Annotated in this window: 59 protein-coding genes, 4 tRNA genes, 2 rRNA genes and 1 pseudogene (2 of these 66 only partly in view); 61 read left to right on the top strand and 5 right to left on the bottom strand. The window is 57.9% G+C overall.

What is annotated here, in order from left to right:
* The 51 genes and pseudogenes from AC4LFW_RS15425 to AC4LFW_RS15175 form a co-directional block, all read left to right on the top strand.
* Positions 1 to 1,694: ribosomal RNA gene (locus AC4LFW_RS15425) — 23S ribosomal RNA — on the top strand (it extends 1,197 nt beyond the left edge of the window).
* A 155-nt stretch (positions 1,695 to 1,849) separates the two neighbouring features.
* A 5S ribosomal RNA gene (gene rrf, locus AC4LFW_RS15420) occupies positions 1,850 to 1,965 on the top strand.
* Between the two features lie 163 nt (positions 1,966 to 2,128).
* Complete coding sequence (birA, locus tag AC4LFW_RS15415) at positions 2,129 to 3,091, top strand: bifunctional biotin--[acetyl-CoA-carboxylase] ligase/biotin operon repressor BirA (protein ID WP_491819970.1); 963 nt, start codon at positions 2,129 to 2,131, stop codon at positions 3,089 to 3,091.
* The gene (locus AC4LFW_RS15410; protein ID WP_491819969.1) at positions 3,081 to 3,818 is read left to right on the top strand and encodes a type III pantothenate kinase; all 738 of its coding nucleotides are present in this window, start codon (positions 3,081 to 3,083) and stop codon (positions 3,816 to 3,818) included. Before birA ends, AC4LFW_RS15410 begins: the two co-directional genes overlap by 11 nt.
* Before the next feature lie 8 nt (positions 3,819 to 3,826).
* Positions 3,827 to 4,489: an SPOR domain-containing protein gene (locus AC4LFW_RS15405; RefSeq protein ID WP_491819968.1), complete on the top strand. Its 663-nt coding sequence runs from the start codon at positions 3,827 to 3,829 to the stop codon at positions 4,487 to 4,489.
* 141 nt (positions 4,490 to 4,630) lie between these two features.
* Positions 4,631 to 4,715, top strand: a tRNA-Tyr gene (locus AC4LFW_RS15400).
* A gap of 25 nt (positions 4,716 to 4,740) precedes the next feature.
* Positions 4,741 to 4,814: transfer RNA gene (locus AC4LFW_RS15395), tRNA-Gly, on the top strand.
* A 22-nt stretch (positions 4,815 to 4,836) separates the two neighbouring features.
* A tRNA-Thr gene (locus AC4LFW_RS15390) sits at positions 4,837 to 4,912 on the top strand.
* A gap of 84 nt (positions 4,913 to 4,996) precedes the next feature.
* Complete coding sequence (gene tuf, locus AC4LFW_RS15385; protein ID WP_025240334.1) at positions 4,997 to 6,190, top strand: elongation factor Tu; 1,194 nt, start codon at positions 4,997 to 4,999, stop codon at positions 6,188 to 6,190.
* Between the two features lie 52 nt (positions 6,191 to 6,242).
* Positions 6,243 to 6,318 (top strand) — tRNA-Trp (locus AC4LFW_RS15380).
* 41 nt (positions 6,319 to 6,359) lie between these two features.
* On the top strand, positions 6,360 to 6,728 hold the full coding sequence (gene secE / locus AC4LFW_RS15375; RefSeq protein WP_128122059.1) for a preprotein translocase subunit SecE: 369 nt from the start codon (positions 6,360 to 6,362) through the stop codon (positions 6,726 to 6,728).
* Between the two features lie 9 nt (positions 6,729 to 6,737).
* Positions 6,738 to 7,271 (top strand): transcription termination/antitermination protein NusG, encoded by a 534-nt coding sequence (gene nusG, locus AC4LFW_RS15370; protein WP_491819967.1) that lies wholly within the window; start codon positions 6,738 to 6,740, stop codon positions 7,269 to 7,271.
* Positions 7,272 to 7,383: 112 nt separating this feature from the next.
* Positions 7,384 to 7,815: a 50S ribosomal protein L11 gene (rplK, locus tag AC4LFW_RS15365; RefSeq protein ID WP_491819965.1), complete on the top strand. Its 432-nt coding sequence runs from the start codon at positions 7,384 to 7,386 to the stop codon at positions 7,813 to 7,815.
* Positions 7,815 to 8,510 (top strand): 50S ribosomal protein L1, encoded by a 696-nt coding sequence (gene rplA, locus AC4LFW_RS15360; protein WP_491819964.1) that lies wholly within the window; start codon positions 7,815 to 7,817, stop codon positions 8,508 to 8,510. The genes rplK and rplA overlap by 1 nt, the downstream gene beginning before the upstream one ends.
* A 205-nt stretch (positions 8,511 to 8,715) precedes the next feature.
* Complete coding sequence (gene rplJ / locus AC4LFW_RS15355; RefSeq protein WP_491819963.1) at positions 8,716 to 9,216, top strand: 50S ribosomal protein L10; 501 nt, start codon at positions 8,716 to 8,718, stop codon at positions 9,214 to 9,216.
* Positions 9,217 to 9,292: 76 nt separating this feature from the next.
* Positions 9,293 to 9,661 (top strand): 50S ribosomal protein L7/L12, encoded by a 369-nt coding sequence (gene rplL, locus AC4LFW_RS15350; RefSeq protein WP_491819961.1) that lies wholly within the window; start codon positions 9,293 to 9,295, stop codon positions 9,659 to 9,661.
* Between the two features lie 219 nt (positions 9,662 to 9,880).
* Positions 9,881 to 13,951: a DNA-directed RNA polymerase subunit beta gene (rpoB, locus tag AC4LFW_RS15345; protein WP_491819959.1), complete on the top strand. Its 4,071-nt coding sequence runs from the start codon at positions 9,881 to 9,883 to the stop codon at positions 13,949 to 13,951.
* Between the two features lie 65 nt (positions 13,952 to 14,016).
* Positions 14,017 to 18,216: a DNA-directed RNA polymerase subunit beta' gene (gene rpoC, locus AC4LFW_RS15340; RefSeq protein WP_491819958.1), complete on the top strand. Its 4,200-nt coding sequence runs from the start codon at positions 14,017 to 14,019 to the stop codon at positions 18,214 to 18,216.
* A gap of 137 nt (positions 18,217 to 18,353) precedes the next feature.
* The gene (gene rpsL / locus AC4LFW_RS15335) at positions 18,354 to 18,725 is read left to right on the top strand and encodes a 30S ribosomal protein S12 (RefSeq protein ID WP_025240342.1); all 372 of its coding nucleotides are present in this window, start codon (positions 18,354 to 18,356) and stop codon (positions 18,723 to 18,725) included.
* A gap of 98 nt (positions 18,726 to 18,823) precedes the next feature.
* Positions 18,824 to 19,294, top strand: coding sequence for a 30S ribosomal protein S7 (gene rpsG, locus AC4LFW_RS15330; protein WP_045430600.1), 471 nt, complete (start codon positions 18,824 to 18,826; stop codon positions 19,292 to 19,294).
* A 30-nt stretch (positions 19,295 to 19,324) separates the two neighbouring features.
* Positions 19,325 to 21,427 (top strand): elongation factor G, encoded by a 2,103-nt coding sequence (fusA, locus tag AC4LFW_RS15325; RefSeq protein WP_491819957.1) that lies wholly within the window; start codon positions 19,325 to 19,327, stop codon positions 21,425 to 21,427.
* Positions 21,428 to 21,457: 30 nt separating this feature from the next.
* The gene (gene tuf, locus AC4LFW_RS15320) at positions 21,458 to 22,651 is read left to right on the top strand and encodes an elongation factor Tu (RefSeq protein ID WP_025240334.1); all 1,194 of its coding nucleotides are present in this window, start codon (positions 21,458 to 21,460) and stop codon (positions 22,649 to 22,651) included.
* Between the two features lie 149 nt (positions 22,652 to 22,800).
* Positions 22,801 to 23,112 carry a 30S ribosomal protein S10 gene (gene rpsJ / locus AC4LFW_RS15315; protein WP_003186070.1) on the top strand — a complete coding sequence of 104 codons (312 nt, stop codon included), beginning with the start codon at positions 22,801 to 22,803 and terminating at the stop codon, positions 23,110 to 23,112.
* Positions 23,113 to 23,193: 81 nt separating this feature from the next.
* Positions 23,194 to 23,829 carry a 50S ribosomal protein L3 gene (gene rplC, locus AC4LFW_RS15310; protein ID WP_491819955.1) on the top strand — a complete coding sequence of 212 codons (636 nt, stop codon included), beginning with the start codon at positions 23,194 to 23,196 and terminating at the stop codon, positions 23,827 to 23,829.
* 12 nt (positions 23,830 to 23,841) lie between these two features.
* On the top strand, positions 23,842 to 24,444 hold the full coding sequence (gene rplD, locus AC4LFW_RS15305) for a 50S ribosomal protein L4 (RefSeq protein ID WP_438280774.1): 603 nt from the start codon (positions 23,842 to 23,844) through the stop codon (positions 24,442 to 24,444).
* The gene (gene rplW / locus AC4LFW_RS15300) at positions 24,441 to 24,740 is read left to right on the top strand and encodes a 50S ribosomal protein L23 (RefSeq protein WP_021209378.1); all 300 of its coding nucleotides are present in this window, start codon (positions 24,441 to 24,443) and stop codon (positions 24,738 to 24,740) included. The genes rplD and rplW overlap by 4 nt, the downstream gene beginning before the upstream one ends.
* Positions 24,741 to 24,754: 14 nt before the next feature.
* A complete protein-coding gene (gene rplB / locus AC4LFW_RS15295) occupies positions 24,755 to 25,576 on the top strand; it encodes a 50S ribosomal protein L2 (protein ID WP_491819954.1) in 822 nt (273 codons plus the stop codon).
* Positions 25,577 to 25,592: 16 nt separating this feature from the next.
* A complete protein-coding gene (gene rpsS / locus AC4LFW_RS15290) occupies positions 25,593 to 25,868 on the top strand; it encodes a 30S ribosomal protein S19 (RefSeq protein WP_065983037.1) in 276 nt (91 codons plus the stop codon).
* A 13-nt stretch (positions 25,869 to 25,881) separates the two neighbouring features.
* Positions 25,882 to 26,214 (top strand): 50S ribosomal protein L22, encoded by a 333-nt coding sequence (gene rplV, locus AC4LFW_RS15285; protein WP_007924194.1) that lies wholly within the window; start codon positions 25,882 to 25,884, stop codon positions 26,212 to 26,214.
* 13 nt (positions 26,215 to 26,227) lie between these two features.
* Positions 26,228 to 26,914, top strand: a complete 687-nt coding sequence (rpsC, locus tag AC4LFW_RS15280) for a 30S ribosomal protein S3 (protein ID WP_019339973.1) — start codon at positions 26,228 to 26,230, stop codon at positions 26,912 to 26,914.
* 12 nt (positions 26,915 to 26,926) lie between these two features.
* The gene (gene rplP, locus AC4LFW_RS15275; RefSeq protein ID WP_003176421.1) at positions 26,927 to 27,340 is read left to right on the top strand and encodes a 50S ribosomal protein L16; all 414 of its coding nucleotides are present in this window, start codon (positions 26,927 to 26,929) and stop codon (positions 27,338 to 27,340) included.
* Positions 27,340 to 27,531, top strand: coding sequence for a 50S ribosomal protein L29 (gene rpmC / locus AC4LFW_RS15270; RefSeq protein ID WP_003289209.1), 192 nt, complete (start codon positions 27,340 to 27,342; stop codon positions 27,529 to 27,531). The genes rplP and rpmC overlap by 1 nt, the downstream gene beginning before the upstream one ends.
* Before the next feature lie 2 nt (positions 27,532 to 27,533).
* Positions 27,534 to 27,800 (top strand): 30S ribosomal protein S17, encoded by a 267-nt coding sequence (gene rpsQ, locus AC4LFW_RS15265; RefSeq protein ID WP_029404618.1) that lies wholly within the window; start codon positions 27,534 to 27,536, stop codon positions 27,798 to 27,800.
* A gap of 23 nt (positions 27,801 to 27,823) precedes the next feature.
* Positions 27,824 to 28,192 carry a 50S ribosomal protein L14 gene (gene rplN / locus AC4LFW_RS15260; RefSeq protein WP_003289207.1) on the top strand — a complete coding sequence of 123 codons (369 nt, stop codon included), beginning with the start codon at positions 27,824 to 27,826 and terminating at the stop codon, positions 28,190 to 28,192.
* Between the two features lie 11 nt (positions 28,193 to 28,203).
* Complete coding sequence (rplX, locus tag AC4LFW_RS15255) at positions 28,204 to 28,518, top strand: 50S ribosomal protein L24 (protein WP_019339971.1); 315 nt, start codon at positions 28,204 to 28,206, stop codon at positions 28,516 to 28,518.
* A gap of 19 nt (positions 28,519 to 28,537) precedes the next feature.
* Complete coding sequence (gene rplE, locus AC4LFW_RS15250) at positions 28,538 to 29,077, top strand: 50S ribosomal protein L5 (protein ID WP_019339970.1); 540 nt, start codon at positions 28,538 to 28,540, stop codon at positions 29,075 to 29,077.
* Positions 29,078 to 29,090: 13 nt separating this feature from the next.
* On the top strand, positions 29,091 to 29,396 hold the full coding sequence (gene rpsN / locus AC4LFW_RS15245) for a 30S ribosomal protein S14 (RefSeq protein WP_407294912.1): 306 nt from the start codon (positions 29,091 to 29,093) through the stop codon (positions 29,394 to 29,396).
* A gap of 186 nt (positions 29,397 to 29,582) precedes the next feature.
* Entirely contained in the window at positions 29,583 to 29,975 is a 393-nt protein-coding gene (rpsH, locus tag AC4LFW_RS15240) for a 30S ribosomal protein S8 (RefSeq protein ID WP_255982606.1), read from the top strand.
* 13 nt (positions 29,976 to 29,988) lie between these two features.
* Positions 29,989 to 30,522, top strand: a complete 534-nt coding sequence (gene rplF / locus AC4LFW_RS15235; protein WP_491819952.1) for a 50S ribosomal protein L6 — start codon at positions 29,989 to 29,991, stop codon at positions 30,520 to 30,522.
* 10 nt (positions 30,523 to 30,532) lie between these two features.
* Positions 30,533 to 30,883 carry a 50S ribosomal protein L18 gene (gene rplR / locus AC4LFW_RS15230; protein WP_255982604.1) on the top strand — a complete coding sequence of 117 codons (351 nt, stop codon included), beginning with the start codon at positions 30,533 to 30,535 and terminating at the stop codon, positions 30,881 to 30,883.
* Between the two features lie 3 nt (positions 30,884 to 30,886).
* Positions 30,887 to 31,387, top strand: coding sequence for a 30S ribosomal protein S5 (rpsE, locus tag AC4LFW_RS15225; protein WP_019339966.1), 501 nt, complete (start codon positions 30,887 to 30,889; stop codon positions 31,385 to 31,387).
* On the top strand, positions 31,387 to 31,566 hold the full coding sequence (rpmD, locus tag AC4LFW_RS15220; protein ID WP_003281818.1) for a 50S ribosomal protein L30: 180 nt from the start codon (positions 31,387 to 31,389) through the stop codon (positions 31,564 to 31,566). Before rpsE ends, rpmD begins: the two co-directional genes overlap by 1 nt.
* Before the next feature lie 3 nt (positions 31,567 to 31,569).
* The gene (gene rplO, locus AC4LFW_RS15215; protein WP_491819951.1) at positions 31,570 to 32,004 is read left to right on the top strand and encodes a 50S ribosomal protein L15; all 435 of its coding nucleotides are present in this window, start codon (positions 31,570 to 31,572) and stop codon (positions 32,002 to 32,004) included.
* Positions 32,005 to 33,333, top strand: a complete 1,329-nt coding sequence (secY, locus tag AC4LFW_RS15210; RefSeq protein ID WP_491819949.1) for a preprotein translocase subunit SecY — start codon at positions 32,005 to 32,007, stop codon at positions 33,331 to 33,333. It begins immediately after the preceding gene.
* A gap of 27 nt (positions 33,334 to 33,360) precedes the next feature.
* Positions 33,361 to 33,477, top strand: coding sequence for a 50S ribosomal protein L36 (rpmJ, locus tag AC4LFW_RS15205; RefSeq protein WP_014854209.1), 117 nt, complete (start codon positions 33,361 to 33,363; stop codon positions 33,475 to 33,477).
* Between the two features lie 131 nt (positions 33,478 to 33,608).
* Positions 33,609 to 33,965 (top strand): 30S ribosomal protein S13, encoded by a 357-nt coding sequence (rpsM, locus tag AC4LFW_RS15200; RefSeq protein WP_073301056.1) that lies wholly within the window; start codon positions 33,609 to 33,611, stop codon positions 33,963 to 33,965.
* A gap of 30 nt (positions 33,966 to 33,995) precedes the next feature.
* Positions 33,996 to 34,385 carry a 30S ribosomal protein S11 gene (gene rpsK, locus AC4LFW_RS15195; RefSeq protein WP_019339962.1) on the top strand — a complete coding sequence of 130 codons (390 nt, stop codon included), beginning with the start codon at positions 33,996 to 33,998 and terminating at the stop codon, positions 34,383 to 34,385.
* Between the two features lie 17 nt (positions 34,386 to 34,402).
* A complete protein-coding gene (gene rpsD, locus AC4LFW_RS15190) occupies positions 34,403 to 35,023 on the top strand; it encodes a 30S ribosomal protein S4 (RefSeq protein ID WP_491819948.1) in 621 nt (206 codons plus the stop codon).
* A gap of 22 nt (positions 35,024 to 35,045) precedes the next feature.
* Complete coding sequence (locus AC4LFW_RS15185) at positions 35,046 to 36,047, top strand: DNA-directed RNA polymerase subunit alpha (protein ID WP_003289187.1); 1,002 nt, start codon at positions 35,046 to 35,048, stop codon at positions 36,045 to 36,047.
* A 45-nt stretch (positions 36,048 to 36,092) separates the two neighbouring features.
* Entirely contained in the window at positions 36,093 to 36,479 is a 387-nt protein-coding gene (rplQ, locus tag AC4LFW_RS15180) for a 50S ribosomal protein L17 (RefSeq protein WP_491819947.1), read from the top strand.
* A gap of 163 nt (positions 36,480 to 36,642) precedes the next feature.
* Positions 36,643 to 38,096, top strand: a pseudogene (locus AC4LFW_RS15175) (catalase).
* A gap of 42 nt (positions 38,097 to 38,138) precedes the next feature.
* Here AC4LFW_RS15175 and uvrA read toward each other — a convergent pair.
* Positions 38,139 to 40,976 carry an excinuclease ABC subunit UvrA gene (gene uvrA / locus AC4LFW_RS15170; RefSeq protein ID WP_491819946.1) on the bottom strand — a complete coding sequence of 946 codons (2,838 nt, stop codon included), beginning with the start codon at positions 40,974 to 40,976 and terminating at the stop codon, positions 38,139 to 38,141.
* Positions 40,977 to 41,107: 131 nt separating this feature from the next.
* Here uvrA and AC4LFW_RS15165 point away from each other — a divergent pair, with 131 nt between their 5' ends.
* The 4 genes from AC4LFW_RS15165 to AC4LFW_RS15150 all read left to right on the top strand — a co-directional run bounded on the left by AC4LFW_RS15165 (position 41,108) and on the right by AC4LFW_RS15150 (position 44,937).
* Positions 41,108 to 42,475 carry an MFS transporter gene (locus AC4LFW_RS15165; protein ID WP_491819944.1) on the top strand — a complete coding sequence of 456 codons (1,368 nt, stop codon included), beginning with the start codon at positions 41,108 to 41,110 and terminating at the stop codon, positions 42,473 to 42,475.
* Between the two features lie 158 nt (positions 42,476 to 42,633).
* Positions 42,634 to 43,122, top strand: a complete 489-nt coding sequence (locus AC4LFW_RS15160) for a single-stranded DNA-binding protein (RefSeq protein ID WP_491819942.1) — start codon at positions 42,634 to 42,636, stop codon at positions 43,120 to 43,122.
* Between the two features lie 8 nt (positions 43,123 to 43,130).
* Positions 43,131 to 44,015 (top strand): sugar nucleotide-binding protein, encoded by an 885-nt coding sequence (locus AC4LFW_RS15155; RefSeq protein WP_491819941.1) that lies wholly within the window; start codon positions 43,131 to 43,133, stop codon positions 44,013 to 44,015.
* The gene (locus tag AC4LFW_RS15150; protein WP_491819940.1) at positions 44,008 to 44,937 is read left to right on the top strand and encodes an NAD-dependent epimerase/dehydratase family protein; all 930 of its coding nucleotides are present in this window, start codon (positions 44,008 to 44,010) and stop codon (positions 44,935 to 44,937) included. Before AC4LFW_RS15155 ends, AC4LFW_RS15150 begins: the two co-directional genes overlap by 8 nt.
* Before the next feature lie 72 nt (positions 44,938 to 45,009).
* Here AC4LFW_RS15150 and AC4LFW_RS15145 read toward each other — a convergent pair whose 3' ends face one another.
* Complete coding sequence (locus AC4LFW_RS15145; protein WP_491819938.1) at positions 45,010 to 45,696, bottom strand: OmpW/AlkL family protein; 687 nt, start codon at positions 45,694 to 45,696, stop codon at positions 45,010 to 45,012.
* Positions 45,697 to 45,969: 273 nt separating this feature from the next.
* On the opposite strand from AC4LFW_RS15145, the gene AC4LFW_RS15140 reads away from it, so the two are divergent.
* Genes AC4LFW_RS15140 through AC4LFW_RS15115 form a run of 6 tightly spaced genes read left to right on the top strand, consistent with a single transcriptional unit; the run spans position 45,970 to position 50,845 of the window.
* A complete protein-coding gene (locus AC4LFW_RS15140; protein ID WP_491819937.1) occupies positions 45,970 to 46,740 on the top strand; it encodes a DUF3450 domain-containing protein in 771 nt (256 codons plus the stop codon).
* Positions 46,737 to 48,083 (top strand): MotA/TolQ/ExbB proton channel family protein, encoded by a 1,347-nt coding sequence (locus tag AC4LFW_RS15135; RefSeq protein WP_491819935.1) that lies wholly within the window; start codon positions 46,737 to 46,739, stop codon positions 48,081 to 48,083. Before AC4LFW_RS15140 ends, AC4LFW_RS15135 begins: the two co-directional genes overlap by 4 nt.
* Positions 48,076 to 48,621, top strand: coding sequence for a MotA/TolQ/ExbB proton channel family protein (locus AC4LFW_RS15130; protein WP_491819933.1), 546 nt, complete (start codon positions 48,076 to 48,078; stop codon positions 48,619 to 48,621). The genes AC4LFW_RS15135 and AC4LFW_RS15130 overlap by 8 nt, the downstream gene beginning before the upstream one ends.
* 10 nt (positions 48,622 to 48,631) lie before the next feature.
* Positions 48,632 to 49,045: an ExbD/TolR family protein gene (locus AC4LFW_RS15125; protein WP_491819932.1), complete on the top strand. Its 414-nt coding sequence runs from the start codon at positions 48,632 to 48,634 to the stop codon at positions 49,043 to 49,045.
* Positions 49,045 to 49,746 carry an energy transducer TonB gene (locus AC4LFW_RS15120; protein ID WP_491819931.1) on the top strand — a complete coding sequence of 234 codons (702 nt, stop codon included), beginning with the start codon at positions 49,045 to 49,047 and terminating at the stop codon, positions 49,744 to 49,746. Before AC4LFW_RS15125 ends, AC4LFW_RS15120 begins: the two co-directional genes overlap by 1 nt.
* Position 49,747: 1 nt before the next feature.
* Positions 49,748 to 50,845: a tetratricopeptide repeat protein gene (locus AC4LFW_RS15115; protein ID WP_491819930.1), complete on the top strand. Its 1,098-nt coding sequence runs from the start codon at positions 49,748 to 49,750 to the stop codon at positions 50,843 to 50,845.
* A 120-nt stretch (positions 50,846 to 50,965) separates the two neighbouring features.
* On the opposite strand, the gene AC4LFW_RS15110 is transcribed toward AC4LFW_RS15115, so the two are convergent.
* The 3 genes in view from AC4LFW_RS15110 to AC4LFW_RS15100 are tightly spaced (at most 8 nt apart) and all read right to left on the bottom strand, a layout consistent with a single transcriptional unit that may run on beyond the window.
* Entirely contained in the window at positions 50,966 to 51,478 is a 513-nt protein-coding gene (locus AC4LFW_RS15110) for a DUF3299 domain-containing protein (protein WP_491819928.1), read from the bottom strand.
* A gap of 8 nt (positions 51,479 to 51,486) precedes the next feature.
* The gene (locus AC4LFW_RS15105) at positions 51,487 to 52,752 is read right to left on the bottom strand and encodes an ABC transporter permease (protein WP_491819927.1); all 1,266 of its coding nucleotides are present in this window, start codon (positions 52,750 to 52,752) and stop codon (positions 51,487 to 51,489) included.
* Positions 52,753 to 52,755: 3 nt separating this feature from the next.
* A protein-coding gene (locus AC4LFW_RS15100) for an ABC transporter ATP-binding protein (protein WP_491819925.1) crosses the window boundary here: on the bottom strand, positions 52,756 to 53,349 show its 3' portion. Its footprint extends 114 nt past the window's final position; 594 of the gene's 708 nt are visible here — the last part of the coding sequence; its start codon lies beyond the right edge, outside the window — the gene reads right to left on this strand; its stop codon occupies positions 52,756 to 52,758.

The raw sequence follows: 53,349 nt of genomic DNA, 5'->3' as shown, positions 1-53,349 counted from the left end.
TGAAGGTGAGTTGAGAAGCTTGCTGGAGGTATCAGAAGTGCGAATGCTGACATGAGTAACGACAATGCGAGTGAAAAACTCGCACGCCGAAAGACCAAGGGTTCCTGCGCAACGTTAATCGACGCAGGGTGAGTCGGTCCCTAAGGCGAGGCTGAAGAGCGTAGTCGATGGGAAACGGGTTAATATTCCCGTACTTCTAGTTACTGCGATGGGGGGACGGAGAAGGCTAGGCCAGCTTGGCGTTGGTTGTCCAAGTTTAAGGTGGTAGGCAGAGATCTTAGGTAAATCCGGGATCTTAATGCCGAGAACTGATGACGATCCTTCTTTTAGAAGGAGAAGTGGTTGATGCCATGCTTCCAGGAAAAGCCTCTAAGCTTCAGGTAACTAGGAACCGTACCCCAAACCGACACAGGTGGTTGGGTAGAGAATACCAAGGCGCTTGAGAGAACTCGGGTGAAGGAACTAGGCAAAATGGCACCGTAACTTCGGGAGAAGGTGCGCCGGTGAGGGTGAAGGGTTTACCCCGTAAGCTCATGCCGGTCGAAGATACCAGGCCGCTGCGACTGTTTATTAAAAACACAGCACTCTGCAAACACGAAAGTGGACGTATAGGGTGTGACGCCTGCCCGGTGCCGGAAGGTTAATTGATGGGGTTAGCGCAAGCGAAGTTCTTGATCGAAGCCCCGGTAAACGGCGGCCGTAACTATAACGGTCCTAAGGTAGCGAAATTCCTTGTCGGGTAAGTTCCGACCTGCACGAATGGCGTAACGATGGCGGCGCTGTCTCCACCCGAGACTCAGTGAAATTGAAATCGCTGTGAAGATGCAGTGTATCCGCGGCTAGACGGAAAGACCCCGTGAACCTTTACTATAGCTTTGCACTGGACTTTGAATTTGCTTGTGTAGGATAGGTGGGAGGCTTTGAAGCGTGGACGCCAGTTCGCGTGGAGCCATCCTTGAAATACCACCCTGGCAACTTTGAGGTTCTAACTCTGGTCCGTTATCCGGATCGAGGACAGTGTATGGTGGGTAGTTTGACTGGGGCGGTCTCCTCCTAAAGAGTAACGGAGGAGTACGAAGGTGCGCTCAGACCGGTCGGAAATCGGTCGTAGAGTATAAAGGCAAAAGCGCGCTTGACTGCGAGACAGACACGTCGAGCAGGTACGAAAGTAGGTCTTAGTGATCCGGTGGTTCTGTATGGAAGGGCCATCGCTCAACGGATAAAAGGTACTCCGGGGATAACAGGCTGATACCGCCCAAGAGTTCATATCGACGGCGGTGTTTGGCACCTCGATGTCGGCTCATCACATCCTGGGGCTGAAGCCGGTCCCAAGGGTATGGCTGTTCGCCATTTAAAGTGGTACGCGAGCTGGGTTTAGAACGTCGTGAGACAGTTCGGTCCCTATCTGCCGTGGACGTTTGAGATTTGAGAGGGGCTGCTCCTAGTACGAGAGGACCGGAGTGGACGAACCTCTGGTGTTCCGGTTGTCACGCCAGTGGCATTGCCGGGTAGCTATGTTCGGAAGAGATAACCGCTGAAAGCATCTAAGCGGGAAACTTGCCTCAAGATGAGATCTCACTGGAGCCTTGAGCTCCCTGAAGGGCCGTCGAAGACTACGACGTTGATAGGTTGGGTGTGTAAGCGCTGTGAGGCGTTGAGCTAACCAATACTAATTGCCCGTGAGGCTTGACCATATAACACCCAAACAATTTGATGTTTGCGTGTCAGACGGTTGAAGTCGACAAACAAACCGAAAAGACGCATCGCTCGCAAAGCGAAAGCAACACCGATACACCATCACATACCCAATTAGGGGAAGCGATTCAACACCGACTCCCCAACCGAATTGCTTGACGACCATAGAGCGTTGGAACCACCTGATCCCATCCCGAACTCAGAAGTGAAACGACGCATCGCCGATGGTAGTGTGGGGCTTCCCCATGTGAGAGTAGGTCATCGTCAAGCTTCTACACCAAACCCCTGATCGTCGTAAGACGGTCGGGGGTTTGTCTTTGGGCGGGAAAAATTACCATCGCCGACGTAGATGGGCGGCAATCTTCAATTTGCTGCCTCTCGCTGTGCTCCAGTGCTATGTATCGCTATCATGCATGTTGCGCTAGGAGGGGCTATGAATCATTTGCTTCAGTTGCTGGCCAATGGGCGATTTCACACGGGTGAAGAGCTTGGCGCAGTGCTCGGTGTCAGTCGGAGTGCGGTGTGGAAGTACCTGCAGCGGCTAGAGGCCGAAACTGGCGTTAAGCTTTTCAAGGTGCGCGGAAAGGGTTACCGGCTGGCAGAGCCGCTTTCGTTGCTAGCACCTGAACAGATTAGGGGCTCGCTGTCCCGCTTGGGGTGGCACTGTTCGCTATTTAACGAGATTGACTCCACAAATGCAGAAGCTTTGCGGCAGCTGCAGGGCGGTGCTTTAGTTCCATTTGTTGTGGTAGCCGAGCATCAGTCTGCCGGGCGAGGGCGACGAGGCCGTACCTGGGTCAGCCCTCCGGGGCAGAATCTCAGCTATAGCCTAGCGCTGACGGTTAATGGTGGGCCGCAGAGTTTGTCGGGGCTGAGCCTGGTAGCAGGACTAGCTGTCTTGCGCGTTTTACGCAATGTCGGTGTTGGGCGTGCCGGGCTGAAGTGGCCCAACGACATCTACGTGGCGGAAAAGAAGATAGCCGGAATATTACTTGAGCTTACTGGTGACCCCGCTGATGTATGCCAGGTTGTAATTGGTATTGGCATCAATGTGAATATGATCGTGAGCACGAAGGATATAGGGCAACCCTGGACTTCCATACGAAATGAGGTCGGAGCTCTGGTTGATAGGAGTCAACTCGTTTCGCTGATTAGCGAATCGCTAAATCATTATTTGGCTACCCATTCAAGGCTTGGTTTCGGAGCGCTGAGAGCGGAGTGGGAGCAGAACAATATTTGGCATGGAAGGCGCTGCAAATTAACGACAGGTTCGATCGCGGTCGAAGGGCAAGTGCTTGGCGTAAATGACCAAGGGGCCTTGCGAATGCTGGTTAATGGTCAGGTTCAGCACTTTAGTGGTGGAGAATTAAGCTTGAGGCTCTCAGATGATTCTTGAGCTCGACTGCGGAAATAGTTTCATCAAATGGCGGTTGCTGAGTGCAGAAAAAGGTGTTGGGCCAGTCGGAGTGGCGGCAAATGTCGATGACATGGTCTCTGAGATTCTTAATGATGACGGGGTGAAGGTTGCCCGCTGCAGAATGGTTAGTGTGCGCAGCATTCATGAAACGAAGCTCATAGCTGATGGGGTGTCGCGGGCGTTGGGAGTACGGGTTGCGCAGGCAGGCTCGTCGGAATGTCTGGCTGGCGTCCGGAACGGTTATCGGGATTACGATCGTTTGGGCCTGGATCGCTGGTTAGCCCTCGTAGCTGCGTTCAATTTATGCGGTCACGCCTGTTTAGTTGTGGATGTCGGTACTGCCGTTACGGTAGACCTCGTCGCGAGTGATGGAAAGCATCTTGGTGGTTATATTGCTCCGGGCATTGCGCTCCTGCGAGGACAGCTCCTTTCCCATACTCGGCGAATCCGATACGACTCCGAAGAAGCCGGCCTTGCGTTAAGCGATATTGCGCCTGGCAGGTCTACAGCCGAAGCAGTTGAGCGGGGCTGCCTGTTAATGCTGCGAGGCTATGTCTCCAATCAGCTGCTGCAGGCACACGACTACCTCAAGGATGACTTTGCGACGTACGTGACGGGGGGGGATGCTCTTCTGGTCGCAGACTTGCCGTCGGTTACGTATGTGCCCGACTTGGTGTTCAGAGGGTTGGCGTTGGCTTGCCCATAGAGGTATCGATGCGTTGGTTATTAGTGCTTCTCGTGGCAGCCAATGTGGCGCTTTATTTACATCAGATCACTAGGGTTCCAACTCCCGTCCCTGAGAGTGTGGTGGGGCAGTCAGCCTTACGCGATGCTGGCATCACTTTGCTGGCCGAAGGTCAGCCCAAGGCACGGGTTGACGTTGTCCGGCCGGAAGAAAGCAGTTGCATGCTTATCGGAGGGTTCGATGAGGAATCGGCTGCGCTGGCAGTTGAGCAGCGCCTTTTGAGTTTAGATATTGAAGCAAAAGTCGAGCCTGTAGATACGGCAGCCGGTGTAGATTACTGGGTATATCTACCGCCTCTGGTTTCGCGTCAAGCTTCGCTTCGTCAATTGCGGGAGCTGCAATCAAGAAACATAGATAGCTACATCATTACCGTTGGAGAGCTATCGAATGGAATTTCCCTAGGGATCTTTTCGCGCAAGGATTCTGCTGAGGGCATGGTGAGTCGACTGCAAGCTATCGACTATGCCGCCCAGCTCCGAGAGCTACCGCGTACTCACCGACGATATTGGGTGCGAGTGGACGGGGGCGAGCAGGATCTGCTGGGTTTTCCTGTCATCACCAATCTGCTCCAAGATTACCCTTTACTAGAGCACCGACAAATACCATGCGCGAGCGTTGCAACTTCGGATTAGTTTGCATAGAATGGCGCCCGCTTGCGGTGGAGGGCTTCGGGCTCCTGTCGCAAAGCGCTGTCATTGCAGCTAAGCTCAGGTTTTTAAATGAGAAATTGCTTGACAGTTAGAGGTGAGGCATTGAGAATGCCGCCTCGTTCTGGAGGGGTTCCCGAGCGGCCAAAGGGATCAGACTGTAAATCTGACGTCATCGACTTCGAAGGTTCGAATCCTTCCCCCTCCACCAGATTCAAGCGTAAGCCGAAAGCCTAGCGGGTATAGTTTAGTGGTAGAACCTCAGCCTTCCAAGCTGATGATGCGGGTTCGATTCCCGCTACCCGCTCCATATTTAGGTTACGCAAAAGTTTGCTCATGTAGCTCAGCTGGTAGAGCACACCCTTGGTAAGGGTGAGGTCAGCGGTTCAAATCCGCTCATGAGCTCCAATACACAAAGGCAGATATGTGAATATCTGCCTTTGTTTTAATGGTGGCGTGACTAGCTCAATTCAACGATGGGAGACGGTCTCGATGGCTAAAGAAAAATTCGAACGTAACAAACCGCACCTGAACGTCGGTACCATTGGTCACGTCGACCATGGCAAAACCACGCTCACCGCAGCGCTGACTAAAGTCTGTGCTGAGACCTGGGGCGGCTCTGCGCGTGATTTCTCGCAGATCGACAACGCGCCGGAAGAGAAGGCTCGTGGTATCACCATCAACACCTCCCACGTTGAATACGATTCCTCGATCCGTCACTACGCTCACGTTGACTGCCCGGGTCACGCTGACTATGTGAAGAACATGATCACCGGTGCTGCGCAGATGGACGGCGCGATCCTGGTTTGTTCGGCTGCTGACGGCCCCATGCCTCAGACTCGCGAGCATATCCTGCTGTCCCGCCAGGTTGGCGTTCCGTACATCGTTGTCTTCCTGAACAAGGCGGACATGGTGGATGACGCCGAGCTGCTGGAGCTGGTTGAGATGGAAGTGCGTGACCTGCTGTCGACCTACGACTTCCCAGGTGACGACACCCCGATCATCATCGGCTCTGCACTGATGGCTCTGAACGGTCAGGATGACAACGAGATGGGCGTATCGGCCGTGCGCAAGCTGGTCGAGACTCTGGACAGCTACATTCCGGAGCCTGAGCGTGCCATCGACAAGCCGTTCCTGATGCCGATCGAAGACGTGTTCTCGATCTCCGGTCGCGGTACCGTTGTGACCGGTCGTGTTGAGCGGGGCATCGTCAAGGTTCAGGAAGAAATCGAGATCGTTGGTATCCGTGCCACGACCAAGACCACCTGCACCGGCGTCGAAATGTTCCGTAAGCTGCTCGACGAAGGCCGTGCCGGTGAGAACGTCGGTGTGCTGCTGCGCGGCACCAAGCGTGATGACGTTGAGCGTGGTCAGGTCCTGGCCAAGCCGGGCACCATCAAGCCGCACACGAAGTTCGAAGGCGAAGTCTACGTCCTGAGCAAGGAAGAAGGCGGCCGTCATACTCCGTTCTTCAAGGGCTACCGTCCGCAGTTCTACTTCCGTACCACGGACGTGACCGGTAACTGCGAACTGCCAGAAGGCGTTGAGATGGTAATGCCGGGCGACAACATCAAGATGGTTGTCACCCTGATCGCTCCGATCGCCATGGAAGATGGCCTGCGCTTCGCGATTCGCGAAGGCGGCCGTACCGTGGGTGCTGGCGTGGTTGCGAAGATCATCGAATAATCGGTTGATCTGACGAATTCGGGCCGGCATAATAGTCGGCCTGACTCTTGTTAGGCCAGTAGCTCAATTGGCAGAGCGGCGGTCTCCAAAACCGCAGGTTGGGGGTTCGATTCCCTCCTGGCCTGCCAACTTCATATTGAAATTGGCAGTATTTACAGGGTTCTAGCAGATGAATGTCAAAGCAGAAGCCAAAGACTCGCGCTTCGATCTGGTGAAGTGGCTGGTGGTGGCTGCTTTGGTGGTCGTGGCGGTAGTGGGTAACCAGTATTACGCCGCAGAGCCTATTCTGTATAGAGTTCTTGCATTGCTTGTCTTTGCTGTGGTCGCTGCGTTCGTTGCGCTGCAGACATCAAAAGGTCGTTCCTTTTTCGTGCTTCTAAAAGAGGCGCGGGTCGAGATCCGCAAAGTCGTTTGGCCAACCCGCCAGGAGACCACTCAAACTACGCTCATAGTTGTAGCAGTTGTGCTGGTTATGGCGTTGCTGTTGTGGGGGCTTGATTCCCTGCTCGGTTGGCTGGTTTCCATGATTGTAGGTTAAGGATTTCCCGTGGCTAAGCGTTGGTACGTCGTTCATGCTTACTCGGGTTACGAGAAGCATGTCATGCGTTCATTGATTGAGCGCATCAAACTTGCTGGCATGGAAGAGCATTTCGGCGAGATATTGGTCCCGACCGAAGAAGTGGTCGAAATGCGTAATGGGCAGAAGCGCAAGAGTGAGCGCAAGTTCTTCCCGGGTTACGTCCTTGTGCAGATGGATATGACCGAAGGCGCGTGGCACCTCGTTAAGGATACGCCCCGGGTGATGGGTTTCATTGGTGGGACAGCAGATAAACCCGCGCCTATCACCGATAAAGAGGCTGAAGCTATTTTGCGTCGTGTTGCCGATGGCAGTGATAAGCCCAAGCCGAAAACGTTGTTTGAGCCTGGCGAAGTCGTGCGCGTCGCCGACGGACCTTTTGCGGACTTCAATGGTGTCGTTGAAGAGGTCAATTATGAAAAGAGCCGCATTCAGGTTGCGGTCCTGATCTTTGGTCGCTCAACACCGGTAGAATTGGAATTCAGTCAGGTCGAAAAGGTCTAGCTGAAGAAAGCATCCCACACCCCGCAGCTGTTAGCTGTGGGGTTTTTTCGTCACCGGGATATTCAAGAAGATAGGGGAGCCGTAAGGCGCTAGCACCCGGAACGGAGTACTTATGGCTAAGAAGATTCAAGCTTATATCAAGCTTCAGGTAAAGGCCGGTCAGGCTAACCCGTCGCCACCTGTTGGTCCTGCACTGGGTCAGCATGGCGTCAATATCATGGAATTCTGCAAGGCGTTCAACGCCCGTACTCAAGGTCAAGAGCCTGGACTGCCTACGCCGGTAATCATCACCGTATACAGCGACCGCAGCTTTACCTTCGAAACCAAGAGTACACCTGCTGCAGTTCTGCTGAAGAAAGCGGCAGGCATCACCAGTGGTTCTGCTCGTCCAAACACCCAGAAGGTCGGTACCGTTACGCGCGCTCAGCTCGAAGAGATCGCGAAGACCAAGAATGCTGACCTGACCGCTGCCGATATGGAAGCAGCTGTACGCACCATCGCCGGCTCCGCCCGCAGCATGGGCCTGAACGTGGAGGGTGTGTAATGGCTAAGTTGACCAAGCGCCAGAAGGCTTTCGCCGACAAGATCGAAGCTGGTAAGCAGTATCCGTTCGAAGACGCCGCCAAGCTGTTGGCAGAACTCTCCGCTGTGAAGTTCACCGAGTCCTTCGACATCGCCATCAACCTTGGCGTCGATCCGCGTAAATCCGACCAGGTCGTGCGTGGTGCAACCGTTCTTCCGAACGGAACTGGCAAGACCGTTCGTGTTGCCGTGTTCACTCAGGGTCCAGCTGCGGAGGCTGCACTGGCTGCAGGCGCTGACCGTGTTGGCATGGACGAGCTGGCTGCTGAAATGAAGGGTGGCGATCTCAATTACGACGTGGTCATCGCATCCCCCGATGCAATGCGTGTCGTAGGTCAGTTGGGTCAGATCCTGGGTCCACGTGGCCTGATGCCTAACCCGAAGGTCGGTACCGTTACCCCTGACGTTGCGACTGCGGTCAAGAACGCCAAGGCCGGTCAGGTACGTTTCCGTACAGACAAGAACGGTATCATCCATACCTCGGTTGGTAAGGTTGGCTTTGAAGCAGGCCAGCTGAAGCAGAACGTTGAAGCGCTGCTTTCCGATCTCAAGCGTTTGAAGCCATCTACCTCCAAAGGTATCTACGTCAAGCGCGTAACCCTGAGCACCACAATGGGCCCAGGGCTGGTCATCGATCAGGCCTCTCTCGAGGCGTAAGACTAAAGCGCCCTGGCTCGGCCGGGGTGCTACAGATTGGGGTCCCTGCCTGGCGGGGGCTATCCAAGACCGTAGGCGGCGAGAGTCTTAAAACCAAGAGCTTCTTGGAGCCTACGCAGAGGTGCTCCCGATTCGTACCGAATCAGACACCAAAACCCGTCCAGTTTCGGTTGGACGAACCGGTAACATCCAGGAGTAAAAACCCGTGGCAATCAAACTCGAAGACAAGAAGGCCATCGTCGCTGAAGTCAACGAGGCTGCCAAAGCTGCCCTGTCCGCTGTCGTGGCTGATGCCCGAGGTGTGACCGTGGGGGCCATGACCGGACTCCGTAAAGAGGCCCGTGATGCTGGCGTATATGTACGTGTCGTACGTAATACGCTGCTTCGCCGCGCCGTTGAAGGCACGCAGTACGACGTGCTCAGCGACGTGTTCAAAGGCCCGACCCTTATTGCATTCTCCACTGAACATCCGGGCGCTGCTGCTCGTATCTTCAAAGAATTTGCGAAGGGCCAGGACAAGTTCGAGATCAAGGCTGCTGCGTTCGAGGGTCAGTTCATCGCAGCCAACCAGATCGACGCTTTGGCAACCCTGCCGACCTATGACGAGGCTATTTCGCAGCTGATGAGCGTGATTCAAGGCGCCACCAGTAAGCTGGCTCGTACACTTGCGGCGGTTCGCGACCAGAAAGAAGCTGCCGCCGCCTAAGGCGCGTGGGCTATCTTTCGTATTTCTTTTGATTTAGATGGCCGCAGGCCGTCACCTATATACAGGAACTAGAGTCATGGCTCTGACCAACGAAGACATCATCAACGCCGTTTCCGAAATGTCCGTGATGCAGGTTGTTGAACTGATCAAGGCGATGGAAGAAAAGTTCGGTGTTACTGCCGCAGCTGCTACCGTCGCTGCTGCAGGTCCGGCTGCTGCCGCTGCTGAAGAGCAAACAGAATTCAACGTGATGCTGCTTGAAGCTGGCGAAAAGAAAGTAAACGTGATCAAGGCGGTTCGTGAGTTGACCGGCCTGGGCCTTAAGGAAGCCAAGGCAGTCGTCGACGGCGCTCCGGGCGTGGTCAAGGAAGGCGTATCCAAAGACGAAGCCGAAGCTGCCAAGAAAGCTCTTGAAGAGGCTGGCGCCAAAGTCGAGCTCAAGTAAGCACGAACTTGCGTCTACAGCCGAAGCGACTCGCGTGAGGCTGATGGCTGGTGGCTTTTGCCACCGGCCTTTTTCCGTTATTGCTGCTTGCTGTTCGTGTAGCAGTTTGTACGGAAAGACCGCTCCGGTGGGCGGTGCGAATCATAGAATTCGCAAGATTTTCTGGCTGCTCCCGTCGGGAGAAGCCAAACAAGCAGGTGACCAAGCTGGGGAACGCTGATGGCTTACTCATATACTGAGAAAAAACGAATCCGCAAGGACTTTAGCAAGTTACCGCACGTTATGGACGTGCCGTATCTTTTGGCCATCCAGCTGGATTCGTACCGCGAATTCCTGCAGGCGGGAGCGACCAAGGATCAATTCCGCGACATTGGCTTGCATGCAGCCTTCAAATCCGTTTTTCCGATAATCAGCTATTCCGGCAATGCAGCGTTGGAATACGTCGGCTATCGCCTGGGCGACCCGGCCTTCGATGTGAAGGAATGCGTATTGCGCGGTGTGACCTTTGCAGTGCCGCTGCGGGTAAAAGTCCGGCTTATCATTTTCGATAAGGAGTCGTCGAGCAAGGCGATCAAGGACATCAAGGAGCAGGAAGTCTACATGGGGGAAATCCCCCTCATGACCGAGAACGGTACCTTCATCATCAACGGTACCGAGCGCGTCATCGTGTCCCAGCTGCATCGCTCGCCCGGCGTATTCTTCGATCACGATCGTGGTAAGACCCATAGCTCGGGCAAGCTGTTGTATTCCGCTCGGATCATTCCTTACCGCGGCTCTTGGCTGGACTTCGAGTTCGATCCTAAGGACGCTGTGTTCGTACGTATCGACCGGCGCCGTAAGTTGCCGGCTTCGGTGCTTCTGCGTGCGCTGAATTACAGCACTGAAGAAATCCTTGATGCGTTCTACGACACCAACGTCTTCCACGTTAAGGGTGAGACGTTGAGTCTTGAGCTCGTGCCGCAACGCCTCCGTGGAGAAATCGCATCCTTCGATATTACGGACGAAAACGGCAAGGTGATCGTCGAGCAAGGTCGGCGCATTACAGCCCGCCATATCAACCAGCTCGACAAGTCCGGAATCAAGGCACTCGACATGCCGATGGACTATGTCCTGGGCCGTACTACCGCTAAAGCCATTGTGCATCCCGCCACTGGCGAGATCATTGCCGAGTGCAATACCGAGCTGACCGTTGAAGTATTGGCCAAGCTGGTCAAGGCGCAAGTCGTACGTTTCGAAACGCTCTATACCAACGACATCGACTGCGGGCCGTTCATCTCCGACACGCTGAAGATCGATTCGACGGCCAACCAGCTTGAAGCCTTGGTAGAAATCTACCGCATGATGCGTCCAGGCGAGCCGCCAACCAAGGACGCAGCCGAAACGCTGTTCAACAACCTGTTCTTCGCCTCCGAGCGATACGACCTGTCTGCGGTCGGCCGGATGAAGTTCAACCGCCGCATCGGTCGCACCGAGATCGAAGGCTCCGGCGTATTGAGCCGCGAAGACATCGTTGCCGTGCTGAAGACCTTGGTCGACATACGCAACGGCAAGGGTATCGTCGATGACATCGACCACCTGGGTAACCGTCGTGTGCGTTGCGTCGGGGAGATGGCGGAGAACCAGTTCCGTGTCGGCCTGGTGCGCGTCGAGCGCGCGGTCAAGGAACGTCTGTCTATGGCTGAAAGCGAAGGCCTGATGCCGCAGGACCTGATCAACGCCAAGCCGGTTGCTGCGGCGGTGAAGGAGTTCTTCGGTTCCAGCCAGCTCTCGCAGTTCATGGATCAGAACAACCCGCTTTCCGAGATCACCCACAAACGCCGCGTTTCGGCGCTTGGCCCGGGCGGGTTGACCCGTGAGCGCGCAGGTTTCGAAGTGCGTGACGTGCATCCGACACATTACGGTCGTGTATGTCCGATCGAGACGCCGGAAGGTCCGAACATCGGCCTGATCAACTCGCTGGCTGCCTATGCGCGTACTAACCAGTACGGCTTCCTCGAGAGCCCGTACCGCGTGGTGAAGGAAGGAGAAGTCACCGACGAGATCGTGTTCCTTTCGGCTATCGAAGAAGCCGACCACGTGATCGCGCAGGCCAGTGCCAAGCTGGACGGCCGCAAGCTGGTCGACGAGCTTGTTGCTGTCCGTCATCAGAACGAGTTCACGGTCAAGGCACCGGAAGACGTCACCCTGATGGACGTGTCGCCGAAGCAGGTCGTATCCGTAGCTGCCTCGCTGATTCCGTTCCTCGAGCATGACGACGCCAACCGCGCACTCATGGGTTCGAACATGCAGCGTCAGGCTGTACCCACCTTGCGTTCCGACAAGCCGCTGGTCGGTACCGGAATGGAGCGCAACGTAGCTCGAGACTCAGGAGTCTGCGTGGTTGCCCGTCGTGGTGGGGTGATTGACTCGGTCGATGCAAGCCGTGTGGTCGTGCGTGTGCATGATGCAGAAGTCGAAACTGGCGAAGCCGGCGTCGACATCTATAACCTGACCAAGTACACCCGTTCCAACCAGAACACCTGCATCAACCAGCGTCCGCTGGTCAGCAAGGGTGACGTGGTCGAGCGTGGCGACATCATGGCCGATGGTCCATCCACTGACATGGGTGAGCTGGCGCTCGGACAGAACATGCGCGTCGCGTTCATGCCTTGGAACGGCTACAACTTCGAAGACTCCATTCTTCTGTCGGAGCGTGTGGTTCAGGAAGACCGTTTCACAACCATTCACATTCAGGAACTGACCTGCGTTTCCCGCGACACCAAGCTCGGCCCAGAAGAGATCACCGCAGACATCCCGAACGTGGGCGAGGCTGCGCTGAACAAGCTGGACGAGGCGGGCATCGTCTATGTAGGTGCCGAGGTGGGCGCTGGGGACATTCTGGTAGGCAAGGTCACGCCGAAAGGCGAAACCCAGCTGACGCCGGAAGAAAAGCTTCTGCGTGCGATCTTTGGTGAGAAGGCTTCAGACGTTAAGGACACTTCCCTGCGCGTGCCGACCGGTACCAAGGGCACGGTCATCGACGTCCAGGTCTTCATCCGTGACGGTGTTGAGCGTGACTCCCGTGCATTGGCCATCGAAAAGATGCAGCTCGACGAGATCCGCAAGGATCTCAATGAAGAGTTTCGTATCGTCGAGGGTGCAACTTTTGAACGTCTGCGCTCCGCCCTCGTTGGCGCGACTGTCGAGGGTGGTGCCGGGCTGAAGAAGGGCGCTGTCATCACTGACGAGATCCTGGATGGGCTCGAGCATGGGCAGTGGTTCAAGCTGCGGATGGCCGAGGATGCGCTGAATGAGCAGCTGGAAAAGGCCCAGGCCTACATTTCCGACCGCCGTCAGCTGCTCGACGACAAGTTCGAAGACAAGAAACGCAAGCTGCAGCAGGGCGACGACCTGGCACCAGGTGTCCTGAAAATCGTCAAGGTGTACCTGGCGATCAAGCGTCGCATCCAGCCGGGTGACAAGATGGCCGGCCGCCACGGTAACAAGGGTGTGGTCTCGGTGATCATGCCGGTCGAAGACATGCCACATGATGCCAATGGCACGCCTGTAGACATCGTCTTGAACCCGCTGGGCGTGCCTTCGCGTATGAACGTCGGTCAGATTCTCGAAACCCACCTGGGGCTTGCCGCCAAAGGTCTGGGCGAGAAAATCAATCGCATGCTCGAAGAGCAGCGCAAGGTTGCCGAGCTGCGCAAGTTCCTTACTGAGATCTACAACGAGATCGGTGGACGTCAGGAGAATCTGGAAAGCTTCAGCGACCAGGAAGTGCTGGATCTGGCCAAAAACCTGCGTGGCGGCGTGCCGATGGCAACCCCGGTGTTCGACGGTGCCAAGGAGCGCGAAATCAAGGCCATGTTGAAGCTGGCGGATTTGCCAGAAAGCGGGCAGATGCAGCTGTTCGATGGCCGTACCGGGAACAAGTTCGAGCGTACGACCACGGTCGGCTACATGTACATGCTCAAGCTGAACCACCTGGTCGACGACAAGATGCACGCGCGTTCCACCGGTTCATACAGCCTGGTTACCCAGCAGCCGCTGGGTGGTAAGGCGCAGTTCGGTGGCCAGCGTTTCGGGGAGATGGAGGTCTGGGCACTGGAAGCCTACGGTGCTGCCTACACCCTGCAAGAAATGCTCACGGTCAAGTCGGACGACGTGAACGGGCGGACCAAGATGTACAAGAACATCGTGGACGGCGATCACCGTATGGAGCCCGGCATGCCGGAGTCCTTCAACGTGTTGATCAAAGAGATCCGCTCGCTCGGTATCGACATCGATCTGGAAACCGAATAACCACGCACCGCCTATGCGGCGTCCGGCATCAGCCGGCCGCCGCAGGTCCGTGAGGAGGAAAGGCCTTGAAAGACTTGCTGAATCTGTTGAAAAACCAGGGTCAAATCGAAGAGTTCGATGCCATCAAGATTGCATTGGCTTCGCCCGAGATGATCCGTTCCTGGTCCTTTGGCGAGGTCAAAAAGCCAGAGACCATCAACTATCGTACGTTCAAGCCCGAGCGCGATGGCCTGTTCTGCGCCAAGATCTTTGGCCCGGTCAAGGATTACGAGTGCCTCTGCGGTAAGTACAAGCGCCTCAAGCATCGTGGCGTTATCTGTGAAAAGTGCGGTGTTGAAGTCGCGCTGGCCAAGGTGCGCCGCGAGCGCATGGCGCACATCGAACTGGCTTCGCCGGTTGCTCACATCTGGTTCCTGAAGTCGCTGCCGAGCCGTATCGGTCTGCTGCTGGACATGACGCTGCGTGATATCGAACGTGTGCTTTATTTCGAAAGCTACGTCGTTATCGATCCGGGCATGACCACCCTCGAGAAGGGCCAGCTGCTCAACGACGAGCAGTACTTCGAAGCATTGGAAGAGTTCGGTGATGACTTCGACGCACGCATGGGCGCCGAGGCCGTGCGCGAGCTGTTGCACGAAATCGACCTGGAGCACGAGATCGGCCGCCTGCGTGAAGAAATCCCGCAGACCAACTCGGAAACCAAGATCAAGAAGCTGTCCAAGCGCCTGAAGCTGATGGAAGCCTTCCACGGCTCGGGCAACTTGCCGGAGTGGATGGTGCTGACCGTTCTGCCGGTGTTGCCGCCGGATCTACGTCCGCTGGTTCCGCTGGATGGTGGCCGCTTCGCGACCTCGGATCTCAACGATCTGTATCGCAGGGTGATCAACCGTAACAACCGCCTCAAGCGCCTGCTCGACCTGTCTGCGCCGGATATCATCGTGCGCAACGAAAAGCGCATGCTGCAGGAGGCGGTCGACGCGCTGCTCGACAATGGTCGTCGTGGTCGCGCCATCACTGGTTCGAACAAGCGCCCGCTGAAATCCCTGGCCGACATGATCAAGGGCAAGCAGGGTCGTTTCCGTCAGAACCTGCTCGGCAAGCGCGTGGACTATTCCGGTCGTTCGGTGATCACCGTCGGCCCGACCCTGCGCCTGCATCAGTGCGGTCTGCCGAAGAAGATGGCCCTCGAGCTGTTCAAGCCGTTCATTTTCGGCAAGTTGGAAATGCGTGGCATGGCGACCACCATCAAGGCCGCCAAGAAGATGGTAGAGCGCGAGCTGCCTGAGGTTTGGGACGTTCTGGCTGAAGTCATCCGCGAACATCCCGTGCTGCTCAACCGCGCGCCGACGCTGCACCGTCTGGGTATCCAGGCGTTCGAGCCCGTACTGATCGAAGGTAAGGCCATCCAGCTTCACCCGCTGGTATGTGCGGCGTATAACGCTGACTTCGACGGCGACCAGATGGCCGTTCACGTGCCGCTGACGCTGGAAGCCCAGCTCGAGGCTCGTGCGTTGATGATGTCGACCAACAACATCCTCTCGCCGGCCAACGGCGAGCCGATCATCGTGCCGTCGCAGGACGTGGTGCTGGGTCTTTACTACATGACCCGCGAAGCCATCAATGCCAAGGGCGAAGGCCGAGTATTCGCTGACCTGCAGGAAGTCGACCGCGTGTTCCGCGCCGGCGAAGCGTCCCTGCACGCCCGCGTCAAGGTGCGTATCAACGAGACCATTAAGGATCGCGACGGAAGCATCACCAAGAACACTCGTATCGTCGACACCACTGTTGGCCGCGCGCTGCTGTTCCAGGTGGTTCCTGCCGGTCTGCCGTTCGATGTGGTCAACCAGCCGATGAAGAAGAAGGCAATCTCCAGGCTGATCAACCTGTGCTATCGCACGGTCGGTCTGAAGGACACCGTCATCTTTGCCGACCAGTTGATGTATACCGGTTTTGCCTACTCGACTATTTCGGGCGTGTCGATCGGTGTGAACGATTTCGTCATTCCTGACGAGAAGGCACGCATCATTGATGCGGCTACCGAGGAAGTGAAGGAAATCGAATCGCAGTATGCGTCCGGCCTGGTTACCCAGGGCGAGAAGTACAACAAGGTGATCGACCTCTGGTCCAAGGCCAACGATGAAGTCTCCAAGGCTATGATGGCCAACCTCTCGAAAGAGAAGGTCATCGACCGCGATGGCAACGAAGCCGAGCAGGACTCGTTCAACTCGATGTATATGATGGCCGACTCCGGTGCGCGTGGTTCGGCTGCGCAGATCCGCCAGCTGGCGGGTATGCGTGGTCTGATGGCCAAGCCGGACGGCTCCATCATCGAAACGCCGATCACTGCGAACTTCCGTGAAGGTCTGAACGTCCTCCAGTACTTCATTTCCACGCACGGTGCTCGTAAGGGTCTGGCTGACACCGCTCTGAAAACTGCCAACTCCGGCTACCTGACTCGTCGTCTGGTCGACGTGGCGCAGGATCTCGTCGTCACCGAAGTCGATTGTGGTACCGAGCAAGGTCTGTTCATGACCCCGCACATCGAGGGCGGGGATGTGGTCGAGCCGCTGGGTGAACGTGTGCTGGGTCGTGTTATTGCCCGTGACGTACTCAAGCCCGGCACCGAAGAGGTGCTTGTGCCAGCCGGTACGTTGGTAGATGAGCAGTGGGTCGACTTCATCGAGCTCAACAGTATTGACGAAGTTGTGGTTCGCTCGCCGATCAGCTGTGAAACGCGCTATGGCATTTGTGCCAAGTGCTATGGCCGCGATCTTGCTCGCGGGCACCAGGTCAACATCGGTGAGGCGGTGGGCGTTATCGCTGCGCAGTCGATTGGTGAACCGGGTACTCAGCTGACGATGCGTACCTTCCACATCGGTGGTGCCGCTAGCCGGACTTCTGCGGTCGACAACGTCATGGTCAAGAATGGCGGCACCATCCGCCTGCATAACCTGAAGCATGTGGAGCGTGCTGACGGCGCGCTGATTGCGGTTTCCCGTTCCGGTGAGCTGGCTGTTGCGGACGACTTCGGGCGTGAGCGCGAGCGCTACAAGCTGCCATACGGTGCTGTCATTTCCATCAAGGAAGGTGACAAGGTTGATGCTGGGGCGGTAGTGGCGAAGTGGGATCCACACACTCACCCGATCGTCACCGAGATGAAGGGTGTCGTGACCTTTGTCGGGATGGAAGAAAACATCACCATCAAGCGCCAGACCGATGAACTCACCGGTTTGACCAACATCGAGGTGATGGATCCGAAGGACCGTCCGGCATCGGGCAAGGACATTCGTCCGGCGATCAAGATGGTCGACGCCAACGGGAAAGAATTGCTGCTGCCGGGTACCGACGTACCGGCCCAGTATTTCCTGCCGGCTAATGCCCTGGTAGGTGTGGCTGACGGTGCCGAGATTAATGTGGGTGACGTTATCGCACGTATCCCTCAGGAGACCTCCAAGACGCGCGATATCACCGGTGGTCTGCCGCGCGTTGCCGACCTCTTTGAGGCCCGCCGTCCGAAAGAGCCTTCGATCCTGGCTGAAATCAGCGGCACGATTTCCTTCGGCAAGGAAACCAAGGGCAAGCGTCGCTTGGTGATCACGCCGACCGATGGTACCGATCCTTACGAGGAGCTGATTCCGAAGTGGCGTCACCTGAACGTCTTCGAGGGAGAGCAGGTAAACAAGGGTGAGGTTATCTCGGACGGTCCGAGCAACCCGCACGACATCCTGCGCCTGCTAGGCGTCAGCGCGTTGGCGAAGTACATCGTCAATGAGATCCAAGACGTGTACCGGTTGCAGGGCGTTAAGATCAACGACAAGCACATCGAGACCATCCTGCGGCAGATGCTACGCAAGGTCGAAGTGGCCGAGTCCGGCGATTCGAGCTTCATCAAGGGCGACCAGATGGAGCTCACTCAGGTGCTCGAGGAAAACGAGCGTCTGTCCGGGGACGACAAGTTCGGCTCGAAGTACATTCGTGTGCTGCTGGGGATCACCAAGGCTTCCTTGTCCACCGAATCCTTCATCTCGGCGGCATCGTTCCAGGAGACCACTCGGGTTCTTACCGAGGCAGCAGTTACCGGCAAGCGCGATTACCTCCGCGGCTTGAAGGAGAACGTGGTGGTAGGTCGCCTGATTCCGGCTGGTACCGGTCTGCAATATCACAGCGAACGCAAGCGCAAGCGTGATGCTGAAAAACCGGTTCGCGTGAGTGCCGATGAGGTCGAAGCGGCCTTGACCGAGGCGCTCAATTCGAGCGGCAACTGACAGGTTCGCCCCTGCGCAAGCAGGGGCGAACCTTGACGGTGTACAGGAACCTCTTTAGACTCTTGTACCCCTAATTTGGCGGGGCTCATGCCCTGCCATTTTTCGTTTGTGTCGAAAGACAACAGTGGAGCTAGTAGATGGCAACGATCAACCAGCTGGTACGCCAGCCGCGCAAGCGCGTCGTCGAGAAAAGCGACGTCCCTGCGCTGCAGAACTGCCCGCAACGCCGTGGCGTGTGCACTCGCGTGTACACCACCACGCCAAAGAAACCGAACTCAGCACTGCGTAAGGTATGCCGTGTTCGTCTCACCAACGGTTTTGAAGTCGCCTCCTACATTGGTGGTGAAGGTCACAACCTGCAAGAGCACAGCGTAGTGCTGATCCGTGGTGGTCGCGTAAAGGACCTCCCGGGTGTGCGTTACCATACCGTTCGCGGTTCGCTGGATACTTCCGGAGTCAAGGATCGTAAGCAGGGTCGTTCCAAGTACGGCACCAAGCGTCCGAAGTAATCAACATCTCCATTTATTCAAGTCGATAAGAGTAAGGTCGGGCGTAACTTCGTTGTTATGGTCCCGAGCTAACCTGAAGACCGTTTGAGGGCTTATCAATGCCAAGACGTCGTGTAGCAGCCAAGCGCGAAATCCTTGACGATCCGAAATACGGAAGTCTGATTCTCGCCAAGTTCATGAACCACGTGATGGAGAGCGGCAAGAAAGCCGTTGCCGAGCGTATCGTTTATGGTGCCTTGGAAAAGGTCAAAGAGCGCAAGAACAGCGATCCCCTGGAAATCTTCGAAAAAGCACTCGACGCCATCGCTCCGCTGGTCGAAGTGAAGTCCCGCCGCGTAGGTGGTGCGACTTACCAGGTTCCGGTCGAAGTCCGTCCTTCCCGTCGTAACGCCTTGGCCATGCGCTGGCTGGTGGATGCCGCGCGCAAGCGTGGTGAGAAATCCATGGCGCTGCGTTTGGCGGGTGAGTTGTCGGATGCATTTGAAGGTAAAGGCGCTGCTGTTAAGAAGCGTGAAGACGTGCATCGTATGGCTGAAGCCAACAAGGCTTTCTCGCACTACCGCTTCTAATATTCAGCGTCAACAACTTGCGAGGGCTTTATGGCTCGTACTACCCCGATTAACCGCTACCGTAACATTGGTATCGTCGCTCACGTGGATGCGGGTAAAACCACTACCACCGAGCGCGTCCTTTTTTACACAGGCGTAAACCACAAAATGGGCGAGGTGCATGATGGCGCCGCGACCATGGACTGGATGGTGCAGGAGCAGGAGCGTGGTATCACCATCACGTCCGCAGCTACTACCGCTTTCTGGGCAGGTTCCGAAAAGCAGTTCGACAGGCATCGTTTCAACATTATCGACACCCCCGGTCACGTTGACTTCACCATTGAAGTAGAGCGCTCCCTGCGCGTGCTCGATGGCGCGGTCGTCGTGTTCTGTGGGACCTCGGGTGTTGAGCCGCAGTCGGAAACCGTGTGGCGTCAAGCCAACAAGTACGGTGTGCCGCGCCTGGTCTATGTCAATAAGATGGACCGTGCGGGCGCGAACTTCCTGCGTGTGGTCGCTCAGATCAAGCAGCGCCTGGGTCATACGCCGGTGCCGATCCAGCTCGCCATTGGTGCCGAAGATAACTTTCAGGGTCAGATCGATCTGATCAAGATGAAAGCCATCTACTGGAACGATGACGACAAGGGCATGACCTTCCGCGAGGAGGAGATCCCTGCCGAGCTTCAGGATCTGGCAGAAGAGTGGCGCAGTAACATGGTCGAGGCGGCTGCCGAGGCCACTGAAGAGCTGATGAACAAATACCTTGAAGGTGAAGAACTCACCACCGAGGAAATCAAGTCTGCTCTGCGTCAGCGCACCATTGCCGGCGAGATCGTGCTTGCCGTTTGTGGCTCGTCGTTCAAGAACAAGGGCGTTCCCCTGGTTCTCGACGCGGTCATCGACTACCTGCCTGCGCCTGCCGATATTCCGTCGATCAAAGGTACCGATATCGATGACGAAACCATTGAGATGGAGCGTCATGCTGATGATGACGAGCCGTTCTCTGCGCTTGCGTTCAAGATCGCGACCGATCCCTTCGTTGGTACGCTCACCTTCGCCCGTGTCTATTCCGGTGTCCTGAATTCCGGTGACGGCGTTCTGAACTCGGTCAAGGGGAAGAAAGAGCGCGTTGGTCGTATGGTGCAGATGCATGCGAACAGCCGCGAAGAGATCAAAGAGGTGCGCGCTGGCGACATCGCCGCCCTGATCGGCATGAAGGACGTCACGACCGGTGACACTCTGTGTGCCCTTGATAAGCCGATCATTCTGGTTCGTATGGACTTCCCGGAGCCGGTTATTTCGGTTGCCGTTGAGCCCAAGACCAAGGATGACCAGGAAAAGATGGGTATTGCGCTGGGCAAGCTTGCTCAGGAGGACCCTTCGTTCCGTGTCAAGACTGACGAAGAGACCGGTCAGACGATCATCTCGGGTATGGGTGAGTTGCACCTCGACATTCTCGTCGACCGTATGCGTCGTGAGTTCAATGTTGAAGCCAACATTGGTAAGCCTCAGGTGTCTTATCGCGAGAAAATCACGAAGTCCTGTGAGATCGAAGGCAAGTTTGTACGTCAGTCTGGCGGTCGCGGTCAGTTCGGTCATTGCTGGGTGCGTTTTGCGCCGGCTGATGAAGGGCAAGAAGGCCTGCAGTTCGTCAACGAAGTGGTTGGTGGCGTGATTCCGAAGGAATACATTCCGGCCATTCAGAAGGGCATCGAAGAGCAGATGAAGAACGGCGTTGTTGCCGGCTATCCGCTGATCGGCCTGAAGGCAACTGTGTTTGACGGCTCCTACCATGACGTCGACTCCAACGAGATGGCGTTCAAGGTTGCGGCGTCCATGGCGACCAAGCAGCTGTCCCAGAAGGGCGGTGCGGTAGTGCTTGAGCCGATCATGAAGGTCGAAGTTGTTACGCCTGAGGATTACATGGGTGACGTGATGGGTGACCTGAACCGTCGTCGCGGTCTGATTCAGGGTATGGAAGACACGGTATCCGGTAAGGTCATTCGTGCTGAGGTTCCGCTGGGTGAGATGTTCGGTTATGCGACCGACGTTCGCTCCATGTCTCAGGGTCGCGCAAGCTACTCCATGGAATTCTCGAAGTACTCCGAGGCTCCGTCGAACATCGTCGAAGCTATCGTTAAAAAACAAGGTTGATTCAGCCCTTTAAGTAAGAGGTTTACTGTCGTGGCTAAAGAAAAATTCGAACGTAACAAACCGCACCTGAACGTCGGTACCATTGGTCATGTCGACCATGGCAAAACCACGCTCACCGCAGCGCTGACTAAAGTCTGTGCTGAGACCTGGGGCGGCTCTGCGCGTGATTTCTCGCAGATCGACAACGCGCCGGAAGAGAAGGCTCGTGGTATCACCATCAACACCTCCCACGTTGAATACGATTCCTCGATCCGTCACTACGCTCACGTTGACTGCCCGGGTCACGCTGACTATGTGAAGAACATGATCACCGGTGCTGCGCAGATGGACGGCGCGATCCTGGTTTGTTCGGCTGCTGACGGCCCCATGCCGCAGACTCGCGAGCATATCCTGCTGTCCCGCCAGGTTGGCGTTCCGTACATCGTTGTCTTCCTGAACAAGGCGGACATGGTGGATGACGCCGAGCTGCTGGAGCTGGTTGAGATGGAAGTGCGTGACCTGCTGTCGACCTACGACTTCCCAGGTGACGACACCCCGATCATCATCGGCTCTGCACTGATGGCTCTGAACGGTCAGGATGACAACGAGATGGGCGTATCGGCCGTGCGCAAGCTGGTCGAGACTCTGGACAGCTACATTCCGGAGCCTGAGCGTGCCATCGACAAGCCGTTCCTGATGCCGATCGAAGACGTGTTCTCGATCTCCGGTCGCGGCACTGTTGTGACCGGTCGTGTTGAGCGCGGCATCGTCAAGGTTCAGGAAGAAATCGAAATCGTCGGTATTCGTGCCACGACCAAGACCACCTGTACCGGTGTTGAGATGTTCCGTAAGCTGCTCGACGAAGGTCGTGCCGGTGAGAACGTTGGTGTGCTGCTGCGTGGTACCAAGCGTGATGACGTCGAGCGCGGTCAGGTTCTGGCCAAGCCGGGCACCATCAAGCCGCACACCAAGTTCGAAGGCGAAGTCTACGTACTGAGCAAGGAAGAAGGCGGCCGTCATACTCCGTTCTTCAAGGGCTACCGTCCGCAGTTCTACTTCCGTACCACGGACGTGACCGGTAACTGCGAACTGCCAGAAGGCGTTGAGATGGTAATGCCGGGCGACAACATCAAGATGGTTGTCACCCTGATCGCTCCGATCGCCATGGAAGATGGCCTGCGCTTCGCGATTCGCGAAGGCGGCCGTACCGTGGGTGCTGGCGTGGTTGCCAAAATCATCGAATAACCTTTCGATGTTGGAAAGGGGCCCCTTGGGGCCCTTTTTCTATTGTTGATCATTTATTGACACCCCCTGGACCCATCCGTACAATTGCGCCTCCTTTTACCGGGCGTATTGCGTTTGGTAAGGATGGCTAATTGGAGTCTGAGGTCAAAATGCAAAACCAACAAATCCGTATTCGGTTGAAGGCTTTTGACCATCGCCTGATCGATCAATCAACCCAGGAAATCGTGGAAACCGCGAAACGTACTGGTGCTCAGGTGCGTGGTCCGATTCCACTGCCGACCCGCAAAGAGCGGTTCACTGTTCTGGTTTCTCCGCACGTCAATAAAGATGCGCGCGACCAGTACGAGATCCGTACTCATAAGCGTGTGCTGGATATCGTCCAGCCGACTGATAAAACAGTCGATGCGCTGATGAAGCTTGATCTTGCGGCTGGCGTGGAAGTGCAGATCAGCCTCGGCTAAAACCTGGAGTTTTAGTCGTGTAACGCTCTGAAATGGGCGGCCATAGCGGGTGAAAGCCCCGTACACTCAAGAGGTTACAACATGACTATTGGTGTAGTCGGTCGTAAATGCGGCATGACCCGCGTTTTCACCGAAGATGGTGTCTCTGTTCCGGTTACGGTCATTGAGATCGAGCCGAATCGCGTCACTCAGTTCAAGAATGAAGAGAGCGATGGTTATCGCGCCGTACAGGTCACTGTAGGCGAGCGCCGCGCGTCCCGCGTTACCAAGGCTCAGGCTGGTCACTTCGCCAAGGCGAACGTAGCTGCTGGTCGTGGCGTCTGGGAATTCCGCCTTGATGGCGAGGAGTTCCAAGTTGGTGACCAGATCAACGCTGAAATCTTCCAGGCAGGACAGATGGTGGATGTCACCGGTCAGTCCAAGGGTAAAGGCTTTGCCGGTACCATCAAGCGCTGGAATTTCCGTGGTCAGGACAATACTCACGGTAACTCCGTATCCCACCGCGTCCCGGGCTCCATTGGCCAATGCCAGACTCCAGGCCGTGTTTTCAAGGGCAAGAAGATGTCCGGGCACATGGGCGCCGAGCGCGTAACCGTGCAGTCCCTGGAAATCGTGCGTGTCGATGCCGAGCGTAACCTTCTGCTGGTCAAGGGCGCAGTGCCCGGCGCCACCGGTGGTGACGTAGTCGTGCGTCCGGCCGCCAAGGCTCGCGGGTAAGGGGGAGTTCTCATGCAATTGAATGTTAATGGCGCACAGGCCATAGAAGTCTCCGAACAAACCTTTGGTGGGGAGTTTAACGAGACGCTGGTGCATCAGGCAGTCGTCGCCTATATGGCTGGCGGTCGTCAGGGCAGCAAGCAGCAGAAGACTCGCTCGGATGTCTCCGGTGGCGGTAAGCGCCCCTGGCGTCAAAAGGGTACTGGCCGTGCTCGTGCCGGTACCTCGCGTGGTCCGATCTGGCGCGGCGGTGGCGTGACTTTCGCTGCTCGTCCTCAGAACCATGAGCAGAAGCTCAACAAGAAGATGTATCGCGCTGCGCTGCGCTCCATTCTTTCCGAATTGGTTCGTTCCGAGCGTCTGGTTGTTGTTGAAGACTTCGCCGTCGACAGCCCCAAGACCAAGCAGCTTGCTAGCAAGCTGACCGGCATGGGCCTGAATGACGTACTGATCGTTTCCGATGCTGTTGATCAGAACCTGTATCTGGCGGCTCGCAACCTGCCGCACGTCGATGTCCGTGACGTCCAGGGTTCCGATCCGGTCAGCCTGATCGCCTATGACAAAGTGTTGATCACTGTGTCGGCTGTGAAGAAATTCGAGGAGCTGCTGGGATGAACCAGGAACGCGTATTCAAAGTCCTGCTTGGTCCGCACGTCTCCGAGAAGGCAACCATGCTGGCTGACAGCAAGAGCCAGTTCGTTTTCAAGGTTGCTACTGATGCAACCAAGCTGGAAATCAAGAAGGCCGTCGAAAGCCTGTTCAACGTGAAGGTAGCCAAGGTCAGCACCCTGAATGTCCAGGGCAAGACTAAGCGTACCGCTCGCGGTCTGGGCAAGCGCAACGACTGGAAGAAGGCGTACATCGCTCTTCAGCCGGGCCAGGATCTCGATTTCTCCGGCAACGCTGAGTAAGGAAGGGGTGCATCATGGCAATCGTTAAATGCAAACCGACTTCCGCAGGCCGCCGTTTTGTGGTCAAAGTGGTCGGTCAGGAGCTGCATAAAGGCGCTCCTTATGCTCCGCTGCTCGAGAAGAAGTCGAAGTCTGGCGGTCGTAACAACAATGGTCGTATCACCACTCGTCACATCGGTGGTGGTCACAAGCAGCATTACCGTCTGGTTGATTTTCGTCGCAACAAGGACGGCATTCCTGCCGTCGTAGAGCGTGTCGAATATGATCCAAACCGTACTGCGCACATCGCGCTGCTGAAGTATGCCGACGGTGAGCGTCGCTACATCATTGCGCCGAAGGGCGTGACGGCAGGCGATCAGCTTCTGTCCGGCGTCAATGCGCCGATCAAAGCTGGTAACAGCCTGCCGCTGCGCAACATTCCGCTGGGTTCCACTGTTCACGGTGTCGAGCTCAAGCCGGGCAAGGGTGCTCAGGTCGCGCGTTCTGCTGGTGCTTCGGCTCAGTTGGTCGCTCGTGAAGGTGCCTATGTGACCCTGCGTCTTCGCTCCGGCGAGATGCGCAAGGTGCTGGCTGAATGCCGTGCGACTCTGGGCGAGGTCTCGAATTCCGAGCACAGTCTCCGTTCGCTGGGTAAGGCGGGTGCCAAGCGCTGGCGCGGTGTTCGCCCAACCGTTCGCGGTGTGGCCATGAACCCGGTCGATCACCCCCACGGTGGTGGTGAGGGTCGTACCTCCGGTGGTCGTCATCCGGTGTCGCCATGGGGCTTCCCGACTAAGGGCGCGAAGACTCGCTCTAACAAGCGCACCGATAACATGATCGTCCGTCGTCGCAAGTAACTAGAGGGATACGACAGTGCCGCGTTCTCTGAAAAAAGGTCCTTTTATCGATCTTCACCTATTGAAGAAGGTCGAAGTTGCTGCGGAGAAGAATGATCGCAAGCCAGTCAAAACCTGGTCGCGTCGTTCGATGATTCTGCCGCAGATGGTCGGTCTGACCATCGCTGTGCATAACGGCCGTCAACATGTTCCCGTTCTTGTGAGCGAAGACATGGTCGGTCACAAACTCGGCGAGTTCGCTGGTACCCGCACTTATCGCGGGCACGTAGCGGACAAGAAAGGCAAGCGCTAAGGGGTAAGGAAAGATGGAAGTAGCCGCTAAGTTGTCGGGCGCTCGCATCTCCGCCCAGAAAGCCCGCCTGGTCGCCGACCAGATCCGCGGGAAGAGGGTGGGCGAAGCGCTCAACCTGCTGGCTTTCAGCAGTAAGAAAGCCGCCGAGATCATGAAGAAAGTGCTGGAGTCGGCTGTAGCCAACGCCGAGCACAACGAAGGCGCTGACGTGGATGACCTGAAGGTTTCCACGGTCTTCGTCAACGAGGGGCGTTCGCTTAAGCGCATCATGCCGCGTGCCAAAGGCCGCGCTGATCGCATCGTCAAGCGGTCTTGCCATATCACTGTCAAGGTTGCGGACAAGTAACGGAGTCGATCAGATGGGTCAGAAAGTACATCCCACTGGCATTCGCCTGGGAATCGTCAAGGAGCACACTTCCGTCTGGTACGCAGACGGTCGCACGTACGCCGATTATCTGCTCGCAGATTTGAACGTGCGTGAATACCTCCAAGACAAATTAAAAAGCGCGTCCGTAAGCCGTATCGACATCCATCGTCCGGCTCAAACCGCACGCATCACCATCCATACCGCTCGTCCCGGCATCGTGATCGGAAAGAAGGGTGAGGATGTTGAGAAGCTGCGTCAGGACCTGACCAAAAGAATGGGTGTGCCTGTGCACATCAACATCGAAGAAATCCGCAAGCCGGAACTCGATGCAATGTTGGTAGCACAGAACGTCGCTCAGCAGCTGGAGCGTCGCGTGATGTTTCGTCGCGCCATGAAGCGCGCCGTACAGAATGCGATCCGCATTGGTGCCAAGGGCATCAAGATCCAGGTGAGCGGTCGTCTGGGTGGGGCTGAAATCGCCCGTACGGAATGGTATCGGGAAGGTCGTGTGCCGCTGCACACCCTGCGTGCCGATATCGACTACAACACCTACGAAGCGCACACCACTTATGGTGTGATCGGCGTCAAGGTCTGGATCTTCAAAGGCGAAGTAATTGGTGGTCGCCATGAAGAGCTCAAGCCGCAAGCGCCTGCGCCTCGTAAAAAAGCTGCCAAGTAAGGAGTACGCCAAATGTTGCAACCAAAGCGTACAAAATTCCGCAAGCAGATGACCGGTCACAACCGTGGTCTGGCTCAGCGCGGTAGCAAAGTCAGCTTCGGCGAGTTCGCCCTGAAGTCTGTCGCTCGTGGTCGTCTCACTGCGCGTCAGATCGAGTCCGCACGTCGTGCGTTGACCCGTCATGTCAAGCGCGGCGGCAAGATCTGGATCCGTGTTTTCCCCGACAAGCCGATCTCCAAGAAGCCGCTTGAAGTGCGGATGGGTAAAGGTAAGGGCAACGTCGAGTACTGGGTAGCCCAGATTCAGCCGGGCAAAGTGCTCTACGAGATCGAGGGTGTTTCCGAAGAGCTGGCGCGTGAGGCATTCGCCCTGGCTGCTGCAAAGCTGCCGCTCGCCACCTCCTTTGTTAAGCGGACGGTGATGTGATGAAAGCGAATGAGCTTCGTGAAAAATCCGCTCAGCAGCTAAACGAGCAACTGCTCGAGCTGCTGCGCGACCAGTTCAATCTGCGTATGCAGAAAGCAACTGGCCAGTTGGGGCAGTCGCACCTGCTCTCGCAAGTCAAGCGCGACATCGCTCGTGTCAAGACTGTGCTCAACCAGCAGGCAGGTAAGTGATCATGGCTGAAGTTGAAAAAACTGTCCGCACGCTGACTGGCCGCGTCGTCAGCGACAAAATGGACAAAAGCATCACCGTTCTGATCGAGCGTCGCGTCAAGCACCCGATCTACGGTAAATACGTGAAGCGTTCGACCAAGCTGCACGCCCACGACGAAACCAACCAGTGCCGTATCGGCGACAAGGTCACTATCCGCGAGACTCGTCCGCTGGCGAAGACCAAGTGCTGGATGTTGGTTGATGTCGTTGAACGTGCCGTCGAAGTCTAAGGGCTAGGGGTCGGAGAAATTATATGATTCAGACTCAATCAATGCTCGATGTGGCTGACAACAGTGGCGCTCGTCGCGTCATGTGTATCAAGGTCCTCGGTGGTTCGCATCGCCGTTACGCCGGTATCGGCGACATCATCAAGGTTACCGTCAAGGAAGCGATTCCGCGTGGCAAGGTCAAGAAGGGCCAGGTAATGACTGCTGTTGTGGTCCGTACCCGCCACGGTGTTCGCCGTCCGGATGGCTCCATTATTCGCTTCGATGGCAATGCTGCTGTTCTGTTGAACAACAAGCAGGAGCCAATTGGCACCCGTATTTTCGGGCCGGTGACGCGTGAGCTTCGTTCAGAGAAGTTCATGAAGATCGTCTCGCTCGCGCCTGAAGTGCTGTAAGGAGAAGCCGCATGCAAAAGATTCGTCGCAACGACGAGATCATCGTCATCGCCGGCAAGGACAAGGGTAAGCGCGGTAAGGTGCTCCGGGTTCTCGCCGACGACCGTCTGGTTGTCGGTGGTATCAACCTGGTAAAGCGTCATACCAAGCCGAACCCGATGTCAGGCGTTCAGGGCGGTATCGTCGAGAAGGAGGCGCCTCTGCACGCCTCTAACGTCGCTATTTTCAACGGTGAAACCAACAAGGCTGACCGCGTTGGGTTCAAGGTTGAAGACGGCAAGAAAATTCGTGTCTTCAAGTCGACCCAGAAGCCGGTTGAAGCTTGAGACTGCTAGGTAGATAACCATGGCACGACTAAAAGAAGTTTATCGGAAGCAAATCGCTCCCAAGCTGAAAGAAGAGCTTCAGCTGGGCAACGTGATGGAAGTTCCGCGCATCACCAAGATCACCCTTAACATGGGTATCGGCGAAGCGATCGGTGATAAGAAGATTATCGACAACGCGGTTGCCGACCTGGAAAAGATCACTGGCCAAAAGGTCGTCGTGACTCACGCTCGGAAATCCATCGCTGGCTTTAAGGTCCGCGAAGGTTGGCCGATCGGCGTCAAGGTGACGCTGCGCAGCGATCGCATGTACGAGTTCCTGGATCGTCTGCTGTCTATCTCTCTGCCTCGGGTTCGCGATTTCCGCGGGCTGAATGCCAAGTCCTTCGATGGCCGCGGCAACTACAGCATGGGCGTTAAAGAGCAGATCATTTTCCCGGAAATCGATTACGACAAGATCGATGCCCTGCGTGGTCTGGACATTACGCTGACCACCACCGCCCGGACGGACGAAGAGGGTCGCGCGTTGCTGCGTGCCTTTAACTTCCCGTTCCGTAACTGATTGGAGTAGGCACATGGCTAAGCAAAGCATGAAGAACCGTGAGCTGAAGCGTCAGCAAACGGTTGCCAAGTACGCTCAGAAGCGTGCTGCGCTGAAGGCTGTCATCGCCAATCCGGAATCCACTCCGGAAGCCCGCTGGGAAGCCCAGGTGGCATTGCAGAAGCAACCGCGCGACGCTAGCGCTTCGCGCCTGCGTAATCGCTGCCGCCTGACTGGCCGTCCGCATGGTGTTTATCGCAAGTTTGGTCTTGCGCGTAACATGCTGCGCCAGGCTGCCATGCGTGGTGATGTTCCAGGTCTGGTCAAGGCCAGCTGGTAATGAAATAGCGGTCCGGCTCTACTGCGGACAGGTTGTTTCAGATCAAGCCCCTTATGGGGCTTGATTCATTTCTGGAGTGTCTCTAGAATGCTCGGCTCGCCCGAGTCACGCCTATGGCATGATCTCATCTAGTAGGCGACACGAGCCTTTGCAGGCTTATTTTTTTGTATTAGGAGCCAAGCGCCCATGAGTATGCAGGACCCGTTAGCGGACATGCTAACTCGTATCCGTAATGCCCAGATGGCCGAAAAGTCCGTCGTAAGCATGCCGTCTTCCACACTGAAGGTGGCTGTAGCCGATGTGCTTCAAGGTGAAGGCTATATCGCAGGATACAACGTCAGCAGCGACGCCAAGCCGCAGCTGTCCATCGAGCTCAAGTACTTCGAGGGCCGTCCGGTCATCGAGGAGCTGAAGCGCGTAAGCCGTCCTGGCCTTCGCCAGTACAAATCCGTTGATCAGTTGCCGAAGGTTCGCGGCGGTCTGGGTGTTTCGATCGTGTCCACCAACAAGGGTGTGATGACTGATCGGGCTGCTCGCGCTGCTGGCGTTGGCGGCGAAGTGCTCTGCACAGTGTTCTAAGGGGGGGATAAGCATGTCTCGCGTTGCTAAGAACCCCGTCAAGCTGCCCGCCGGTGTTGAATTCAACATGTCTGGCCAGCGGCTTTCGGTGAAGGGTGCCAAGGGCGCTCTCGAACTGAATGTGCACTCGTCCGTGGAAGTTATTCACGAGGCTGGTGAGCTCCGTTTTGCTGCGCGTCATGGCGATCAGCAGAATCGCGCTATGGCCGGTACTACCCGTGCGCTGGTTAACAACATGGTGATCGGTGTCAGCCAAGGCTTCGAGCGCAAGCTCCAGCTGGTTGGTGTTGGTTACAAAGCACAAGCCAAAGGTCAAGTGCTGTCCCTGGCTCTCGGCTTCTCGCATCCGGTGGAATATGAACTGCCGCAAGGCGTTACCGCTGAGACCCCCAGCCAGACCGACATCCTGATCAAGGGCGTCGACAAGCAACTGGTCGGTCAGGTGGCTGCAGAAATCCGCGACTTCCGCCGCCCTGAGCCTTACAAGGGCAAAGGCGTGCGTTACTCGGACGAAGTGGTCCGTCGTAAAGAAGCTAAGAAGAAGTAGGGCATAGCACATGAGCGTAAAGAAAGTTACTCGTCTGCGTCGCGCTCGCAAGGCACGCCTGAAGATGCGCGAGCTGGAAACCGTACGCCTTTGTGTGTACCGCTCTTCCCAGCACATCTACGCCCAGGTCCTTTCGGCCGACGGCGGCAAGGTTTTGGCCAGCGCCTCGACTCTGGACAAAGAATTGCGTAGCGGTGCCACTGGCAACGTTGACGCTGCCAAGAAAGTTGGTCAGCTGGTCGCTGAGCGTGCTAAGGCCGCAGGTGTCACCCAGGTGGCGTTCGACCGTTCTGGCTTCAAGTACCACGGTCGTGTCAAGGCACTGGCTGATGCTGCTCGTGAAGGCGGGCTGGAGTTCTAAGTTATGGCATATAACGAGCAAAAGCGCGACGAAGGCTATATTGAGAAGCTGGTTCAAGTTAACCGCGTCGCCAAGACTGTAAAAGGTGGCCGTATCTTCACCTTCACCGCGTTGACCGTGGTGGGTGACGGCAAGGGTCGTGTCGGTTTCGGTCGCGGTAAATCCCGCGAAGTGCCTGCTGCTATTCAGAAGGCTATGGAGGCGGCTCGCCGCAACATGATCCAGGTTGACCTGAACGGCACCACGCTGCAGTACGCAACCAAGGCCGCGCATGGCGCTTCCAAGGTCTACATGCAACCTGCTTCCGAAGGTACCGGTGTTATCGCTGGTGGTGCGATGCGCGCCATCCTCGAAGTCGCCGGTGTCCAGAACGTCCTGGCCAAGTGCTACGGCTCGACCAACCCTGTGAACGTGGTGCACGCCACCTTTAAGGGTTTGAAGGCCATGCAGTCGCCTGAGTCGATCGCTGCCAAGCGTGGCAAGAGCGTCGAGGAGATTTCCTGATGGCTAATACCGTCAAGGTCACGCTGATCAAGAGCGTCAGCGGTCGTATTCCCAATCACAAGCTTTGCGTCAAGGGCCTCGGCCTGCGTCGCATTGGTCACACCGTCGAGGTTCAGGACACCCCTGAGAATCGCGGCATGATCAACAAGGCTTATTACATGCTCCGTGTGGAGGGCTAAGCCATGCAACTGAACGATCTGCGTTCTGCGCCGGGTGCCCGTCGCGAAAAGCTTCGTCCCGGTCGCGGCATCGGTAGCGGACTCGGTAAGACCGGTGGTCGCGGTCACAAGGGTCAGACTTCCCGCTCCGGTGGCAAGATTGCTCCTGGTTTCGAGGGTGGCCAGCAGCCGCTGCATCGTCGCCTGCCGAAGTTCGGCTTCGTTTCGCTGAAAGCCATGGATCGCGCCGAAGTGCGTACCTCCGAGCTGGCCAAAGTGGAAGGCGATGTCGTCTCCGTGCAGAGCCTCAAGGACGCCAACGTAATCAACCAGAACGTACTGCGTGTGAAAATCATGCTATCCGGTGAGGTTGGTCGCGCTGTAACTCTTAAGGGCATCGCCGCCACCAAAGGTGCGCGTGCGGCTATCGAAGCAGCTGGCGGCAAGTTCGAGGAATAAATGGCTAAGCAAGGTGCTCTCTCCGCGCTGAGTAATGGCGGGCTGTCTGAACTCTGGGCTCGTCTGCGCTTTCTGCTGATGGCGATCATCGTCTATCGGGTTGGGGCGCACATCCCGGTACCGGGGATCAATCCCGACAGGTTGGCCGAGCTGTTTCGTCAGAACGAAGGGACCATCCTTAGCCTGTTCAACATGTTTTCCGGCGGCGCGCTCGAACGCATGAGTATTTTTGCGCTGGGGATCATGCCGTACATCTCGGCATCGATCATCATGCAGCTCATGACTGCGGTGAGTCCGCAGCTGGAACAGTTGAAGAAGGAAGGCGAGGCCGGTCGTCGCAAGATCAGCCAATACACGCGTTATGGTGCGTTGGTCCTGGCAATTGTGCAGGCGATCGGTATGTCCGTCGGTCTGGCGGGCCAGGGCGTTGCGTTCAGCAACGACTTCGGCTTCTACTTCGTGGCTATCACCACGTTTGTCGCTGGTGCGATGTTCATGATGTGGCTGGGCGAGCAGATCACCGAGCGAGGCGTTGGTAACGGCATTTCGATGTTGATCTTCGCCGGTATCGTTGCAGGTTTGCCGGGTGCCCTTGGGCAGTCCTTTGAGTCTGCACGTCAGGGCGACGTCAATATCATTGCGTTGCTTGCGGTCGGCTTGCTTGCTGTGGCGATCATTGGTTTCGTGGTCTTTATCGAGCGTGGTCAGCGGCGGATCGCCGTGCATTACGCCAAGCGCCAGCAAGGCCGCAAGGTCTTTGCTGCGCAGACCAGCCACCTGCCCTTGAAAGTGAATATGGCGGGCGTGATTCCCGCGATCTTCGCCAGCAGCATTCTGCTATTTCCAGCTTCGCTGGGGCAGTGGTTCGGTCAGTCCGAAAGCATGAGCTGGCTGGCTGATATCTCGCAAGCGATTGCCCCTGGCCAGCCATTGAACATCCTGTTGTTCAGTGCCGGGATCATCTTCTTCTGCTTCTTCTATACGGCGTTGATGTTCAACCCTAAAGACGTAGCTGAGAATTTGAAGAAGTCCGGTGCGTTTATCCCGGGGATTCGTCCTGGCGAGCAGTCGGCGCGCTATATCGATGGCGTGCTGACGCGCTTGACCATGTTCGGTGCCCTGTACATGACGGCTGTTTGCCTGCTGCCTCAGTTCCTTGTGGTTGCTGCAAACGTACCGTTCTACCTTGGCGGGACTTCGCTGCTGATTGTGGTTGTGGTGGTCATGGACTTCATGTCCCAGGTTCAGTCACACCTCATGTCTCACCAGTACGATTCCCTGATGAAAAAAGCCAATCTGAAGGGTTATGGCAGCGGAATGCTTCGCTGATCTATCCGTAAGGTTCCAGGAGTTCTCATGAAAGTTCGTGCATCGGTCAAGAAGCTGTGCCGCAACTGCAAAATCGTCCGTCGCGAAGGCGTCGTGCGAGTGATCTGCAGTGCAGAACCGCGTCACAAGCAGCGCCAAGGCTGATTGTGATCTAAGGCTTGAGCCCGGCAGCTAGTGCGCTGCCGGGTTGATTATTTGTTATTACAGCGTTAGTATCTCGCGCCCTTTTCTTGGCTTCCGGGGCGTTGGGTAGCTGTCAATTGGAGTTTCACTGAATGGCCCGTATTGCAGGCGTAAACATTCCGGATAACAAGCATACTGTTATCTCGCTGACCTACATCTATGGTGTTGGTCGCACTCGTGCGCAGACCATCTGTGCAGCTACCGGTGTCAACCCGGCAGCGAAAATCAAGGATCTCACTGACGAGCAGGTAGAACTGCTTCGTGGCGAAGTGGGCAAGTTCATCGTTGAAGGTGACTTGCGTCGCGAAGTCAACATGAAGATCAAGCGCTTGATGGACCTGGGTTGCTATCGCGGCCTGCGTCATCGTCGTGGTCTGCCGGTCCGCGGTCAGCGTACCAAGACCAACGCTCGTACCCGTAAGGGTCCGCGTAAGCCGATCCGCAAGTAATCGCATTAGCGCATCGACAGGAATCTAATCATGGCAAAACCTGCTGCTCGTCCTCGTAAAAAAATTAAAAAGACGGTGGTTGATGGCATCGCCCACATCCACGCATCTTTCAACAACACCATCATCACGATCACTGATCGTCAGGGTAACGCACTGTCTTGGGCGACCTCCGGCGGTTCCGGTTTTCGCGGCTCGCGTAAGAGCACTCCCTTTGCTGCTCAGGTAGCTGCTGAGCGTGCCGGTCAGGCTGCGCTGGAGTACGGGCTCAAGAATCTTGACGTTAACGTCAAGGGTCCTGGTCCGGGTCGTGAATCTGCCGTTCGTGCTTTGAATGGCTGTGGTTATAAAATCGCCAGCATCACCGACGTGACGCCAATCCCGCATAACGGGTGCCGTCCGCCGAAGAAGCGCCGCGTGTAATCAGGAGACAGTGAAAGATGGCTCGTTATATTGGTCCCAAGTGCAAACTGTCTCGTCGTGAAGGCACCGATCTCTTTCTGAAGAGTGGTGCACGCGCGCTCGAATCGAAGTGCAACATCGAAACCCCACCGGGTGTCCATGGTCAGCGTCGTGGTCGCCTCTCCGACTACGGCACGCAACTGCGTGAAAAGCAGAAAGTTCGTCGCATCTACGGTGTGCTCGAGCGTCAGTTCAGCGGTTATTACAAGGAAGCAGCCAGTCGCAAAGGCGCTACCGGCGAAAACCTGCTGCAGCTTCTTGAGTGCCGTCTGGACAACGTCGTGTATCGCATGGGCTTCGGCTCCACCCGTGCCGAGTCGCGTCAGCTGGTATCGCACAAAGCGATCAGCGTTAATGGTCAGACTGTGAATGTCCCGTCCTATCAGGTTAAAGCTGGGGACGTGGTTGCCGTTCGCGAGAAGTGCCGCAACCAGCTGCGTATCGCCCAAGCCCTTGAACTGTGCGTACAGCGCGGTCGCGTCGAATGGGTCGAAGTAGATACCGACAAGAAATCTGGTGTTTTCAAAAATGTTCCGGCTCGCAGTGATCTGTCCGCCGACATTAACGAAAACCTGATTGTCGAGCTCTACTCCAAGTAAGGGCTAGAAAATAGGTGTATCCATGCAGAGTTCGGTAAATGAGTTCCTGACCCCCCGCCATATCGATGTGCAGGTGGTCAGTCCGACCCGCGCCAAGATCACACTCGAGCCTCTCGAGCGTGGTTTCGGCCACACCCTGGGCAACGCGCTGCGTCGCATTCTGTTGTCCTCCATGCCCGGCTGCGCTGTAGTCGAGGCTGAGATCGACGGTGTGCTCCACGAGTACAGCGCAATCGAGGGCGTGCAGGAAGATGTAATCGAAATCCTGCTCAACCTCAAAGGTATCGCCATCAAGCTGCACGGCCGTGATGAAGTGACCTTGAGCCTGGTGAAGAAGGGCGCGGGCGCTGTTACCGCTGCCGATATCCAGCTGGATCACGATGTCGAAATCGTCAATGGCGATCACTTGATCGCCAATCTGGCGGCTAATGGTTCGATCAACATGAAGCTCAAGGTCGCTCGCGGCCGTGGTTACGAGCCAGCTGACGCGCGGCAGAGTGATGAAGATGAAAGCCGCAGCATCGGCCGTCTTCAGCTCGACGCAACCTTCAGTCCGGTTCGTCGCGTTGCTTATGTAGTTGAGAACGCTCGTGTTGAGCAGCGCACCAACCTGGACAAGCTCGTCATTGATCTGGAAACCAACGGTACGCTGGATCCCGAAGAGGCTATTCGCCGTGCCGCGACCATCCTGCAACAGCAGTTGGCTGCGTTCGTCGATCTCAAGGGTGACAGTGAGCCTGTTGTCGTCGAGCAGGAAGACGAGATCGATCCGATCCTGTTGCGTCCAGTCGATGACCTGGAGCTGACCGTTCGTTCGGCAAACTGCCTCAAGGCAGAAAACATCTATTACATCGGTGATCTGATCCAGCGCACCGAAGTCGAGCTGTTGAAAACACCGAACCTGGGCAAGAAGTCTCTGACCGAAATCAAAGATGTTCTGGCCTCTCGTGGTCTGTCCCTTGGCATGCGTCTCGATAATTGGCCGCCGGCAAGTCTCAAGAAGGACGATAAGGCTACGGCCTGATCGTCCCTAGTCACCGAACTGATCGTTTGGTAAGGAATTTCAATCATGCGTCATCGTAAAAGTGGCCGTCATCTCAGCCGCACAAGCGCACACCGTAAGGCTATGTTTCAAAACATGGCGGTGTCGCTGTTCGAGCACGAACTGATCAAAACTACTCTGCCTAAAGCTAAGGAGCTGCGTCGCGTCGCCGAGCCGCTGATCACCCTGGCCAAAGAAGACAGCGTTGCCAACCGTCGCCTGGCTTTTGACCGCACGCGTTCGAAAGCGATCGTCGGTAAGTTGTTCAGCGATCTGGGCCCGCGTTACGCCACCCGTCAAGGCGGCTATCTGCGGATCCTAAAGTGCGGATTCCGCGCGGGTGATAACGCTCCTATGGCATACGTCGAGCTAGTAGACCGTCCGGTTTCTGGCGAGGTTGAAGCTGCCGAGTAAGCGTTGATCCGTTTGCTTTGAAAAAGCCGGGCTCTGCCCGGCTTTTTGCGTCTTATCGTTAGGTTCTAGCTATCAGCCTTCTTCTATCGATAAAAAGTCGAGAGCCGTCGTTCCGCTTAAAGTCTCCGCAAGCCAGCCAATCGGCCACTTCAGGAGATCTTCGATGAGTAAAGCCATTCCCCTCACCACTGCCGCTGGCGCGCCAGTGGCAGAAATCAGAATTCCCGCTCAGCTGGCTCTCGCGCGCCGCTGCCGCTTGAAGATTTCCACCTCGTTGAGAAACTCGCACATTTCAACAGGGAGGTCATTCCGGAGCGGCGCGTCCATGCTAAAGGATCAGGCGCGTACGGTACGTTGACCATCACTTCTGATGTATCCCGATATACATCGGCCAACCTGTTCGATGCGGTTGGCAAGCAGACGTCTCTGTTTCTGCGGTTTCTACTGTGGGCGGCGAACGAGGGTCGGCTGACACCGAGCGAGATCCACGCGGTTTCGCAGTCAAGTTCTATACCGAACAAGGTAACCGGGACATCGTTGGTAACATCACGCGGTCTTCTTCCTGCGCGATCCGCTGAAGTTCCCTGACTTCATCCATACCCAAAGCGTGACCTCTGGACCAACCTCAAGAGCCCTCAAATGATGAGGGACTTCTGGTCGCACTCGCCCGAGGCGCTGCATCAGGTATCCATATTGTTTTCCGATCGCGGCATTCCGGACGGTTACCGGTTCATGCATGGTTTCGGCAGTCATACGTTCAGCTTGGTAAATGCACAAGGGATGCGGACCTGGGTGAAGTTCCACTTCAAGAGCCTGCAGGGCATCAAGAATCTTGCTCCTGCTGAGGCCGCGCGTCTGGCAGGCAGTGACCCGGATTACGCTCAGCGAGACCTCTTAGATGCCATCGATCGCCGCGATTTTCTGAAATGGCGCATGTGCATTCAGATGATGAGTGAAGCGCAGGCAGCGGAGCGAGCGGAAAAACCGTTCGATGTCACTAAAACCTGGTCGCAGAAAGAGTTTCCGCTGATCGAGCTTGGTGTGCTGGAGCTGAATCGGAACCCCGAGAACTATTTTGCCGAGGTCGAGCAGGCCGCATTCGCGCCAAGTAATCTGGTGCCGGGTATCGGCTTGTCTCCAGACAGGATGCTTCAGGTGCGCGTCTTTGCGTATGCGGACGCGCAACGCTATCGCATCGGGACCAACCATCAGCAGCTGCCGGTCAATGCCCCTCGTTGTCCCTACCAGAATTATCAACGAGATGGTGCCATGCGGTTCGACGGCAATGGTGGTTCGGCGCCGAATTACGAGCCGAACAGCTACGCTGCTGCGCCAAAAGAGATGTTGCAGTTTTCCGAGCCTGCTTTGGCGCTCAATGGCGCTGCCGATCGATATGACCATCGGGCGGACGGCGATTATTACAGCCATGCGGGGGCGTTGTTTCGCCTGATGAATGCCGAGCAGCAGGCGTTGCTGATAGGCAATATCGTAGGAGCCATGAAGCCGGTCTCCCGCGACGTCCAGCTGCGGCAGTTACGGCATTTCTTCAGGGCTGACCCTGCCTATGGCGCGGGGGTTGCGCAGGGCCTGGGCATCGACCCTAACGAGATCGGTTGACTTCGACAATGAAGGCCGGGCTCGAGCCCGGCTTTCTCTGGCTCACGCTCGATCGCGCTCCAGCAACGGTTTGAGGAAGTGGCCGGTATGGGACTGCTGCATCTGCGCAACCTGCTCTGGGGTGCCCACCGCAATGATCTGCCCCCCTTTCGAACCGCCTTCGGGGCCTAGATCTACAAGCCAGTCCGCCGTCTTGATGACATCCAGGTTGTGTTCGATAACCACCACGGTGTTGCCGTGATCCCGCAGGCGATGCAGTACGTCGAGCAGCTGTTGAATATCGGCGAAGTGAAGGCCAGTCGTCGGCTCGTCGAGTATGTAGAGCGTTTTGCCTGTATCTCGCTTGGATAATTCTCGGGAAAGCTTGACGCGTTGGGCTTCGCCGCCCGAAAGAGTGGTCGCGCTCTGGCCAAGCTTGATATAGGACAGCCCTACATCCATCAATGTCTGGAGCTTTCGCGCTACGGCGGGCACAGGATCGAAGAACTCACGGGCTTCCTCGATCGTCATGTCCAGCACTTCAGTGATGCTCTTACCCTTGTATTTCACTTCCAATGTTTCACGGTTGTAACGCTTGCCCTTGCAGACATCGCAGGGCACGTAGATGTCTGGCAGGAAGTGCATCTCCACCTTGATCACGCCATCGCCCTGACATGCTTCGCAGCGACCACCTTTGACGTTGAACGAGAAGCGGCCAGGGCCGTAGCCGCGCGATCGCGCTTCTGGCACACCGGCGAACAGTTCCCGGATTGGGGTGAACAAGCCCGTGTAGGTCGCCGGGTTCGAGCGTGGTGTGCGGCCGATGGGGCTCTGGTCGATATCAACCACCTTGTCGAGATGTTGTAGCCCATCGAACGAATCGTGAGGCGCGGATTCGAGGGTCGTGGCTCCGTTGAGGGCGGTCGCCGTGATGGGGAATAGCGTGTTGTTGATCAGGGTCGACTTGCCCGATCCGGATACGCCAGTGATGCAGGTAAGCAAACCAACGGGAATCTCAAGGTCTACGTTACGCAGGTTGTTGCCCCGCGCGCCCTTAAGCGTGAGCAAGCGGGCCGGGTCGCGAGCCGTCCGCTCGGCGGGATAGGCAATCTTGACGCGGCCAGAAAGGTAGCCGCCAGTCAGCGAGGCAGGATTGGCCATGACCTCGTCGGGCGTACCCTCAGCGACGATCTGTCCGCCGTGCACTCCCGCGCCGGGGCCTATGTCCACCACGTAATCGGCAAGACGGATGGCGTCTTCATCGTGTTCGACCACTATCACCGTGTTGCCAATATCGCGCAGATGCCGAAGCGTACCCAGCAGGCGTTCATTGTCACGCTGATGCAAACCGATGGAGGGTTCGTCCAGGATGTACATCACTCCGACTAGTCCTGCCCCGATCTGGCTCGCAAGTCTGATGCGTTGTGCCTCCCCTCCAGAGAGGGTATCGGCGCTGCGGTCGAGGGTGAGATAGTCGAGCCCGACATTGACCAGGAACTGCAGCCGCTCGCAGATTTCCTTGAGAATCTTGTCGGCAATCTCTCCGCGACGACCGGTCAGCGAAAGCCCGCCGAAGTATTCGGTGGCCTCTCCGATTGGAAGGCCAGTCACTGCCGGCAAGGTCTTGTCGCCGACCCACACATGGCGCGCCTCCCGCCTGAGGCGAGTCCCACGGCATTCGGGGCAGGGCTGCGTGGAAAGATACTTGGCAAGCTCTTCGCGAACCGTGTTGGACTCGGTTTCCCGATAGCGACGCTCAAGGTTAGGGATGATGCCTTCGAAAGGGTGAGAGCGTTTGACAATATCGCCGCGGTCGTTCAGATAGCGAAAGTCCACGTTTTCGCGACCGCTGCCCCGTAGCACGACTTTCTGCTGTTCGGGCGGCAAGGATTCGAAGGGGTCATCGAGACTGAATCCGTAATGCGAGGCCAGCGAGCCGAGCATCTGGAAGTAATAGACGTTGCGCCGATCCCAGCCGCGTATGGCCCCTTCGGCCAGCGTCAGCTCGCCATTGACCAGGCGCTTGGCATCGAAGAACTGTTTGACCCCCAGGCCGTCACAGGTCGGGCAGGCACCGGCCGGGTTGTTGAAGGAAAACAGCTTGGGCTCGAGTTCGCTGATCGAGTGCCCGCAGATAGGACAGGCGAAGCGCGCCGAAAAGATCAGTTCATCGCTGCTGTCATCCTCTTCCATCGAGGCCACCAGGGCGATGCCGTCCGCCAGCTTCAGGGCCGTTTCAAAGGATTCGGCCAGTCGCTGCTGAAGGTCGGCGCGCACTTTGAAACGATCCACCACGACGTCGATGGAATGCTTCTTCTGTTTATCCAGTTTAGGCAGCTCATCCAATTCGTAGAGCTTGCCGTTGACCCTGGCTCGAACGAAGCCCTGGGCGCGTAGTTCGTCAAAGACGGCCAGGTGCTCGCCTTTGCGCTCGCGAATCACCGGGGCGAGCAGCATCAGCTTGCGCCCTTCCGGCTGCGTCAGAACCTGGTCGACCATCTGGCTGACAGTCTGGGCCTCGAGCGGTGCGTCATGGTCAGGGCAGCGGGGTGTGCCGACGCGGGCGTAGAGCAGTCGCAGGTAGTCGTAGATCTCGGTGATGGTGCCCACGGTAGACCGTGGGTTGTGCGAGGTCGACTTCTGCTCGATCGAAATGGCCGGAGAGAGGCCTTCGATCGTGTCGACGTCCGGCTTTTCCATCATCGACAGGAACTGCCTGGCGTATGCCGAAAGGGATTCGACATAACGACGCTGGCCTTCGGCATACAGCGTGTCGAAGGCTAGCGAGGACTTGCCGGAACCTGACAGCCCGGTGATCACGATCAGTTTGTCGCGGGGCAGGGTCAGGTCGATGTTTTTCAGGTTGTGGGTTCGAGCCCCACGAATCAGAATCTTGTCCAAAGCAGCCTCGCTTGGCGGGCGAAAACCCGAAATTATACGGCCGGGAGCTAGATAGCGGCAAAATAGCGCGCCTGTGCCGAGCAGGGGATGACTGCTAGAATCGCCGCCGGTTCATTCAAGCGAGACCCCCCATGCAGGATCCTTACAGCGAGCGCATGAGCGCTAGCGAAACCCGTGCAGCCTCAGGACTTGCGTTGGTTTTCGCGTTTCGCATGCTCGGCATGTTCATGGTTCTGCCTGTCCTGGCGACCTATGGTATGGATCTTCAAGGCGCTACGCCGGCACTCATTGGTCTGGCCATCGGTGCTTATGGTTTGACCCAGGCGGTGCTGCAAATTCCCTTCGGCATGTTATCGGACCGTATCGGCCGCCTTCCGGTGATCTATTTCGGCTTGTTGATCTTTGCCGTCGGCGCAGCGCTCGCCGCAACGGCGGACTCCATCTGGGCGGTGATTGCAGGACGCATCCTGCAGGGGGCGGGCGCGATTTCGGCGGCGGTGATGGCGCTGCTCTCCGATCTCACGCGCGAACAACACCGTACCAAGGCGATGGCAATGATTGGCATGAGTATCGGTGTTTCCTTCGCCGTCGCGATGGTTGTAGGGCCGCTTTTGACGAGCGCTTTCGGGCTTTCCGGCCTGTTCTGGGTCACGGCTGGGATGGCGCTTCTGGGGATACTGGTTGTTGCAGCACTGCCGCGAGCGCCCGAGCATATCCGGCATCGGGAATCCGGCGTGGCCAGCCAGGCACTCGGCGTGACGTTGCGACATCCCGATCTGTTGCGATTGGATTTCAGTATTTTTGTGCTGCATGCCGTTCTGATGGCCAGTTTCGTGGCGCTACCGCTAGCCTTGATGAATGAAGCGGCGCTGCCCAAGGACGAGCATTGGTGGGTGTATCTCACTGCGCTGGTAGTAGGCTTCTTCGGTATGGTGCCGTTTATCATCTATGGCGAAAAAAAGCGTCAGATGAGGCGTGTTGTGCTTGGCGCCGTGGCAGTGCTGGTGCTGGCGGAACTGTTTTTCTGGTGGTTCGGCGATCGGCTTTGGTCGCTGGTCGGCGGCATGATCGTGTTTTTCATCGCGTTCAACCTTTTGGAGGCCTCGTTGCCCTCGCTGATCAGCAAGGTGGCACCGGCGGGCGGCAAGGGGACGGCAATGGGTATCTATTCGACGAGCCAGTTCCTGGGCTCCGGCCTTGGCGGTGTTCTCGGAGGCTTCTTCTATCAGCAGGGCGGCCTGGGTCTGGTTTTTGCCGGCTGTGCTGCTCTGTGCGCGTTGTGGTTCATGACGACCTGGAGCATGCGCGAGCCGCCCTATGTCACCGGTCTTCGCCTGCCGCTTTCGCCCGATGCTGCGCTAAACCCCTTGCTTGCGGAGCAGATGCTTGCCGTTCCTGGCGTATCGGATGCCGTGGTTATCGTCGAGGAGGCCGCTGCCTACCTCAAGGTGGACATGAAGCTATTGGATCGGGCCGAGCTGGATAGGCTGGTCGCCTGACCACTGTGCGTCCGGTGGTGCTGCGGTCCGCCGTCATCCGGTCGCGCCGGTTGGCCAGTGTGGGGCGGTAATGTAAGATTGCCGGTCACTGGCCGTTTCCCCGTTCGTGGAAGTTCGTTACGCGCCAACTAGAAAACCATTCAGCAAAGGAGTTACCCATGGCCAGAGGGGTGAACAAAGTCATCTTGATCGGCAATGTTGGCGGCGACCCGGAAACCCGCTACCTGCCCAATGGCAATGCGGTGACCAACATCACGCTGGCTACCACTGACAGCTGGAAGGACAAGCAAACCGGTCAGCAGCAGGAGCGCACCGAGTGGCACCGCGTCGTGCTGTTCGGCAAGGTTGCAGAGATCGCCGGTGAGTATCTGCGCAAAGGCTCGCAGTGCTACATCGAAGGTCGTCTCCAGACCCGCGAATGGGAGAAGGACGGTGTGAAGCGTTACACCACCGAGGTGGTGGTAGACATGGGCGGCACCATGCAGCTGCTCGGCGGGCGGGGAGGCAGTTCCGATGATGCTCCGCGTCAATCGCAGCCGCGTCCTCAGCGTGAGCCGCAACAGCAGTCACGTCCACAGGCTCAGCCGCAACCCGCTCAGCAGCCTGCACCAGACTACGACAGCTTCGACGACGACATTCCGTTCTAGGACATACCATGCGAATGCGCCTGATGCTGTTGGGCGGCGGTAATGCCCTGGGTCAGGCGCTTATCCGCCTCGGTGCCGAGGAAGACATTGGCTTTCTTGCCCCCCGACCGCCCGAGGGGGGCTGGGACGCGGCGACGCTTACCGATCTGCTTGATCAGAGCCGCCCGGATGTGGTGATCAATCTCGCCTACTACTTCGACTGGTTTCAAAGCGGCCATGTGGATGGTCAGATGCTGGCCGGCCAGGAGCGAGCGGTAGAGCGTTTGGCCGAGCTTTGCCAGTACCATGAACTCGTACTGTTGCAACCTTCCAGTTACCGCGTCTTCGATGGCGCGCGTACGACGGCATACAGCGAAAGGGACGAGGTCGCGCCGCTCGATGGACGAAGCAGGATGCTCTGGCGTGTCGAGCAAAGTGTTCGTGCGCTCTGCCCGCGTCATGTATTGCTCCGATTCGGCTGGTTGCTTGACGATAGTCCGAGCGGTTTGCTCGGGCGCTTCCTGCAGCGTCTCGAGGCTGGCGAAGAGTTGTTTCTCGCCGACGATCGTCGCGGCAACCCGACGCCGGTGGAAGACGCGGCCCGGGTGATCCTTGCGGTGCTGAAACAGCTTGACTGCCAGGCGCCGCTTTGGGGGACCTACCATTATGGTGGGCATGAGGCCGCGACCCCCTTGGTTGTAGGACAGGCACTGCTTGCCGAGGCCTCTCACCATCGCCGGCTCGAAGTCCAAAGCCTCAACGCCGTTGCTCATGCACAGTGTCTGGATGCGGCAGACGAGCCGCAGCACGGCGTGCTGGCCTGCAAGAAGATCTTCAACACATTCGGCATCAAGCCTCGAGCTTGGCGAGCCGGGTTACCAATGCTTCTGGAGCGTTACTATCGCCATGGCTGACCTACCGATCCTGATTACGGGAGGTGCGGGATTCATCGGCTCCAACCTTGTCGACGCGCTTGTTGCCCGCGGCAGCCAGGTGCGGGTGCTGGATAATCTCTCAACCGGTAAGCGCAGCAATCTTCCTGACGATGGGCGCATAGAGCTGATCGAGGGGGACGTCGCGGACGCTGACGTTGTTCGGCGCGCGGTCCTTGGCTGCCGGGCGGTGGTGCATCTGGCAGCGGTGGCGTCCGTACAGGCATCTGTCGATGATCCGCTCGGTACGCATCAGAGCAATCTGATCGGCACCTTGAACCTCTGCGAGGCGATGCGCGAAGCGGGTATTCGTCGTGTGGTCTTCGCTTCCAGTGCTGCGGTCTACGGCAATAATGGCGAAGGCCAGGCCATTGACGAGGACACGCCGAAGGCGCCACTGACGCCGTATGCGGCCGACAAGCTGGCGAGTGAGCACTACCTCGAGTTTTATCGCAGGCAGCATGGGCTGGAGCCGGTAGTCTTCCGATTCTTCAATATCTATGGTCCGCGCCAGGACCCGTCTTCGCCTTATTCTGGTGTCATCAGCATTTTCACCGAGCGCGCGCAGAAAGGCCTGCCCATCACCGTGTTTGGCGATGGCGAGCAGACACGAGACTTCGTATACGTCGGTGATCTCGTCGAGCTTCTGGTACAGGCGTTGGAGTCGTCCATGGCTCAGGAAGGCGCCGTGAATGTAGGTCTGAACCAGGCGACCTCGCTGAACCAGCTGCTCGATGCGGTTGGCGACGTGCTGGGCGGCTTGCCTGAGGTGAAATACCAGGCGGCGCGGCAGGGGGACATACGTCATTCGCGCGCTAATAATAGGCGGCTGCTGCAGCGCTATCGTTTGCCAGAGCCTGCTACCGGCATGCGTGACGGTCTGGCGAGATTGTTAGCTCCATAGCTCTTTTCGTGGGCATAGAAAAGGCGCCGAGTGGCGCCTTTGTCTTGTCTGGGATTTGTCTGTGCCAATGACTCAGAACTTGTAACCGAGACCGACCATGTAGACGAAGGGATCGACGTCCACGTCGACCTTTACTTTTGCACCGCCGAAGCTAGTGGTGCCAGTGGTGTCTATGTCGATATAACGAACTTGGGCGTTGACCATCATGTTCTCGGTCAACATGTAGTCCATGCCAACTTGCGCAGCCAGGCCCCAGGAATCTTTCATATCGAGGCCACTAAAACCTTTGCCCTCAGCTTCGCTGCTGAGCTTATCGTCGAAGAACCAAGTGTAGTTGACGCCCGCGCCGACGTAGGGTTGGAATGCAGACCCGCTTTCCAGCGGGTAGTAGACGACGCTGAGAGTCGGCGGCAGATGCTTCAGCTCGCCAAGCTTGCCGTTAAGTGTGGCGAAGCCGCCAGGCATTCCAGCGACACCGACGTCGTGGCTGAAAGGGCTCGCTGCGAGCAGCTCGATTCCGACCTTGTCGGTGACCATGTATGCGAAGTTCAGACCAAGCTGGGTGTTACTGTCCAAGGTAGCCTTGGTGCCCGAGACGCTCGTTGAAAGCGCGCCCACCCAGATGTCGCCGCTGTCCTCATGAGGATCAACGGTAATCGCACCTGCGCGAACAATGACATCACCAGCCTGATGGGCCTGGGCGAAGGGAGCCGCGAGCGCCACGGCCAGCAAGGATGCGGTAAACAGGGTCTTGCACATATTCGAACTCCATCGAGACATGGGGTGTTGCGTTGGCGCCCATGGTAGAGCCCTGCCTCAGGCCCATTTTGATCCAGCTCAATAAAGTTCCTGCCTGCGTTTCGCCTGTTCGATCAGGTTGCTTTGTGTTCTGGTTGCGGATGATAATGTTTCTCTTTCTGAACCGCAGCGGTGTCAGATAAGTGCCGCGGTTGAAGGATCAGCTGTGTAATTTATCTCAATGCGTTATAACATAACGTATTGAAGCTGCCGTGAATCGAGGATCCGCCCCGCATGAATCAGTACCCGACTCGCTTGTTAGCAGGCGTGCTGTTGTCGTTATGCTTGCCGCTCAATGCGGCTCCGCTGGACGCCGCGCTAGACGAAAGCCAGCGACTTGCCGCTGAAGCCAAGGCTTCGCAGGCGCGCATCGAGCAGCTCGATGATGCGACTCGGCAGATGCTCGCGGATTACCGCAATGCTGTTCAGCAGGCTGAGGCGCTTAAGGCTTACAACGAGCAACTGGTCGAGCTCACCGCAGCGCAACGCAAGGAACTGGATGGTTTTCAGCGCCAGCTGGACAGCATCGAACGTACCCAGGAAGCCGTGGCGCCGCAGATGGGGCGGATGATCGAGGTGCTTGAGCAGTTCATAGCGGCAGATCTGCCTTTCCTCCCCGAGGAGCGCGCCGATCGCCTGGCCAGCCTGCAGGACATGCAGGGGCGGGCAGATGTCAGCCTGGCTGAGAAATATCGCCGCATCCTCGAGGCCTATCAGATCGAAAGCGACTACGGTCGTACCCTGGAGGCCTGGCGGGGTGAGTTGCCGGTCGAGGGCGGTACCCGCAGCGTCGAGTTCCTGCGGCTGGGACGCACCATGCTCTATTACCAGACGCTGGATGCGCACGAGAGCGGCTGGTGGAACCCGAATACCCATGCGTGGGAGGTGCTGGACGGCAGTGCCCGCCGCCCGATCACCAAGGCGATTGCCATCGCTCGTCAACAGCAGGCACCGACCTGGCTCGAACTGCCGGTGAAGACCCTGGCCAAGGAGGCTGTGCAATGAACCGTTTGCTGACCTTGCTGCTCATTGGGCTGTTGCCTGCCTTCGTGCAGGCTGCCGAGCCGCTGAGTCCGGAACAATTGCTGCAGCGTATTCGCAGCGAGCGCGCCGCAGAAGTCGATGCCATGCAAAGCCGTGAAAAGGCGTTCGTCCAAAATCGCAGTGAGCAGGCGCGATTGCTTGCCGAGGCCAATGCTGCACTTGAGCAGCAGAAGGCTGAATCAGAACGTTTGAAGGCTGAGTTCGATCGGCAGGAAGCCGAACTGGCCGAGCAGGAGAAGTTGCTGGCGCAGCGTGTCGGGCACCTCGGCGAGCTGTTCGGCGTGGTCAGGCAGAGCGCCGGAGATATTGCCGGTCAATGGCAGGATGCGCTGCTTAATGCCCAGTATCCGGAGCGCCTCCAGCGTCTCAAGGCATTGGCTGAAAGCCGCACGCTGCCGTCGGCGGAGGACCTCGATAGCTTCTGGATGACCCTGCTCGAAGACCTCACGGCCAGTGGGCAGGTCGAGCGCGTTGAGTTGCCCGTGGTGGGTGTCGATGGTCAGCGCAGTGAAAAACCCGTTTTGCGTGTCGGCAATTTCTCGGCGTTCAGTGACGACAACTTTCTGCGCTATGACAGTGGTGCCGGCGAGCTGCTGACCCCGGCCCGCCAGCCTCACGGGATGGGCATGGTCGATGATTACCTGAGCGGCGACGGTGCTCTGGCTACCCTGCCAATCGATCCAAGTCGCGGTTCGCTGCTGGCCCAGTTGCAGCGCCAGCCACAGTTGTGGGATCGCGTTCAACAAGGTGGTCTGGTGGGGTGGGTGATCCTTGTGCTTGGCGTCGTCGGTCTGTTGCTGGCGATCTGGCGGATGGTCTATCTGGCGCGTGTCAACCGTGCGGTCAGCCGGCAGGTGCGCGAGCTCGATCAGCCGCGTAGCGACAACCCGCTGGGCCGCATCATCGGCGTGCTCGGGCCGAAGCCTCAGCTGGCGGATCTGGAGACTCTGGAACTCAAGCTCGACGAGGCGATTCTGCAGGAGACGCCGCCGCTCGAGCGCGGTCAGCCACTGCTCAAGCTGCTCAGTGCTGTTGCGCCGCTGCTGGGGCTGCTGGGCACCGTCACTGGCATGATCGTGACCTTCCAGGCGATTACTCAGAGCGGGGGCGGCGATTCCCGACTGATGGCCGACGGTATCTCGCAGGCATTGGTGACCACGGTACTGGGCCTGGTGGTCGCGATACCGCTGCTGTTCCTGCACAGCCTGCTGGCCAGTCGCAGCAAGGCGCTGATCCAGCTGCTCGAGCAGCAAAGCGCCGGGCTGATCGCGCTGCATCTGTCGGGAACTCCTCGTCGTGACTGATCTGCACGGCCAATGGCTGCGTCTGGTTGACAGCGCCTACGCACTGCTCGACTTCATGGCGGCGGGCGGCTTGGTGATGTGGGCGCTGGCGGCCTTGTGCGTGCTCTATTGGACACTGGTATTCGAGCGGCTCTGGTTCATGCGCAGGGTATTCCCTCGCTGGGTCGAGGCCCGGCGCCAGGCCTGGGGGAAACTACCCAACGAACCCGGCAGCTGGCAGCGTGCGGTACGCAGTGCCTGGCTGGCGCAGGCGCAGCAACAGCTTTCCGGACCGCTGCGGATGAGCAAGACCATGGTCGCGATGTACCCGCTGCTCGGGCTGCTCGGCACCGTCACCGGCATGATCGCCGTATTCGATGTGCTGGCGCTCAACGGTACCGGCAACCCCCGTGGCATGGCCGCGGGCGTCTGGCAGGCGACCCTGCCAACCATGGCCGGCATGGTACTGGCCATCACTGGACTGTTTAGCCTGGCGCGTCTCGAACGTATCTCGCGCCAGGCTCTCGACCGGCTGGCCGACCAGCTGCGTCATGACTGAGGATTAACGGATGCGTATGCGTCGTCACCATTACCAGCAGGAAGAAGACACCGGCATCGACCTGACGCCGATGCTCGACGTGGTCTTCATCATGCTGATCTTTTTCATCGTCACCAGCTCCTTCATCAAGGAATCCGGTGTCGAGGTTCAGCGACCCCAGGCCGACACCGCCAGTGCTCAGGACAAGGGCAACATTCTGATTGCCGTCACGGCGGACGGCCAGGTCTGGATCGACAAGCAGCCTGTGGACGTACGCAGCGTGCGGGCCCATGTCGAACGCATGCGCGTCGACCAGCCTGAAGGTGCAGTGGTGGTCCAGGCTGATCAGGATGCCCGGACCGGGCTGGTGGTCCAGGTCATGGACCAGGCACGTCTGGCCGGCGTCCAGGACGTAGCGCTCGCAGCCAGTTCGGGAGCGCAGTGATGGTCCGTAGGCTGACCCGTGTCGGGTTGTCCTTCATCGCCGCCTGTGTGGTGGCGCTGCTGTTGTTCGCGCTGATGCTGAGCATGGTCAATCCACCACGAAGCGAGGTGACCGACGAACCCATCGCGATCGCCAACTTCGTTCGGGCGGACACGCGTAACGAAAGCACCGCGACACGCTCACGCCAGCAAGCGCCACAACCGCCCCAACCAAAGACTCCGCAGCCCCCGACACCACCGACACCGAGCATGGCCAGCCCGAGTGCCAACCTGCCCAAGCTCAATCTGCCCTTACCAAACATCACCACAGGGGTTTCGGTCGCCAGTGCTCCCGCGCCCAGCCTTGCCGGACTGACCGCGGCTGCGCCCGCAGCTCCACCGCCTGCCCCGGCAGCAGTGGAGTCCGCCTCACAATCCGGGCCTGAGCAAGAGGTCATGCCGCTCAACGATGTGCGGCCCGAGTATCCGTATCGGGCGCGTCAGCGCGGGATCGAGGGCCATATCAAGCTGGCCTTTACCATCACCGCAGCGGGCAAGGTCGAGAATATCCGGGTGCTGGAAGCATCACCGCCCAATGTGTTCGACCGGGAAGCGCGCCGCGCTGCCGCTCGCTGGCGCTTTGCGCCGCGCACCGAGAACGGCTCGGCGGTATCTCGCGAAGCCGTGAAAACCCTGCACTTCCGCCTGCAAGGAGAACGTTGACATGCCACGTCTGCTGTTATTGATCTCATTGTTGTTCGCCGTATCGGCACAAGCGGCGCAAAGCATCGACCCAGCCGTGTTCAAAGCGCTGGAGCGCGCCCGGAGCGCACAGGAAAAAGGTGACTACGGTGCAGCGCATCGAGCCCTCAAGCAGGCAGAGCCCAAGGCGGGCAGCCTGGAGGAGGCTCTTCTATGGCGAAGCGGCGCCTACCTGGCCTGGGCTGAAGGTAAGAATCGTCGTGCGCTCGAATTGCTCGACAGAGCAGTCACGAGCGGCAAGCTCGATGAGACGATGCTACCGACAGAAAAGCTCAACCTGGCAAAACTGAACCTTGCCGAGCGACGTTACGCCAAGGTGATCAGCTTGCTGGGCTCGTCATCAAATGCGAGCGAAGAGGTATTGCAGATGCTCGTCCAGGCCTACCAGGGCCTCGGGCAGCATACCAAGGCGTTGCCATTGGCCGAGCGTTACGTCCAGGCCAACCCCGACGCAGCGGACACCTGGTTGCAATTTCTCGTGGCCGGCAATGCCGAACTGAAGCGTTACGAGACCGCCGAGCGCTGGCAGCGTCGCCTGCTAGCCAGGCAGCCCGATCAAGCCAAGAGCTGGCGACAGCTGGCGGGCTTGCAGCAAATGGCTGGCGATCAGGACAAGGCGCTCGCTACGCTGCGTGCGGCCCACATCAAGGGGCTGCGTTTCGACGAAACGGAACTGGACAATCTGGTGCTGTTGGCCGGCGCGGCGGGGCAGCCGTGGCAGGGCGCGAAACTGCTCAAAGGCATGCTCGACTCGAACCTGCTACCCAGTGATGCCAAGCGCCGTGAGCGCCTGGGCATGCTCTGGTGGCAAGCCCGTGAGCGCGATGAGGCTGCACAGATCTATCGCAACCTGGCGACGCAGTCCGGCAGCGCCAAGTTCTGGCTCAACGTGGCTCAGCTTGAGCTGGAACAGGCCCGCTGGCAGGCCGGCCTCGATGCGCTGAAGCAAGCCGAGCGCGCGGGTGCCGAGCGGCGCAAGGTTCGCTCCTGGCGCGAGTGGGCCGAAGGCGAGCTGAGTTTCGAACGCCAGCGTCAGCGTCAGGTTGCAAGCGTACGGTGAGGTGAAAGACCAAGGCTGCGCCGGGTCAAAGCGCCGTGAAGGCGCAGTCCGGGCAGGGCAGGGCGTTGCTTGTCTCCAGGTGAGGCTCGAGTCGTTAGCCCTTCATTGGCCGCAACCGCATCACTCCAGTTCGTACAAATAGATCTTCTGAGCATCCATGCGGTAGCCGGCTTCGGCCAGTTCGCTGCTGGTGTGCTCGATCTTCATCGGCCCTTCGATCCAGAACGGCTGGTACAGCTCATCCACCTTCACCCCAGTCTTGCTGGTGGCATGCACGATCTGGTTGGAGGGTGGCGGCGGCACGTGGATGCAGGCACCGAAGTAGGGCACCAGCAGAAACTCCGTCACCCTCCCGTCATCGCCCGTGTCCAGCGGCACGATATAGCCCGGCAGCTTGACCTGAACGCCATCGAGTTCATCGACCACCGGCTCGGCGGGCGACTGCTGAGCGGCAGCCGGACCTGCTTCGGCAGCGAGTGCATCGGCCAGCTGCGACATATCGTGAATCGCTACCGGCGGTGGCGGCGGCGGAGCGTTTGCCGGGATCAGGTCAGACCATTGCAATTCTCGGATATCGGCAGCAGCGAAGGGCGCCGCGAGGGCAAGCAGGGCGGCAAGCAGCAGGCGAGACATGGAAATCCTCATAGTCTGATCGACAGGCCGTCGGCCAGGGACTGCCGGTAGGCGCGCCAGGCCGGCACGCTGCCCATGAGCAGCCCGGCCAGCAGTATGCCCGCAAGCAATGACCACTCATAGGCGCTCGGCAGGGCCAGCGGCAGGTAAAGGCCATAGTGGCTCTGTAGCGGCCCCTGCGCCACCGCGATAGCGACATACAACAGCAAGAGACCGAACAAAGCACCTGCCAGCGCCAGGCTGAACGCTTCGAGTATCAACAGTCCGGCGATATGCCAGGGCCGAGCCCCCACCGAACGCAGGATGGCCATCTCCCTGCGGCGCTCGTTGAGGCTGGTCAGAATTGCGGTAAGCATGCCGATCAGCCCCGTCAGCACCACGAACAGGGACACCACGAACAGCGCTTTCTCCGCCGTGCCCATCAGGCTCCAGAGCTCCTGTAGCGCAACGCCTGGCAGGATCGCCAGCAGCGGCTCGTCACGATACTGGTTGATTTCCCGTTGCAGGGTGAAGGTCGCGATCCTGCTGTTCAGACCGAGCATAAAGGCGGTGATCTGTCCGGGCTGCAGTTTCATCTGCCGCGCCTGCTCCGCGTCGATGCGAGCGGCGCCACGGGCCGGCATGCCGTTCTGCCAGTCGATATGCAGCGCTTCCATGCCGGCGAGATTGATGTGCAGCGTCCGATCGACCGGGGTGCCGGTGCGCTGGAGAATGCCCACGACACGGAACGGCTTGTCGTCGTGGTTGACCAGGCTGACCGTGGCGACGCCGTGCGCCAGTACCAGCTCGTCGCCCAGTTTGTATTTCAGTGCGTCTGCTACCTCGGCGCCGAGGACCACTTCGAACGGGTCATCAGCAAAGGGGCGGCCTTCGGCAATCTGCAGGGGTTGTTTACGACCGTAGCGGTAGTGTTCGAAGTAGGCGCTGCTGGTACCCATGACCCGATAGCCGCGATGGGAGTCCCCCAGGGAAATCGGAATGGCCCAGCTGACCCGCGGGTGCCCGGCGAAGTGCTCGAAGCTGTCCCAGCGAATGTTGTTGGTGGCGTTGCCGATGCGGAACACCGAATACAGCAGCAGGTTCACCGAGCCGGAGCGGGCGCCGACGATCAGGTCGGTACCACTGATGGTGCTGGCGAAGCTGGCGCGGGCTTCGGTGCGAACCCGTTCGACCGCGAGCAACAGGCACACCGACAGCGCGATGGCGAAAACCGTGAGCAGGGCAGTGAAGCGGCGGTTGTTCAGGCTCGCCAAGGCCAGTCGCAACAGGTACATGGCCTAGACCTCCAGGGTGCGGGCGGCGCGATTGAGGTCCGCCAGTGACAGGCTGCGATCGAACAGGGGCGCCAGACTCTGGTCGTGGCTGACGAACAGCAGGCTTGAACCTGCCTCCTTGCACTCGGCAAACAGCAGTCGCAAAAAGGCTTCCCGCGTATCGGCGTCGAGCGCCGAGGTCGGCTCGTCGGCGATGACCAGCTCTGGCTGGCCGATCAACGCACGTGCAGCAGCGACACGTTGCTGCTGGCCGATCGATAGCGCTTCGGCACGCCGGTCGAGCATGTCGCGAGACAGACCAAGATGCGAGAGCAGGCTGGCAGTCGCCTGAGCGACGCTGCCGTGCCGCTGACATGCGCGCTCAGTGCGGGTCCGGGAGAAGTGACACGGCAAACCGACGTTTTCCGCGACCGAAAGGAAGGGCAGCAGATTGAACTGCTGAAAGATATAACCGGTGTGATCGACGCGAAAACGATCCCGCGCGCCGGCAGAAAGCGCCGCGAGATCGGTGCCGAGCAGGCGGACCGTGCCCCGTTTGGCTTTCTGCACTCCACCGATCAGCCCGAGCAGGGTGGTCTTGCCGCTCCCTGAGGGCCC

This window comes from Stutzerimonas sp. C6.4V (assembly GCF_058536345.1).
The sequence above is the reverse complement of the archived record's forward strand: the minus strand, read 5'-3'. Positions and strand labels throughout refer to the sequence as shown.

Excerpts from the sequence above, each read along its gene's own strand:
- birA (WP_491819970.1), top strand. The coding sequence starts at position 2,129 with ATGAATCATTTGCTTCAGTTGCTGGCCAATGGGCGATTTCACACGGGT.
- rpsG (WP_045430600.1), top strand. The coding sequence starts at position 18,824 with ATGCCAAGACGTCGTGTAGCAGCCAAGCGCGAAATCCTTGACGATCCG.
- AC4LFW_RS15410 (WP_491819969.1), top strand. The coding sequence starts at position 3,081 with ATGATTCTTGAGCTCGACTGCGGAAATAGTTTCATCAAATGGCGGTTG.
- rpoB (WP_491819959.1), top strand. The coding sequence starts at position 9,881 with ATGGCTTACTCATATACTGAGAAAAAACGAATCCGCAAGGACTTTAGC.
- rpsL (WP_025240342.1), top strand. The coding sequence starts at position 18,354 with ATGGCAACGATCAACCAGCTGGTACGCCAGCCGCGCAAGCGCGTCGTC.
- rplB (WP_491819954.1), top strand. The coding sequence starts at position 24,755 with ATGGCAATCGTTAAATGCAAACCGACTTCCGCAGGCCGCCGTTTTGTG.
- rplX (WP_019339971.1), top strand. The coding sequence starts at position 28,204 with ATGCAAAAGATTCGTCGCAACGACGAGATCATCGTCATCGCCGGCAAG.
- rplO (WP_491819951.1), top strand. The coding sequence starts at position 31,570 with ATGCAACTGAACGATCTGCGTTCTGCGCCGGGTGCCCGTCGCGAAAAG.
- secY (WP_491819949.1), top strand. The coding sequence starts at position 32,005 with ATGGCTAAGCAAGGTGCTCTCTCCGCGCTGAGTAATGGCGGGCTGTCT.
- rpmJ (WP_014854209.1), top strand. The coding sequence starts at position 33,361 with ATGAAAGTTCGTGCATCGGTCAAGAAGCTGTGCCGCAACTGCAAAATC.
- secE (WP_128122059.1), top strand. The coding sequence starts at position 6,360 with ATGAATGTCAAAGCAGAAGCCAAAGACTCGCGCTTCGATCTGGTGAAG.
- rplK (WP_491819965.1), top strand. The coding sequence starts at position 7,384 with ATGGCTAAGAAGATTCAAGCTTATATCAAGCTTCAGGTAAAGGCCGGT.
- rplW (WP_021209378.1), top strand. The coding sequence starts at position 24,441 with ATGAACCAGGAACGCGTATTCAAAGTCCTGCTTGGTCCGCACGTCTCC.
- rpmD (WP_003281818.1), top strand. The coding sequence starts at position 31,387 with ATGGCTAATACCGTCAAGGTCACGCTGATCAAGAGCGTCAGCGGTCGT.
- rplC (WP_491819955.1), top strand. The coding sequence starts at position 23,194 with ATGACTATTGGTGTAGTCGGTCGTAAATGCGGCATGACCCGCGTTTTC.
- rpsQ (WP_029404618.1), top strand. The coding sequence starts at position 27,534 with ATGGCTGAAGTTGAAAAAACTGTCCGCACGCTGACTGGCCGCGTCGTC.
- AC4LFW_RS15165 (WP_491819944.1), top strand. The coding sequence starts at position 41,108 with ATGCAGGATCCTTACAGCGAGCGCATGAGCGCTAGCGAAACCCGTGCA.
- rpsN (WP_407294912.1), top strand. The coding sequence starts at position 29,091 with ATGGCTAAGCAAAGCATGAAGAACCGTGAGCTGAAGCGTCAGCAAACG.
- AC4LFW_RS15135 (WP_491819935.1), top strand. The coding sequence starts at position 46,737 with ATGAACCGTTTGCTGACCTTGCTGCTCATTGGGCTGTTGCCTGCCTTC.
- AC4LFW_RS15110 (WP_491819928.1), bottom strand. The coding sequence starts at position 51,478 with ATGTCTCGCCTGCTGCTTGCCGCCCTGCTTGCCCTCGCGGCGCCCTTC.
- rplL (WP_491819961.1), top strand. The coding sequence starts at position 9,293 with ATGGCTCTGACCAACGAAGACATCATCAACGCCGTTTCCGAAATGTCC.
- AC4LFW_RS15150 (WP_491819940.1), top strand. The coding sequence starts at position 44,008 with ATGGCTGACCTACCGATCCTGATTACGGGAGGTGCGGGATTCATCGGC.
- AC4LFW_RS15140 (WP_491819937.1), top strand. The coding sequence starts at position 45,970 with ATGAATCAGTACCCGACTCGCTTGTTAGCAGGCGTGCTGTTGTCGTTA.
- rpmC (WP_003289209.1), top strand. The coding sequence starts at position 27,340 with ATGAAAGCGAATGAGCTTCGTGAAAAATCCGCTCAGCAGCTAAACGAG.
- rpsM (WP_073301056.1), top strand. The coding sequence starts at position 33,609 with ATGGCCCGTATTGCAGGCGTAAACATTCCGGATAACAAGCATACTGTT.
- AC4LFW_RS15405 (WP_491819968.1), top strand. The coding sequence starts at position 3,827 with ATGCGTTGGTTATTAGTGCTTCTCGTGGCAGCCAATGTGGCGCTTTAT.
- rplD (WP_438280774.1), top strand. The coding sequence starts at position 23,842 with ATGCAATTGAATGTTAATGGCGCACAGGCCATAGAAGTCTCCGAACAA.
- rplQ (WP_491819947.1), top strand. The coding sequence starts at position 36,093 with ATGCGTCATCGTAAAAGTGGCCGTCATCTCAGCCGCACAAGCGCACAC.
- AC4LFW_RS15160 (WP_491819942.1), top strand. The coding sequence starts at position 42,634 with ATGGCCAGAGGGGTGAACAAAGTCATCTTGATCGGCAATGTTGGCGGC.
- rplF (WP_491819952.1), top strand. The coding sequence starts at position 29,989 with ATGTCTCGCGTTGCTAAGAACCCCGTCAAGCTGCCCGCCGGTGTTGAA.
- rpsD (WP_491819948.1), top strand. The coding sequence starts at position 34,403 with ATGGCTCGTTATATTGGTCCCAAGTGCAAACTGTCTCGTCGTGAAGGC.
- rpsC (WP_019339973.1), top strand. The coding sequence starts at position 26,228 with ATGGGTCAGAAAGTACATCCCACTGGCATTCGCCTGGGAATCGTCAAG.
- fusA (WP_491819957.1), top strand. The coding sequence starts at position 19,325 with ATGGCTCGTACTACCCCGATTAACCGCTACCGTAACATTGGTATCGTC.
- AC4LFW_RS15115 (WP_491819930.1), top strand. The coding sequence starts at position 49,748 with ATGCCACGTCTGCTGTTATTGATCTCATTGTTGTTCGCCGTATCGGCA.
- rplP (WP_003176421.1), top strand. The coding sequence starts at position 26,927 with ATGTTGCAACCAAAGCGTACAAAATTCCGCAAGCAGATGACCGGTCAC.
- rplN (WP_003289207.1), top strand. The coding sequence starts at position 27,824 with ATGATTCAGACTCAATCAATGCTCGATGTGGCTGACAACAGTGGCGCT.
- rpsK (WP_019339962.1), top strand. The coding sequence starts at position 33,996 with ATGGCAAAACCTGCTGCTCGTCCTCGTAAAAAAATTAAAAAGACGGTG.
- rplA (WP_491819964.1), top strand. The coding sequence starts at position 7,815 with ATGGCTAAGTTGACCAAGCGCCAGAAGGCTTTCGCCGACAAGATCGAA.
- rpsJ (WP_003186070.1), top strand. The coding sequence starts at position 22,801 with ATGCAAAACCAACAAATCCGTATTCGGTTGAAGGCTTTTGACCATCGC.
- rplV (WP_007924194.1), top strand. The coding sequence starts at position 25,882 with ATGGAAGTAGCCGCTAAGTTGTCGGGCGCTCGCATCTCCGCCCAGAAA.
- rpsH (WP_255982606.1), top strand. The coding sequence starts at position 29,583 with ATGAGTATGCAGGACCCGTTAGCGGACATGCTAACTCGTATCCGTAAT.
- rpsE (WP_019339966.1), top strand. The coding sequence starts at position 30,887 with ATGGCATATAACGAGCAAAAGCGCGACGAAGGCTATATTGAGAAGCTG.
- AC4LFW_RS15155 (WP_491819941.1), top strand. The coding sequence starts at position 43,131 with ATGCGAATGCGCCTGATGCTGTTGGGCGGCGGTAATGCCCTGGGTCAG.
- AC4LFW_RS15120 (WP_491819931.1), top strand. The coding sequence starts at position 49,045 with ATGGTCCGTAGGCTGACCCGTGTCGGGTTGTCCTTCATCGCCGCCTGT.
- tuf (WP_025240334.1), top strand. The coding sequence starts at position 4,997 with ATGGCTAAAGAAAAATTCGAACGTAACAAACCGCACCTGAACGTCGGT.
- AC4LFW_RS15185 (WP_003289187.1), top strand. The coding sequence starts at position 35,046 with ATGCAGAGTTCGGTAAATGAGTTCCTGACCCCCCGCCATATCGATGTG.
- rplE (WP_019339970.1), top strand. The coding sequence starts at position 28,538 with ATGGCACGACTAAAAGAAGTTTATCGGAAGCAAATCGCTCCCAAGCTG.
- AC4LFW_RS15145 (WP_491819938.1), bottom strand. The coding sequence starts at position 45,696 with ATGTGCAAGACCCTGTTTACCGCATCCTTGCTGGCCGTGGCGCTCGCG.
- AC4LFW_RS15125 (WP_491819932.1), top strand. The coding sequence starts at position 48,632 with ATGCGTATGCGTCGTCACCATTACCAGCAGGAAGAAGACACCGGCATC.
- rplR (WP_255982604.1), top strand. The coding sequence starts at position 30,533 with ATGAGCGTAAAGAAAGTTACTCGTCTGCGTCGCGCTCGCAAGGCACGC.
- AC4LFW_RS15105 (WP_491819927.1), bottom strand. The coding sequence starts at position 52,752 with ATGTACCTGTTGCGACTGGCCTTGGCGAGCCTGAACAACCGCCGCTTC.